47 protein-coding genes, 1 pseudogene and 1 riboswitch are annotated in these 57,671 nt (G+C 50.9%); of the genes and pseudogenes, 9 read left to right on the forward strand and 39 right to left on the reverse strand.

Annotation, left to right across the window (positions count from 1 at the left end; all coding sequences use genetic code 11):
* Positions 1-265: 265 nt before the first annotated feature.
* The 7 genes from TY10_RS21755 to TY10_RS21785 all read right to left on the reverse strand — a co-directional run bounded on the left by TY10_RS21755 (position 266) and on the right by TY10_RS21785 (position 11,367).
* Positions 266-1,708, reverse strand: coding sequence for a putative bifunctional diguanylate cyclase/phosphodiesterase (locus TY10_RS21755; protein ID WP_042168214.1), 1,443 nt, complete (start codon positions 1,706-1,708; stop codon positions 266-268).
* 198 nt (positions 1,709-1,906) lie between these two features.
* On the reverse strand, positions 1,907-2,653 hold the full coding sequence (locus tag TY10_RS21760; RefSeq protein ID WP_081735415.1) for a response regulator transcription factor: 747 nt from the start codon (positions 2,651-2,653) through the stop codon (positions 1,907-1,909).
* A 138-nt stretch (positions 2,654-2,791) separates the two neighbouring features.
* Positions 2,792-6,067: a response regulator gene (locus TY10_RS29135; protein ID WP_162160663.1), complete on the reverse strand. Its 3,276-nt coding sequence runs from the start codon at positions 6,065-6,067 to the stop codon at positions 2,792-2,794.
* Positions 6,068-6,206: 139 nt separating this feature from the next.
* Complete coding sequence (locus TY10_RS21770) at positions 6,207-6,644, reverse strand: hypothetical protein (protein ID WP_042168217.1); 438 nt, start codon at positions 6,642-6,644, stop codon at positions 6,207-6,209.
* A 126-nt stretch (positions 6,645-6,770) separates the two neighbouring features.
* A complete protein-coding gene (gene mgrA / locus TY10_RS21775) occupies positions 6,771-7,763 on the reverse strand; it encodes an L-glyceraldehyde 3-phosphate reductase (RefSeq protein ID WP_042168219.1) in 993 nt (330 codons plus the stop codon).
* A 92-nt stretch (positions 7,764-7,855) separates the two neighbouring features.
* Positions 7,856-9,313 (reverse strand): HD-GYP domain-containing protein, encoded by a 1,458-nt coding sequence (locus TY10_RS21780; protein WP_238327870.1) that lies wholly within the window; start codon positions 9,311-9,313, stop codon positions 7,856-7,858.
* A gap of 26 nt (positions 9,314-9,339) precedes the next feature.
* Positions 9,340-11,367, reverse strand: coding sequence for a bifunctional diguanylate cyclase/phosphodiesterase (locus TY10_RS21785; protein ID WP_042168221.1), 2,028 nt, complete (start codon positions 11,365-11,367; stop codon positions 9,340-9,342).
* A 192-nt stretch (positions 11,368-11,559) separates the two neighbouring features.
* On the opposite strand from TY10_RS21785, the gene TY10_RS21790 reads away from it, so the two are divergent.
* Together TY10_RS21790 and TY10_RS21795 are read left to right on the forward strand one after the other, a co-directional pair.
* Positions 11,560-12,699, forward strand: coding sequence for a peptidyl-prolyl cis-trans isomerase (locus TY10_RS21790; RefSeq protein ID WP_042168223.1), 1,140 nt, complete (start codon positions 11,560-11,562; stop codon positions 12,697-12,699).
* A gap of 141 nt (positions 12,700-12,840) precedes the next feature.
* Positions 12,841-13,710 carry an aldose epimerase family protein gene (locus tag TY10_RS21795; protein ID WP_042168226.1) on the forward strand — a complete coding sequence of 290 codons (870 nt, stop codon included), beginning with the start codon at positions 12,841-12,843 and terminating at the stop codon, positions 13,708-13,710.
* On the opposite strand, the gene TY10_RS31775 is transcribed toward TY10_RS21795, so the two are convergent.
* The 3 genes from TY10_RS31775 to deoC all read right to left on the reverse strand — a co-directional run bounded on the left by TY10_RS31775 (position 13,707) and on the right by deoC (position 16,037).
* On the reverse strand, positions 13,707-14,309 hold the full coding sequence (locus tag TY10_RS31775) for a SulP family inorganic anion transporter (protein WP_238327871.1): 603 nt from the start codon (positions 14,307-14,309) through the stop codon (positions 13,707-13,709). The two genes, TY10_RS21795 and TY10_RS31775, sit on opposite strands and share 4 nt — an antisense overlap.
* Positions 14,272-15,129: a SulP family inorganic anion transporter gene (locus TY10_RS31780; RefSeq protein WP_238327879.1), complete on the reverse strand. Its 858-nt coding sequence runs from the start codon at positions 15,127-15,129 to the stop codon at positions 14,272-14,274. The genes TY10_RS31775 and TY10_RS31780 overlap by 38 nt, the downstream gene beginning before the upstream one ends.
* Positions 15,130-15,347: 218 nt before the next feature.
* Positions 15,348-16,037 (reverse strand): deoxyribose-phosphate aldolase, encoded by a 690-nt coding sequence (gene deoC, locus TY10_RS21805; protein ID WP_042168229.1) that lies wholly within the window; start codon positions 16,035-16,037, stop codon positions 15,348-15,350.
* A gap of 205 nt (positions 16,038-16,242) precedes the next feature.
* On the opposite strand from deoC, the gene TY10_RS21810 reads away from it, so the two are divergent.
* On the forward strand, positions 16,243-18,042 hold the full coding sequence (locus TY10_RS21810; RefSeq protein WP_052350701.1) for a 5'-nucleotidase C-terminal domain-containing protein: 1,800 nt from the start codon (positions 16,243-16,245) through the stop codon (positions 18,040-18,042).
* A gap of 389 nt (positions 18,043-18,431) precedes the next feature.
* Here TY10_RS21810 and TY10_RS21815 read toward each other — a convergent pair whose 3' ends face one another.
* From TY10_RS21815 to TY10_RS21840, 6 genes are all read right to left on the reverse strand, one after another.
* Positions 18,432-19,667, reverse strand: a complete 1,236-nt coding sequence (locus tag TY10_RS21815) for an MFS transporter (RefSeq protein ID WP_042168232.1) — start codon at positions 19,665-19,667, stop codon at positions 18,432-18,434.
* A 103-nt stretch (positions 19,668-19,770) separates the two neighbouring features.
* Complete coding sequence (locus TY10_RS21820; RefSeq protein WP_052350702.1) at positions 19,771-20,403, reverse strand: hypothetical protein; 633 nt, start codon at positions 20,401-20,403, stop codon at positions 19,771-19,773.
* Between the two features lie 123 nt (positions 20,404-20,526).
* A riboswitch (cyclic di-AMP (ydaO/yuaA leader) is annotated at positions 20,527-20,675 on the reverse strand.
* A gap of 61 nt (positions 20,676-20,736) precedes the next feature.
* Positions 20,737-21,198, reverse strand: coding sequence for a cupin domain-containing protein (locus TY10_RS21825; protein ID WP_042168234.1), 462 nt, complete (start codon positions 21,196-21,198; stop codon positions 20,737-20,739).
* Between the two features lie 181 nt (positions 21,199-21,379).
* Positions 21,380-23,098 (reverse strand): ABC transporter ATP-binding protein, encoded by a 1,719-nt coding sequence (locus TY10_RS21830; protein ID WP_042168236.1) that lies wholly within the window; start codon positions 23,096-23,098, stop codon positions 21,380-21,382.
* A gap of 197 nt (positions 23,099-23,295) precedes the next feature.
* Complete coding sequence (gene infC / locus TY10_RS21835; RefSeq protein WP_081735417.1) at positions 23,296-23,784, reverse strand: translation initiation factor IF-3; 489 nt, start codon at positions 23,782-23,784, stop codon at positions 23,296-23,298.
* A gap of 43 nt (positions 23,785-23,827) precedes the next feature.
* The gene (locus TY10_RS21840) at positions 23,828-25,228 is read right to left on the reverse strand and encodes an MATE family efflux transporter (protein ID WP_042168242.1); all 1,401 of its coding nucleotides are present in this window, start codon (positions 25,226-25,228) and stop codon (positions 23,828-23,830) included.
* Between the two features lie 206 nt (positions 25,229-25,434).
* On the opposite strand from TY10_RS21840, the gene TY10_RS21845 reads away from it, so the two are divergent.
* Entirely contained in the window at positions 25,435-26,319 is an 885-nt protein-coding gene (locus TY10_RS21845) for a helix-turn-helix transcriptional regulator (RefSeq protein ID WP_042168244.1), read from the forward strand.
* Positions 26,320-26,368: 49 nt separating this feature from the next.
* Here the strand turns inward: TY10_RS21845 and TY10_RS21850 are convergent, their stop codons facing one another.
* From TY10_RS21850 to TY10_RS21890, 9 genes are all read right to left on the reverse strand, one after another.
* Positions 26,369-27,811 (reverse strand): nicotinate phosphoribosyltransferase, encoded by a 1,443-nt coding sequence (locus TY10_RS21850; RefSeq protein WP_042168248.1) that lies wholly within the window; start codon positions 27,809-27,811, stop codon positions 26,369-26,371.
* Positions 27,812-27,883: 72 nt separating this feature from the next.
* Entirely contained in the window at positions 27,884-28,678 is a 795-nt protein-coding gene (locus TY10_RS21855) for an arylamine N-acetyltransferase family protein (protein WP_042168249.1), read from the reverse strand.
* A gap of 68 nt (positions 28,679-28,746) precedes the next feature.
* The gene (locus tag TY10_RS32325) at positions 28,747-29,112 is read right to left on the reverse strand and encodes a zinc ribbon domain-containing protein (protein WP_337588379.1); all 366 of its coding nucleotides are present in this window, start codon (positions 29,110-29,112) and stop codon (positions 28,747-28,749) included.
* Between the two features lie 136 nt (positions 29,113-29,248).
* On the reverse strand, positions 29,249-29,932 hold the full coding sequence (locus tag TY10_RS21865) for a TerC family protein (protein WP_042168252.1): 684 nt from the start codon (positions 29,930-29,932) through the stop codon (positions 29,249-29,251).
* A gap of 183 nt (positions 29,933-30,115) precedes the next feature.
* The gene (locus TY10_RS21870) at positions 30,116-30,763 is read right to left on the reverse strand and encodes an HAD family hydrolase (protein ID WP_042168255.1); all 648 of its coding nucleotides are present in this window, start codon (positions 30,761-30,763) and stop codon (positions 30,116-30,118) included.
* 198 nt (positions 30,764-30,961) lie between these two features.
* A complete protein-coding gene (locus TY10_RS21875) occupies positions 30,962-32,032 on the reverse strand; it encodes an ABC transporter substrate-binding protein (RefSeq protein WP_042168257.1) in 1,071 nt (356 codons plus the stop codon).
* Positions 32,029-32,832 (reverse strand): ABC transporter permease, encoded by an 804-nt coding sequence (locus TY10_RS21880; RefSeq protein ID WP_081735423.1) that lies wholly within the window; start codon positions 32,830-32,832, stop codon positions 32,029-32,031. Before TY10_RS21880 ends, TY10_RS21875 begins: the two co-directional genes overlap by 4 nt.
* Complete coding sequence (locus TY10_RS21885; protein ID WP_042168263.1) at positions 32,810-33,637, reverse strand: ABC transporter permease; 828 nt, start codon at positions 33,635-33,637, stop codon at positions 32,810-32,812. Before TY10_RS21885 ends, TY10_RS21880 begins: the two co-directional genes overlap by 23 nt.
* Positions 33,627-34,763, reverse strand: a complete 1,137-nt coding sequence (locus tag TY10_RS21890) for an ABC transporter ATP-binding protein (RefSeq protein ID WP_042168265.1) — start codon at positions 34,761-34,763, stop codon at positions 33,627-33,629. Before TY10_RS21890 ends, TY10_RS21885 begins: the two co-directional genes overlap by 11 nt.
* Before the next feature lie 327 nt (positions 34,764-35,090).
* Here TY10_RS21890 and ytxJ point away from each other — a divergent pair, with 327 nt between their 5' ends.
* The 4 genes from ytxJ to TY10_RS21910 all read left to right on the forward strand — a co-directional run bounded on the left by ytxJ (position 35,091) and on the right by TY10_RS21910 (position 40,791).
* A complete protein-coding gene (gene ytxJ / locus TY10_RS21895) occupies positions 35,091-35,432 on the forward strand; it encodes a bacillithiol system redox-active protein YtxJ (protein WP_042168267.1) in 342 nt (113 codons plus the stop codon).
* A 153-nt stretch (positions 35,433-35,585) separates the two neighbouring features.
* Positions 35,586-37,187 (forward strand): sensor domain-containing diguanylate cyclase, encoded by a 1,602-nt coding sequence (locus tag TY10_RS21900; protein ID WP_042168269.1) that lies wholly within the window; start codon positions 35,586-35,588, stop codon positions 37,185-37,187.
* Between the two features lie 130 nt (positions 37,188-37,317).
* Positions 37,318-39,471: a YhgE/Pip domain-containing protein gene (locus TY10_RS21905; RefSeq protein ID WP_042168272.1), complete on the forward strand. Its 2,154-nt coding sequence runs from the start codon at positions 37,318-37,320 to the stop codon at positions 39,469-39,471.
* Between the two features lie 117 nt (positions 39,472-39,588).
* Complete coding sequence (locus tag TY10_RS21910; protein WP_042168275.1) at positions 39,589-40,791, forward strand: MFS transporter; 1,203 nt, start codon at positions 39,589-39,591, stop codon at positions 40,789-40,791.
* Between the two features lie 156 nt (positions 40,792-40,947).
* Here the strand turns inward: TY10_RS21910 and TY10_RS21915 are convergent, their stop codons facing one another.
* The 10 genes and pseudogenes from TY10_RS21915 to TY10_RS21955 form a co-directional block, all read right to left on the reverse strand.
* Positions 40,948-42,099 (reverse strand): cation diffusion facilitator family transporter, encoded by a 1,152-nt coding sequence (locus TY10_RS21915; protein ID WP_081735419.1) that lies wholly within the window; start codon positions 42,097-42,099, stop codon positions 40,948-40,950.
* Between the two features lie 200 nt (positions 42,100-42,299).
* A complete protein-coding gene (locus tag TY10_RS30015; protein WP_081735420.1) occupies positions 42,300-42,434 on the reverse strand; it encodes a DUF4023 family protein in 135 nt (44 codons plus the stop codon).
* Between the two features lie 595 nt (positions 42,435-43,029).
* A complete protein-coding gene (locus TY10_RS21920) occupies positions 43,030-44,478 on the reverse strand; it encodes an LLM class flavin-dependent oxidoreductase (protein ID WP_081735421.1) in 1,449 nt (482 codons plus the stop codon).
* Between the two features lie 27 nt (positions 44,479-44,505).
* Positions 44,506-45,324 (reverse strand): ABC transporter permease, encoded by an 819-nt coding sequence (locus TY10_RS21925; protein WP_042168277.1) that lies wholly within the window; start codon positions 45,322-45,324, stop codon positions 44,506-44,508.
* Complete coding sequence (locus tag TY10_RS21930; protein ID WP_042168280.1) at positions 45,321-46,169, reverse strand: ABC transporter permease; 849 nt, start codon at positions 46,167-46,169, stop codon at positions 45,321-45,323. Before TY10_RS21930 ends, TY10_RS21925 begins: the two co-directional genes overlap by 4 nt.
* Positions 46,170-46,231: 62 nt before the next feature.
* A pseudogene (locus tag TY10_RS21935) lies at positions 46,232-47,231 on the reverse strand (aliphatic sulfonate ABC transporter substrate-binding protein).
* Between the two features lie 25 nt (positions 47,232-47,256).
* Complete coding sequence (locus tag TY10_RS21940; RefSeq protein ID WP_042168283.1) at positions 47,257-48,039, reverse strand: ABC transporter ATP-binding protein; 783 nt, start codon at positions 48,037-48,039, stop codon at positions 47,257-47,259.
* Between the two features lie 236 nt (positions 48,040-48,275).
* Entirely contained in the window at positions 48,276-48,890 is a 615-nt protein-coding gene (locus TY10_RS21945; protein ID WP_042168286.1) for a TetR/AcrR family transcriptional regulator, read from the reverse strand.
* 168 nt (positions 48,891-49,058) lie between these two features.
* Positions 49,059-49,964 (reverse strand): NAD(P)/FAD-dependent oxidoreductase, encoded by a 906-nt coding sequence (locus TY10_RS21950; protein ID WP_042168289.1) that lies wholly within the window; start codon positions 49,962-49,964, stop codon positions 49,059-49,061.
* Positions 49,965-50,171: 207 nt separating this feature from the next.
* Positions 50,172-51,011, reverse strand: a complete 840-nt coding sequence (locus tag TY10_RS21955) for a phosphotransferase family protein (RefSeq protein WP_042168292.1) — start codon at positions 51,009-51,011, stop codon at positions 50,172-50,174.
* Positions 51,012-51,190: 179 nt separating this feature from the next.
* Here TY10_RS21955 and TY10_RS21960 point away from each other — a divergent pair, with 179 nt between their 5' ends.
* Positions 51,191-52,216, forward strand: a complete 1,026-nt coding sequence (locus TY10_RS21960) for an acyltransferase family protein (protein ID WP_042168295.1) — start codon at positions 51,191-51,193, stop codon at positions 52,214-52,216.
* A gap of 170 nt (positions 52,217-52,386) precedes the next feature.
* Here TY10_RS21960 and TY10_RS21965 read toward each other — a convergent pair whose 3' ends face one another.
* The 4 genes from TY10_RS21965 to TY10_RS21980 all read right to left on the reverse strand — a co-directional run bounded on the left by TY10_RS21965 (position 52,387) and on the right by TY10_RS21980 (position 56,193).
* Positions 52,387-52,734 carry a RidA family protein gene (locus TY10_RS21965; protein WP_042168297.1) on the reverse strand — a complete coding sequence of 116 codons (348 nt, stop codon included), beginning with the start codon at positions 52,732-52,734 and terminating at the stop codon, positions 52,387-52,389.
* A 177-nt stretch (positions 52,735-52,911) separates the two neighbouring features.
* A complete protein-coding gene (locus tag TY10_RS21970) occupies positions 52,912-53,757 on the reverse strand; it encodes a carbohydrate ABC transporter permease (protein ID WP_052350703.1) in 846 nt (281 codons plus the stop codon).
* Positions 53,758-53,808: 51 nt separating this feature from the next.
* Entirely contained in the window at positions 53,809-54,702 is an 894-nt protein-coding gene (locus TY10_RS21975; protein ID WP_081735422.1) for a carbohydrate ABC transporter permease, read from the reverse strand.
* A gap of 156 nt (positions 54,703-54,858) precedes the next feature.
* The gene (locus TY10_RS21980; RefSeq protein ID WP_042168302.1) at positions 54,859-56,193 is read right to left on the reverse strand and encodes an extracellular solute-binding protein; all 1,335 of its coding nucleotides are present in this window, start codon (positions 56,191-56,193) and stop codon (positions 54,859-54,861) included.
* Positions 56,194-57,671: the final 1,478 nt, after the last annotated feature.

The raw sequence follows: 57,671 nt of genomic DNA on the forward strand, positions 1-57,671 counted from the left end.
AGGGTTAGGGTTAGGGTTAGGGTTAGGGTTAGGGTTAGGGTTAGGGTTAGGGTTAGGGTTAGGGTTAGCGGAGCGTTTTGAGTTTAGGATGACCTTTTGCAGATTCTATCCATTGTCTTCGACAAAGACAATGGAATCAAGAACGGCAGCATGAACCAAAACGCAGCGAGCCCGAAGCTGATGCACCAACAACAAGAGGCCGCCGGAAACTTTCCCGGCAGCCCCCCCAAGCATTAGCCTGTTCATCCTTCGCCTACAATCCACCTTATGATTGTCTAAGCGAAGATAAGTCCAATTCATCCGGCTTCATCGGCTTGCCGAGCATAAAGCCCTGAACATAGTCGCAGCCCCATTCCTGGAGCAGCCGGTATTGCTCGATATATTCAACACCGCTGGCTGTTATCTCCAGCCCTAGCTTGTGAGCAAGTGCAATGACCATCTCTACGATGTGACGCTCGGCTGAAGGCATGTCGATATGCTGCGTAAAAGCCGGGCTTATTTTCAAGCCGTTAATAGGCAATTGCTTCAAGCTAGCCAGCGAGAAGCTGCCAGTGCCGAACTCATCGATGACGAGGCGGACGCCCTGAGCACGAAGCTGCGTCAGCACTTCCAGCGGCTGATCGCTAGGGTTTTGCTTGTCTTCCTTGATCTCCAGCTCCAGACAAGAGGGGCTAAGCCCCGTGTCATTGAGCACATTCGCCACCATGCTCGGGAATGCAGGGTCCTTAAGCTGCAATGGGCTGACGTTAACCGTAACGATCAGCTGCTCCAGACCGTAAATCTGCATGCTGGAGAGCATCTGGCATGCTTCCCGCAGCACCCACTCCCCAATTGGTACGATCCATCCGTTCTGCTCAGCCACTGGTAAAAATTCGGAAGGCGGTACACTGCCAAGCTCCGGATGATTCCATCGCAGCAGCGCTTCGAATCCTCTTAGCTTGCCGTCCGAAATACGGTAGATCGGCTGGCAGCTTAACGAAAATTGCCGCTCATACAACGCGGTTCGCATCGACGCTTCAATGGCGACCCAGCGATTCAGCCGCTCCGTATCTTCGAGCGAATAGAAGCAGATTTTCCCCCAGCCCTGCGCTTTTGCTCTAGACAGAGCTGTCTCTGCCCGGCTAAGCAGCTGCTCGCTCGTTCGGCCGTCATTCGGGTATATGCTCGCTCCCACACTGGCTGTAAGGCGTGACTCTACACCTTCAAGCTCGCATGCCGATTCCACGGCATATTTCATGGCCTCGACAGCCAGACCGCCGTCCGGCTGGTTTCGGTCCAGCTCTTGCACGAGCAGAAAATCATTCTCACCGATCTGGCAAGCCAGCATTTCGGCCCCTCGTACAGCTCCCCGTGAAAGATGCGATGCTGCGACTTCGCTGTCAACCTCGCGCACTGCTGTACGGCCGCTGCCCAAACGGGCGGAGGCCTCTTCCTTCTGCCTGCGATCTGCCGATACACCGGCAGCATGAGCCCCTTGCTCCGGACCAGTCCCGGCAGCCTTTTGTCCTCCAGCAGCCAGTCGTTCGGCTACCGCCCGAATCATTTCACTTCCATATGCCATGCCCTTTGTCTCATTTATGCGATAAAACCAATCCAGATGAATGACAGCAACAACGAGCCGTTTTCCGGATGCGCGGGCCTGATAAAGCGCCAGTTCCAACTGGGCGAACGCTTGCGCACGGGCCGGAGTTTCGATGACTGCTTGCACCTGTTTGACACCATCCTTTACCCTCAATAATTAGTGCTATCATCCCATATAAGTATTAGAAAAATTTAGGATGGTTGTTTAGAAGAATGTTAGATTCATCTGTCAAGATGCTAATAGGAGCAACTTCTGCCTAACATAAATAAAGAAGACCGCCCTGCGCAAGCAAGGCGGCCTTCCTTCGTCACGGTGAATACCTGTCTAATCAGCGACTCCTGCGTTTCTTCCAGCTTCCGAATAGTCAGCCGTATACTTATAGCCGAATCCCCATACGGTACGGATCAAACGCGGTTCCTTCGGATTATGCTCAATCTTTTTCCGCAAATTTACGATATGAACGTCAATCGCCCGATCCGTGACAAAGGAGTCGAATCCCCTTATCGCGTTGATCAGCTCCTCACGGCTGAATACTTTGCCCGGATGGGCAAGAAACAGCTTCATCATCTCGTACTCAGAAAAAGTTGTCTCCACCAGTTTGCCTCTTACGAGCAGCAAACGGCGTTCCAAATCCAGTTGAATCGGCAAGCCGTTCAACACTGGAAGAGCCTCTTCCGCTTCTGCTTCCGCCTCCGGTTCCGGTGCGGTGATATGGGAACGGCGAATTAATGCTTCCACCCTTGCCGTCATCTCATGCATGCTAAAGGGCTTGCACATATAGTCATCCGCTCCGGCCTTCAAAGCCAGCACGCGTTCTGACACTTCACTCTTCATAGACAAGATCATAATTGGTACATGAGACCGTTCTCGGAGCGTACTGCACACTTCCATGCCGTCCCGATCCGGCAGCATTAAATCCAGCAGCACGATATCGGGCTCAAATTCATTCGCCGTCCGCAGCCCTTCCTCCGCAAGTCCCGCTTGCTTCACCAAGTAGCCTTCCTCCGACAAATACATAGACAGCATATCACTCATCATGACGTCATCTTCTATGACTAAAACTTTATACACTGGCGCCACCCCTCATTGGGATTGGAGATTTCTGTCGAATTCGATATTATATCCATAATATACAATATCAACCCCAGAGGGACAATCGTTTGTTAGAAAAATGTTAGGAATATTTGTCGAACTAGCAAACATTATTTGCTACACTCTGTTTTTCAAAGATAGTATGGTTTCGTCAAGACGCTTCCTAAGCCGCCCCGCAGCTTCCTTCCAGCTTGGCTCATCAAACGGTTCTCGTTTCACAACCGCCTCGAGCGCCCCAGCCTCGCAAGCGATCGCATGAGCTGACAAATGGCTCGACGCGCCCTTCAACGTATGCAGCATCCGCTTAACTGTGCCAAGCTGTCCGCTTTGCAGGTTCGCCTCCAGCTTATCCATAAAATCAGAGTAATCGCTCTCGAATTGATCCAGCATATGCAGCAAAATCATTTGCTTGCCATTCACCCGCGCAAGCGCCGCCTCCAGATCAATCCCTTCGACGGCCGGTATGTTATGCTCCGTCAAGGCTGGGGCACCCGACAGCTTGTCAGGCAAAGAGCCGGCAAGCGGCAGATGAAGCGACAAGGCAATCGCGGAATACAGCTGCTCTGCATGAATTGGCTTCGTGACAACTCCGTTCATGCCTAGCCGCATGTACGTTTCATGATCGGAACGCAGCGTGTTGGCAGTCACTGCAATAATCGGGATGTGCCGGTAAAGAATATTGTCGCGAATGAGCCGCGTTGCTTCCATACCATCCATTTCCGGCATGTGAATATCCATCAGGATAAGCTGCCATTCTTCCTGCTCCAGCATCTGAAGCGCTTCTTTGCCGTTCTCGGCAACGCCAACCTCAAACCCGTAGGCCTTCAGCATTTCCTGAGCCACCATCTGGTTGATGGCATTATCCTCCGCCAGCAAAATACGAACGCCGCTTGCCGGCCCTGCTACCATAGAAGAGGCGGCCTGTATGGCGGCTTCTTTCAGTTCCCGATCCGCAAACTTCCGCTTCTCCCTACTAGAGGAATCGATCATCAGCCGGCTAAGCGCCGTGTACATTGCTTGCCGGGTGACGGGCTTCGTCAGCAGCGCTGACGGCCGTTCCGATTCCGGCATCTGAAGGAGTTCATCCCTTCCGAAGGAAGTCGTAAATACGGCGGTCTGAACGCCAGCCGCCTCCGCTTCCTTGTGGAAGGCCAGCCACGTCTCCGCGCCGTACATATCCGGCATCTCCATATCAAGCATAATCAGCTTCGGCCTCTCCGCCGCCTTCACCCGCTTCAACCGCGCCCTGGCCGATTTCCAGGAATAGAACGGCACAGGCGTCAGTCCGAAGGAATCGACCACTTTATACCAGTGCAGCCGCATTTCATCATTATCCTCAACGATCCAGATCGTCTGCTGCTCAGTACCTTCAATGGAATAATTCACGGGTGCAGAGTTCTGAAGCAGTGCGAATCGAAGCTCGAATTGAAAGCGGCTGCCAGAGCCAAATTCGCTCTCAACCTGTAGCTTGCCGCCCATCATCTCGACGAAAGCATTGGAGATGACGAGACCCAGGCCAGTGCCGCCAAACTTACGTGTCGTGGAGCTGTCAGCTTGCGTAAACGGCACAAACAGCTTGTCCACCTGCTCCTGCGACATGCCGATGCCGGTATCCTCTACCATGAAGCGCAGCTTCAGACTGTCCTGCTGCTGATCCAGAACTGTCAGCCTCAGCATTACTCTGCCTTGCGACGTAAACTTAATCGCATTCATGCAGAGGTTGAGCAGAATTTGCTCCAAGCGCAGCGGATCGCCAACAAGCGTAATCGGCAGCTCCTTAGGCGAATCCAGTATAAATTCAAATTGCTCTTTGCCCCCCATAAAGATGCTGAGCTGATCGGCCAGCCGGTGAAGCAGCTCCTCCGGCTTAAACGCCAGCCGTTCTGGTTCGACTTTGCCCGCTTCGATTTTGGAGAAATCGAGAATATCGTTAATGATGCGCAGCAAGGTGTCGGAGGACGTATTGATCTTATCCATGTAATCCTTCTGCGAAGCCGAAAGACCCGTTCGGCGCATGAGCTGCGCCAAGCCAATAATACCGTTGAGCGGCGTACGGATCTCATGGCTCATCAGCGCAAGGAAGCTGCTCTTCGCCGTATTCGCTTCCTCCGCTTCTTGTGTAGCCCGGATCAATTCCTCCTGAATGCGCTGCTGCTCGGATACATCACGCGCAATACAAGAATAGAATAATTCACCCGTCCGGCTGTTGGCGTGCGCGACGACGACCATGGAGACAAATATTTTTTTGCCCTCGCAGGTGATTAACTCCGCGTTGCCCTCCCAGAAGCCTTGGCGCTCCGCTACTCTAGCCCCGTTAATCAGCTCTTTGTATACGGGCGGTTCCATATGACGCTTCAATGTCGTATATTTCGCCGAAGCATCCAGCGCCAGCATTTCCTTGCCAGCCGTATTCATATAAATAATGCGTCCTCTATGATCAACAGAGGCGATCAAATCCTGCGCGGAACCAACGATGTCGAGGAGCCGGTTCTGCATTTTTTCCATCTGCAAATGTTCCGAAATATCATAGGCCATACCCACAGTCCCTGTAAATTTGCCGTTATGGTCACGCAGCCCGTTGCTGCTGTGGCGCACCGGAATTCTAGTGCCGCTTCTATGTATGAAAGTCCATTCCCGCTCGTAGGAGAAGTTTTCCATCCGCAGCTCATGGAACAGCTCCAGTCCCGGCACTACCGTTCTCCCTAGACGGTCGGACAATAGCTCTGCTTCCTCGCGAATCTCCTCCGGATCGATGAATAGCAGCGGCGTCGCATGACCGCGCACCTCCTCCAGCTTATAGCCGATTAAATGCTCGGCAGCCGTATTCATGTAGGAAATGCGGTAATGCTCATCCAGCACGATAAACGCATACTGGTTCTGGTTAATAATCGCGCCAAGCTGCTCGAACATATCCTTCAAGTGCACCATCATGCCATTAACGGATGCTGCAAGCTTGCCCACCTCATCGCTGGGCAGCTCGTTCAAATGCTCGGCGTCAAACCTGCCGTCTGCCGCTTGCTCAGTTACAGCAAGAATACCCTCGAGACGGCGGACGATCGTTGCAAAAAAGATAAAAAACAAAATGACGACGACAATTTCTGCCAACGCAATGGTCGCGAAGGTCTGCAAGAACACCCGGTTCAGCCCTTCATTCAGGCTGGAGCTTGGCATTTCTAACGAGAATCGCCAGCCGGTTACCGCATCCACCTTCTCATAGAAGACGATGTGTTTATGCGTACCCCTTTTCTGCTTGAAGGTTCCCGACTGCTCCTCCTGAGCAGCTCCCGTCCCCGCCTTAGCCTTGGCTTCCATAGCCTCCTTGAATCCAATCGTTTCATTCAGCTCTTCATCGGGAGCAGCCGAATAGATCATTTCACCTGCACGGTTAAACATTCGGAATACGCCCGTCTCCTGCTTTTCTAGACGGAGGTAGGGCTCGAGCACCGACAACTGCATAGATGCATAGACGACACCGATGATCTTGTTCTGATCGCCATACACCGGAACAACGATAAATGACTGCTTGTCCGTCTCAAAAAAATGGAATCATCGGGTCGGTTACCGTTACTTTGCCTTCAATCGCGTCCAGAAAAAAGGACTGGCCGCCCATTGGGATCGTCGGTCCGTTGGTCCGGATCGCAAAACCGTTCGGATGAACAAATCCAATCGCATGATAGGTAAATCCGGATCGCACCAGCTCACGGTTGAAATAGCGGAGACGCTCCTCATCCGTTCCGAAGCGGACCACATCGGTCCGACTCATGACCAGTACCTCAGCTCGCCGGATGGCAAGCCAAGAAGCCAGCTGACTCGCTCCGCTTTGCAGCCTGCTCATCGTTTTCTCCTTCGCCGAATCGATCATTTGCTCGCGTACGGTCATGTAATTGCTGACACCTGCAAGCAGTAGCGGAATGATGGAGATCAGCACGATCAACAGCAGCCCTTTAGTTCTGAGCGACATTTTATTCAAACAAGCTTGCCCCTTCCGAGCGATGTCATTTCTTGTATTATACCGTCCAAAACTCGCAGATGGCGATATCACGAAAAAAAACGCCTGAACAGGAATCACCCCATCCAAGCGTTTAGCGCCAAATTATTATTTTGCAAGAATTTCTTCGATCGCATGCAGCTCTTCAGCCGAGAAGTCCAGCCTGCTCAATGCCGCAACGTTGTCGTCGATTTGTTCCACACGGCTTGCACCGATCAATGCGGACGTTACTTTGCCGCCGCGAAGCACCCATGCCAGCGCCATTTGAGCAAGCGATTGTCCGCGTTCGGAAGCCAGCTCGTTCAGACTGCGGATTTTCGCCAGCTTGTCTTCCGTAATCTGATCCGATTTCAGGAAGACGCTAGGGCCGCCTGCGCGGGAATCAGCTGGCACACCGTTCAAGTAACGGTTGGTCAGCATCCCGCCAGCCAGTGGCGAGAATACGATGGATCCGATTCCGTCCGTCTCCAGCACATCCTGCAAGCCGTCCTCGATCCAGCGGTTAAACATCGAATACGACGGCTGATGAATGAGGCAAGGCGTGCCAAGCTGCTTCAAGATCGCCGACGCTTTGGCCGTCTGCTCCGCGCTGTAGTTGGAGAGGCCGACATAAAGCGCTTTGCCCTGCCGTACGATATGATCCAGGGCAGCCATCGTTTCTTCAAGCGGAGTATCAGGGTCCGGACGGTGATGATAGAAAATGTCGACGTACTCCAGATTCATCCGTTTCAGACTTTGATCCAGGCTGGAAACCAAATATTTGCGGGAGCCCCACTCGCCGTAAGGTCCCTCCCACATATAGTAGCCGGCTTTAGTTGATATAATAAGCTCATCGCGGTAAGCCGCGAGATCCTGATGCAAGATTTGTCCGAACATTTCTTCGGCTGAACCTGGCGGCGGTCCATAGTTGTTAGCCAGATCGAAATGAGTGATGCCCAAATCAAACGCCCGGCGAACCATAGCTCTGCCATTCTCCAACCGGTCATTTCCTCCGAAATTATGCCACAAGCCTAACGATACAGCTGGCAGCTTCAAGCCGCTGCGTCCCGCACGATTGTACTTCATTTGTTCATAACGGTTTTGCTCCGGTAAATAAGCCATCGATGTTCATCCTCCTATGTATGGACTACTCCTCTATTGTAACCGAGCGGAAACGCCAATGCCATTCCCGTCAAAAAAGCTTTTGTAAAGGGCTATGCGGGTGCTGTCCCGTCAATCCAATTCAACTGAAATTCCCGACTCGATCGAATCGTCTCATCGAAGAAATTCCGCTGCTCCTCGGCAAGGGTCAAGAACGACTCGACGCAGGATGGATCGAAATGCTTGCCGCTTTCCCCGCGAATGTGTTCCATCGCTTCATCGTGAGACAACGCTTGGCGATAGGAACGCGATGAAGTGAGCGCATCATAGACATCCGCAATGGCAATTACTCTAGCGAGCAGCGGAATGCCATTGCCGCTTAGACCGCTTGGGTAGCCGCTGCCATCCCAGCGCTCGTGATGAGAGCGGATAACAGCCAGCTCCTCCTGCATGAAGCCCAGCCTCCGGCATAAATGGTATCCGGTCAGAGGGTGCTCCTGAATAATGGCCCGTTCCTCCAGATTAAGCTTGCCCGGCTTGTTCAGAATATGGCCGGGAATGCTTAGCTTGCCGATATCATGGACAATCCCCCCTTGGGCGATAGCCCGCAGCTGATTCGAGGATAAGCCCATTACTTCTCCCAGCTTAAGAGCGTAAATCGCAACCCGGTAGTTATGGCCCGCTGTATAAGCGTCCCTGCTCTCCGTCGCGCGGATAAGCTCCTTAATAGCCGGAGACATATAAGCTTGAATCCATTCCTTCGGATTGCTGCGAAGCAAGAGCAGCATCGAGGAGGTCAATGAGCCGGTGCTTCTGTACTGCAGCAAAATGCCCGCCGACATGCCAATGACTGATGCCAGCAGCAAGATATGATACAGCCACCAGCTCAGCTTCCACGATTCCCCCGTGACGATAATCATTTGCGCCAGAATCATCCAGCCGGCGCTGTACACGATAGCCAGTTGAAGCGGAAAACGGGAAGACGTGTAAGTTTGCCAATAGCGCAGCATCGTCCATAAGTTCAGGGCAACAATGATGCCCGTAGCAATCCAGCGCATCGGGTTTTCTTTCAGATGCAGCCATTCGGTTACTTGAGGCACGTACCATAAGAGCAGGCAGAGCGCCACAAGCGCAGCCGACCATACCGGAACGAGCCAGCGCTGCCAGCGGGACAGCCAGCGGATGACAAAGCGATCGGAGGACATCGAGGATAGCCACAGCCAGAGAACAGCAAGCAGAATGCTGATCTGGGCAGCCGTTCCGGATATGCTGCTATGATAGCTCAGCAAGCCAGGCGTCGACATGCCGTGTACCGTAAACAAAGCGGCAAGCGAGACATAAGCAAGCGACAAGAAGCTGATTTTCAAATTGCGAATCCGAATAGCGGCAAACCCGATCGCTACCGCAACAATTAGGGCAAATAGGGAAACGATGCTGACTATGTAGAAATGTCCATGTGGAGAGTGAATGTCGGCATCCAGCGGAGACGTGCTCCGCAAAACGATGTAGATGGCCAGCGGCAATGCCATAGACAATGCAAACCAGCCATAAACCCGAGGTGTGACGCGCAAGACCAAAACCTCCCCCTTTAATATGATTACGAGATCCCTTGTATCTGAGCACGATTCAGCGCCGCCATCCATTCATCCAGTTGATCTCTTGGCATCGGCTTGCTGAAATAAAAGCCCTGCATTACCTGGCAGCCGGAAGCCTTCAAGAAATCAAGCTGCTGCTCGGTCTCCACCCCTTCCGCCACCACTTGCAGATTAAGCTGGCTGGCAAGCGTAATGATTGTATTGACGACAGCCCGCTTGGCAGGAGAATGGCTATGCTGCATAAACAGCTTATCGATCTTCAATGTATGAAAAGGAATGAGATCAAGGCTTCCGAGCGAGGAATAGCCGGAACCGAAATCATCCATCGATATCGTAATCCCCATATCCTGCAGCGGCTTCAGCTGATTGACGACGTCTATTACATTGTTCATGACGATCGTCTCCGTAATTTCCAGCTCCAGCAGATGTGCGGGCAGCGTAGAGCGCTCCAGTGCAAACAGGACCATATCCATCAGATTTTTACTGTCAAATACTTTAACTGAAAGATTCACCGACACGGTGAGCGGCTCAGGCTCATGCTGATTCCACTGGACGCAATCTTTGCATGCCTGTTCCAGCACCCATCGTGTCATAGATACGATCATACCCGTCTCTTCTGCAATCGGAATAAATTCATCTGGCGAGATAATTCCATAAGCAGGATGCTTCCAGCGAAGCAGCGCTTCAAATCCGGTCGGATAGTTCGTATCGGAATTCCACTTGGGCTGATAGTAGTTTACGAACTGCCCTTTAGCCAGAGCAAGCTGCATGTCCTTCTCCAGCTCCATTCTGCGGGAAGCCATTCTATCCAATTCCATGTTATAGACAAAATATTGATTTTTCCCCTGCCGCTTTGCTTGATACATGGCAGTATCGGCTGCGATCAGCAGCTTGGACCGGTCCGTCCCGTGCTCCGGCGAGCTGCTGATGCCGATGCTGCCGGTAATGTAGAGCTCATTGCCCTCCAGATAATAGGGCTTGCGGATATGCTCTAATATGGAGGAAGCAATACTGGTGGCTTCAACGGCGTCAATGCCCTTAATAATAAGCAGAAACTCGTCGCCGCCCAGACGGAATATTTCCGATTGTTGGTCACTGAAGATCTGAAGTCGTGAGGCAGCCTCTTGCACCAGCAGATCACCGATGTCATGGCCCAAGGTGTCATTAATGACTTTGAAACGGTCCAAATCGAGGAAAAACAGCGTAAACGAGGCATTCTCTAATTCATCCTCGAAGTAGCGGCTTAAGGCATGCCGGTTCGAAAGACCGGTCAATGAATCGCTGTAGGCCATCCGCTCCAGAACGGTACGATCGAAATGAATAGCTCCCCAGGTAACAATCATTATCGCCAAAGTTGTAAAGGTGACGCCAAGCAGCAGAAATAAATTGACGGGAGCCGACTGCGCAACAATCTCAGGATTGCCGCACCAGAACGAAGCAGCAGCCATCCCCGTATAATGCATGCCGCAGACCGCTACGCCCATCAGAGCTGCCGCAGACCATTTGGACAGACCGGCGCGGGATGAGTTCCGGAATTTATGGAATAAATAAAGGGCCGCGCAGGATACCAGTACAGCAATAACGGCAGAAAGACCCCATAGGTAATAATTATAAGTTATCGATACGGTTGATGATTGCATCGAAGCCATGCCCGTGTAATGCATCGTTACGATGCCGGCGCCCATAATGGTCCCGCCTAAAGCCAGCCGCGATCGGCTGTTGTTCTTCGTCAGCGAGAATAAAAACGCAAAGTAGGATGCCAAAATCGCTGCAACGATAGAGACTAGCGTAATCGGAATATTATAGGTCATCGGCACACCGACATGGAAAGCGATCATGCCGATGAAATGCATCGTCCATATGCCACTGCCCATGACAAAAGCGCTGGCCGCCATCCAGCCCTGCTGGGCTTTGCCGCGAGAGTGAGATATTTTATAAACCAAATTCAAAGACGAGTAGGAAGCCAAAATAGAAATAATAAAAGACAACGCAACGATCCAGCCGTTATAATCTCCAGTTAATGCGAACATATTTCCCCTCCGCTCCAGCGGCAAACTGGGCGCTTACTAAATTTTTCATCTGCTCTATACCTATACAATCATACGAAATCGGTTAGGATGCAACATTTTTTTATTTTAGATTAAGGTTTTTTGTAAATTGTTTTGTTATAGTAGGTGAAGATTGCAAATTAGCACCGTATTATTGAAGGGAGCTCATAAAAAATGGAAAACAAAGATCCGCAGCAGCCTAGAGACGAAGAACAAAAAAATGCTGCGACGGAAGAGCAGCCAGAAGCGACTGAGGAACAGACGATTCAACAAGAAGAATCGGATCCAAACGCAACGGCTCACGACGAAGTGAACGAAGAAATCGATACCGTGGAAGGAGAGCAAGCAGCAGCTTCCGCACTCGCTGTACCGGCTATTGAACAAGCCCCTGCCCCGTCCAGCGGCGGAAGCAAAGCATGGATTGCCATATCAGCCGTGCTTGCAATTGTGCTCGTTATCGTATTGATTAAGCCTCCGTTCACCGGAAGCGGCAAAGCGGTCGCAACGGTTAACGGCGTTAAAATTACGCAGGACAAGCTTTATCATGCATTGCTTCCGCAAGGCGGCGCTTCTACGCTGGACGGCTTGATCACGAAAGAGCTGATCGATCAAGCAGCCGACAAAGCAAGCGTTAAAATCACGGACGAGGACGTAACTGGCGAAATCGATTCGCTGATTAAGCAATTCGGCTCGGCAGAAGCTTTGAATTCTGCGCTGACGCAAAACGGCATGACGATGGAAGATCTTCGCGAGGATGCAGGAATGCAGCTCAAAATCCGTAAAATTTTGGAGCCGCAAACAAAAGTAACCGATGATGACGTGAAAAAGTTCTACGACGAGAATAAAGCATCCTATGCTACGCCAGAGCAAGTCCGCGTTTCTCATATTATGCTTGGAACGAAAGAAGAAGCAGCCGATGTCCTCAAGCAGTTGAAGGACGGCGGCGATTTCGCTAAGCTTGCAGCGGAAAAATCGACGGATACGCAATCCGGTCCAAACGGAGGCGACCTAGGCTTTATCAGCAAGAGCAGCGGTTCAGGGGACGAAGCGTTTGACAAAGCGGCATTTGCGCTTGACGTCAACGAATTAAGCGATGTCATTCAGACGTCGGCTGGCTTCCATATCATCAAAAAGACGGAAGTTAAAGCAGCGACGAACCCGACTTTCGAAGAGAAGAAGGAAGACGTTCGCAAACAGCTGATTGATCAGAAAATTCAAGAGCTCTCCGCTACTTGGATGGAAGAGCTGCACAGCAAAGCTAAAATCGAAAATACGCTTGAAAAAGAAAAGGCGCCGGCACCGGCTGCGAAATAATTTTAAAAAGAAGGCGAACGGCTGGCTCTCAGCTCGTTCGCCTTCTTTTCATCCCCCATAAGCGGGACGCTTGATTATTATGCTATGATTGAATACGATGCATATTAGGAACGATCTACATAATGGAGGTTACAAGCGATTATGAGTCAATATCAAGTCACCAGCCGCGAGGAAACGTATACGATTTACGAATTAACGGAACCGGGTACAGATTCCCGCGTTCAAGTCTGCCCGGAGAGAGGCGGCATCGTGATCGGCTGCCAGCTGCATGGACTGGAGCTATTCTATCTGGACCGGGAAACATTCGAGAACAAGACGGCGAATATTCGCGGAGGCAACCCGATTCTATTCCCGATCAGCGGCCAGCTGGAGAACCGCTCTTATACCTGGAACGGACAAACCTACGAAATGGCGAATCACGGCGTAGCAAGAACGGCAGCGTGGGAAGTAGTCGGAACGAATACGGAGGGCGAGGCTTCCATCACACTGCTGCTCCGAAGTGACGAGACGACCAAGCAATCCTTCCCGTTCGACTTCGAGCTCATATTCACCTACGCTCTGAAGGACGGCGAGCTGCATACCCGCCAGCAGTACCGCAACTTGACTGCGGATCAGGCTATGCCTTTCTACGCCGGCTTCCACCCTTACTTCAATGTAGACAGCAAAAAGCTTTCCTACCATACCGATGCAACCCGTTATCTGGATTACAACGATATGATAGAAAAGCCGTTTGAAGGCGTATTTGATTTGGAAGGTCTTGTAGAATCCGTGACGCTGCTGGATACGAAAAAGAGTGAAATCTCCTTCCCGGTCGCTGGCGGCGCAACGGTACGCCTGTCCTATAGCGATATTTTCAAATATATGGTGCTATGGTCGGTTAACGGCAAGCCATTCGTATGCGTAGAGCCATGGATGGCAATGAACAGCGAGCTGAACCGTCAGGAAGAGCTTGTTATGCTCGAGCCTAACGGCACGCTGGACGCTAACCTTACCATTAGCTGCCAGCGTTAAACCGCAGCCTGATCGGCGGAGGCGCGAAGCACGGTTACTTGCTTTCCGTTATCTCTAAGTCTCTCCACCGTTCGTTTGACAGCAAGGTTTGCCGTATGATCCCATACTTTGGTTCCCGTGAGGTCGAGGTGAATTTCCTCGGCCTCGCATTGTGTTTCAATCTGTTCCTCCAGCTCGGAGGCGGATGCGAAGAACAGCTGCCCTTGAACACGGTACGTTCTTCGCGTTCCGTTCCACTCGCTGTCGATCTGCACTCTCGATGCTTTGATCGCAAAACCGATGAAGCTGAACAACACCCCTACACCTACCCCGATTGCCAAATCATGCGTAAGCAGTACGGCGGCAACCGTCGACAGCATGATGAACGTCTCTCCCGCAGGAAGCTTCTTCATCTTAAACACTGATGACCAGTCGAAAATCGATACGCAAACCATCAGCATAATGCCAACGAGCGCTGCCATCGGAATCATCGCCAATACATCGCCGAGCAGAACGGTCAGCAGCAGCAGAAAAAGCGCCGCGACAAGCGTTGACAGCCTGCGTTTCCCGCCCATTTTCACATTAAGCACCGACTCTGCGACGAGCGCGCAGCCCGCCATTCCTCCGAAAAAGCCGGCAACGATATTCGCAATGCCTTGACCGCGCATCTCCCGGATTTTTATCGGTCCGCTCTCCAGTCATCTCATCGAGCAGATTATGCGTCAGCATCGTTTCGGTATAACCCACCACGGCCAACGACAAGGAATAAGGTGCAATTATCGCGAGCGTATCCCAGCTGAACGGAATATCCGGCAGGAAGAAGGACGGCAGCGAAGCGTCAATCGCTGCGATCTCGCCGATGCGGGTTACATCGCCAAGTCCCAGCGCCCATACTCCAACGCTCAACAGAGCGACGGCAACAAGCGGCGATGGAACCGCCTTGAAATAACGCGGCAGCCAATAAATAATGGCAAGAGTGAGGCCGACCAAGGCGTACATGAGCCAGGATTCACCTTGAAAGTACCTGAGCTGGGACATAAAAATCATAATAGCCAGCGCATTAATAAATCCGGTCAACACCCCTTGCGGGACGAAGCGCATAAGCTTGCCGAGCTTGAATACGCCCATCAGAAACTGGATAACGCCCGTCAATACCGTAGCTGCAAACAAATACTGGATGCCGTGCTCATGTACGAGCGAGAGCATCAGTACCGCCATCGAGCCGGCTGCTGCGGATACCATGCCGGGACGGCCCCCCATAAACGTTACGACGAGCAAAATGCAAATCGTCGCATAAATGCCGACAACAGGCGGAACACCCGCCATAAAAGAAAATGCGAGCGAATCCGGCACTAGCGCCAGTGTCGCCGTCATGCCCGCCAGCACATTCACGCGGACATCAGTCATCCACTGCTCGCGCCAGGAAGCTTTTTGAAGCATACTTCACCTCTTCTTATCCTATAAATTACCGATCTATATGAATCTGTGCAAAGCGCTGAACCTGAAATTCGGCCACGCAGACAGTTCGTCCTCTATCGTAAAAATAGCCTCAAGGCAATAAAAAAACCGGCTCCACAGAGCCGGACGGTTCCTTCATTCATCATAACGCCATTCAAAAACAGGGTCAATCCCCCAACATCTGCACCTTCGGGCAGCTGCTAGTAGCCCTCTCCTACTCCTCCGGATACGATTGCTACGCTGGCACTGGCACCGATCCGCGTCGCGCCCGAAGCCAGCATCAGCCGAGCTGTCGCCTGATCTCGAACTCCCCCGGATGCTTTCACACCCATCTCAGGGCCAACGGTACGGCGCATTAGCGAAATATCCGCAGCAGTAGCTCCGCCTTTGCCAAAGCCTGTTGATGTCTTCACATAATCCGCCCCAGCTTCCTTACAGATCAAGCATGCCCGTACTTTCTCCTCGTCTGTCAGCAACCCTGTCTCCAAGATCACTTTGACGACTGCTTGTCCGTTAGCAGCAGCAACGACACCTGCTACATCTCCTTGGACTCCCTCGTCATCGCCGGATTTGAGCAGTCCGATGTTCAGCACCATATCGACCTCGGTTGCGCCATTTGCGATCGCATCCCGCGTCTCCGCTGCTTTCGCGAACGTAGTTGTCGCCCCCAGCGGGAAACCGATAACTGTCGTTACACCCACCTTCGAATCAGCCAGCAGCTCCGATACCAGCTTCACCCAGCCCGGATTGATGCACACCGTCGCAAAACCATGATGCTTTGCTTCTTCGCAAAGCTGTACGATCTCGGCCTTTGCCGCATCTGCCTTTAGCACGGTATGATCGATTGCCGCCGCAATATCTGCGGCCGTCAAGTGATGTCCTTCACTCATGATGGATCGCCCTCCTTGTTATTTCCCCCATTATAATCAACCGTATACGCCTAGAGCAATAAGACGGACTAAGCGGGATGTCCTCTTATAGTATGTCTTAAGTTTTAATTTTCAGAAAATTAAAGAATGCTAAACAGGAATTCATCTGCAAACGTAGAATAGGGAACTCGTTGTCAAATATAGGATATGGAGGGATGAGAGGTCTATGTTCAAGAGGTTCAAATGGTTAGGCTCCGCCTTGTTGGCTGTATCAATGATTGCAGCCTCGACAGGCACCGTCACTGCAGCCGAATCAGCAACGACCGCAGCGGGCAAGCACATTACTCTGCTGCACACGAATGATATGCACGCCCGAGCGGTTGAAAGCACAAGCGGTGAAATGGGCTTCGCCAAGCTCAGCGGCATCATCGACAGTTACCGGGCAGCTAATCCCAATACGCTTCTGCTTGACGGCGGAGATGCCGTGCACGGGACAACCTTCGCTACTTTGGTGACCGGAGAGAGCGTCGTGCAGATTATGAACAAAATGGGCTATGATGCTGCAGTACCCGGCAACCATGAATATAATTACGGTTATGAACGGCTGCTGGAGCTTGAGAACGTAATGACTTATCCGCTGCTTAGCGCGAATACCCGCGTAACCAAAGACCAGACACTCTTGTACAAGCCTTACGTCATTAAAGAAGTTGACGGAGTAAAAATCGGCATATTCGGTTTGACGACGCCGGAGACAGCATATAAAACACATCCCAATAATGTGAAAGGGCTATCCTTCACGAACCCCGCGAAGGAAGCGCAAGCGATGGTGGATGAGCTGAAGGATAAGACGGACATCATCGTTGCCGTAGGTCATCTTGGACAAGATGCAGCAAGTGAAGACACCAGCCTGAAGCTGTTGAAAGAGGTGCCCGGCATTGACGTATTTATAGATGGTCACAGCCATACGGTGCTGAAGGACGGCCTTGTGGCAGGCAACGGAACTCTCCTAGCCAGCGCAGGAGAATATACGAAATATTTAGGTGTAGTCGATCTATGGTTCGATAACGGCAAATTGGTCAAGAAGCAAGCTGCACTCATCGATCAGAAACAAGCTGCGGCTATTAAGCCTAATGCCGAAGTGGCGGCGCTCGTTGCAGATATTCAGAAAAGCCAGGAAGCCATTCTGTCACAGGAGGTCGGCAAGGCGGCCGTCAAGCTGGAGGGTACCCGTGAGCTTGTGCGGGCGAGTGAGACGAATCTGGGCAACCTGATCGCTGATGCGATTCGTGATGCAGCCGGAGCTGACGCCAGTCTGATGAACGGCGGCGGCATTCGAGCTTCCATAGATGAAGGCGTCATTACGAAAGGAGACGTCATCACGGTACTGCCATTCGGCAACCAAATCGTAACGTTGAAGGTCTCTGGAGCCAACTTAAAGGCCGCGCTTGAAAATGGCGTTTCCGATTACCCCAATCCGAAAGGCGCATTCCCGCAAGTGTCCGGCATTGCATTTAAGATTGATGCAGCTAAACCGGCGGGCGAACGCATTCATTCCGTAAACATAGGCGGCAAGCCGCTTGACGCTAAGAAGCAATATGTGTTGGCAACGAATGATTTCATAGCTGCGGGCGGAGACGAATATGCCATGTTCAGCAGCTCTCCGCAAGCTGGGATGTATGGCTCGCTTGATGAGGCACTCATTGCCTACATTGAGAAGCTGGAGGGCACGCTTCCGAAGGTTGAGGGGCGTATTACTGCCGCTGCCACCGTCGCATCAGAAGTTCCGCCTGTTGCGACCGAGCCGGAACCTGCAACGAGTGCAGAGCCGGAGGTGAAACCTGAGCCTAAGCCAGAAACGAAACCTGCGGCTAAACCGGAGCCCGCTTCATATACCGTTAAGAAGGGCGACACGCTCTGGTCGATTGCCAAAGTACACGGAACGACTTGGCAGCAGCTTCGCGACCTCAACGGCATTGCTAACCCGAATCTCATCTACCCGGGGCAAAAAATTAAGCTGTCAGCTTAACTTATCGGGGCTGAGCATAAATCAAAAAGGCGTCCCCAAAGTCAGAATTGACGGCGGGACGCCTTTTTTCCCTGATGGATTGGATGCGGGAATTTGAAACTTTCCGGATCAAAATGTAAAAGTGCAGGCTGTCTGCCGGGTTTCGCCAATTTAAGTCATCAAACTGCAAATGTGCAGGTTGTTTGCTCTAATAAGCTGGAATTAGGGGAAATTGTCCGATTTCAAATGTACTTTTACATTTTGATAGCGATTCTAAGGGTTTTGAGGCTTATCAAAATGCACATTTGCATTTTGACCTCATCAGGAACATTAAATGGCAGCTAGGGACAAAAGCCAGAAATGGCGGTACAAGGATAAGATCACCCTTGTACCGCCATTTCTTATTAGCATTACGCTGCTTGTTTGCTCTGCTCTCTTCCCCGGATGCCGTGCTTCCGCTCGTACACCAGATACAAAACCAGATACACAACGAAAAACAGTCCTGAGAAAAGAAACATCGTTGCGTAATTGGTCCACATCGCCGCAAAGCCTAAGAGGATGGCGCCGGAGCCGATACCGATATCAAACAGATTATAGTAGGTAGCCGTAGCGACGCCACGCCGTTCCGGCTCCACTCTGTTAATGACCCATGCCTGCAAGGCCGGGAATAAAGCTCCAAATCCTAATCCATAGAACACGGCTGCCAGAAGCAGCATCGCAGTCGTCTCCGTCTTATACAGCAATACACAACCAATCACACACAGTATGGCTGAAGGGAATAACACCCAGAATCGGCCTTTCCGGTCAAACAACGGACCGCTGACGAACCGGATCAGTACCTCGCTGATTGCCACGACAAGGAAGAAATAACCGATATTGGCTAGTCCCTTCTCAATACCAAACAGCGTAATAAAGCTGAGCAACCCGCCAAATGCGAAGCCTACCATCATGCCAAGCACAGACGGGAACAAAGCTTTCCGCTCGACAACGCCATGCACCCACGACACTTCGCGGGCAGCCGCCGTCTCTCGTATCGCCGCTTCAGCCTCGCGCTCCTTAGCGGCAGCCTTGATTTGTGCCTGTCCCTCGGGTGACAGCCGGACGAATAAGGTAAAGAATAGCGACAGCAGCAAGATGACAACGCCGAAGCCAAACAATCCGCCGTAGCTGTAATGGTCCAGCAGCCAAATGCCAAGAAACGGACCTAATGAGAAGGAAATCGCATTACCTGTCGCAAAAAAGCCCATCCCTTCCCCTCGGCGGGAAGCCGGGATGACATCAGATACGACGGTGCCAAACATCGTGGTCGCAAGCCCAAAGCCAATGCCGTGCACAACACGGAGCAGAAGCAGGACGGATAACGTGCCTGCGACATAATAGCTGGCCATTCCGATCAAGCAAATAATGACGCCAACGAGCAGCAGCCCTTTTTTACCCAGCCGCTTCATCCCCGCCCCTGTCAATGGACGGGATAGAACGGCGGCAAACGTAAAGAAGCCCAGTATCAAGCCGATTTGCGACTCAGTGCTGCCTTGGTCCGCCGCAAATATAGGCAAAGTAGGCAGCAGCATTTCGATCGCCATAAATAGAAATAAATTGGATAGAGACAATAAAATGAAGTTTTTCGTCCATAAGGACTCACGCATGCTGTAAAATCCCTTCGACTTTCGTTATGAATTTGGAAAGCGTACCCCGCTTACCAGCTAAAGACCATCATAACGCAGCCTAATCCCGCTGTAAATCGACGTTTTACATGAAAGCGGCTCCATCCCCTACCCTGCCATAAGGCTCGCTGCCCGGCAGTTCATCGAACCATATGGCGTCATCCGGACAATCCAGCATCATGAAATGCCCCTCGCGGCCGTACTTCGAATGATGATACTTCAAATAAGCTTTGCCATTGTCAATCGACACAATCTCGATCTTGCCGGAGCTATGATACATAACGAGCTTTAGCGGGCTTCCGCCAGCGGAGATGAGCGCTTTCGCTCCTTCCACGACTTGAAAGGCGCGTTTCAAACGAACGGAAGCCTCTCTGTCGCCGCTTTCGGGATGCTGAATAAACACCAGAGCCGGCGATACGCCGATCCAGGCCAGTTGATTGAGCATATGCGCCAATAGAAACGGGTCGTCATTGATGCCTTTCAGAATAGGGGTGTGATTGACTAGAATGACGCCGGCCTGATGAAGTGCTTCCAGGCTGACGCGTGCCTCCGGTGTCAGATCGCTAGGACGATGGAATTGCGTGGTCACTTGAATGCGGGTATTGTCCGGAAACTCCCCCCTGCCGATGGCTTCAACCAGCTCTGCAAGCTGCGAATCTCCATCCAGCAAGACCGGATTGCCGTTGTTCAAAGTAACCGAATATTGGGGTTGCGGCATACAAACTCCTCCTTAAAAAAGAATTTGTGGTGCACGCTTCACCAGCGGGGGTCGATAAAAACACAAAAAGACCCTTACAATCCTAAGGTTTGCAAGGGTCATAAACATTCGTATTCATACATTAGATGACCCATCCACTGCTGACGAGGTTAGCTGACGGACTCGGGTAGATGGTACCCTAAGGCTGATGCTTGACATCAAAACCTATTCGCCCCACTTGCATTTGGTTCCCCCGCTTTCCAGCAATGCCGGAAATTAAGCGTAATCTAATTTTAAAAGATGCCCAAACCATTTGTCAAACGATCCGGCAAATTCCAGCCAAAGCCTATAAATTTAGCGTTCGATCAGCTTGAAATCATCATAATGAAAGCCCGGAGCTACCACGCAGGATACAAATACAGGCTCGTCCCCCAGCGGATGCGACATTTGCCATTCTCCTGCCGGTACCAGCGCTTGCGGCTGCTGGCCATTCAGAACATCGCCGCCCAGTATAATTTCCTGGCGGGTATGCGGATCAGCTTCTGTGCCTCCAAGCGTAAGCCTCATCGGGCCGCCGGAATGCCACAGCCAAAGCTCGTCCGAATGCACTTTATGCCAATCAGAGGATTCCTCAGGATGCAGCAGAAAATAAATCGAAGAAGCTGCGAAACGAGGGCCCGAATAAGGCGCACCCAGCACCTGATGCGGAATTTCGAAAGATGCTTTCCATAGCTCTTTGTACCAGCCGCCTTCTACATGCGGCTTCAACCCTAGAGCCTCAACCAAAGGGGACAGCTGTTTAACTGTATTGCTCATATGAACTCTCCTCCCAATCTCTTTCTAAAGCTTCGTTACTGCTTCAAATTTTATACCGAATGCCGAGAAATCGTCAAACGAGCGGATTTTCATCTGACAAACTGGCTTAATAAAAAAACCTGTTCCTCACCGCCCCCTGAGATGGAAGCGATAGAAACAGGCTTTTGGGCAATTGAATCCGTTATGCTGTACCGAACTGTGCCTGATGGAGACGGCTGTATACGCCTCCGGTTGCCACCAGCTCGTCATGCCGCCCTTGCTCGGAAATGCCTTCTTCCGTTACAACAACAATGCGGTCGGCATTCTTGATTGTTGCCAAGCGGTGAGCGATAACGAGCGTCGTTCTGCCAACGGAGAGTTCCGCCAGCGACTGCTGAATCGCCGCCTCAGTCTCGGTATCCAGCGCTGAAGTCGCTTCGTCCAGTATAAGAATCGGCGGGTTCTTCAGGAACATCCGGGCAATCGCCATCCGCTGCTTCTGGCCGCCGGACAGCTTCACGCCCCGCTCGCCGACTACCGTATCCAGACCGTTCGGCTGCGCAGCAATGAATTCCTCCAGCCGCGCCCGGCGGGCCGCTTCCCTAATCTCTGCCTCGGAAGCGTCCAGCTTGCCGTATGCGATATTCTCACGAATCGTGCCATGGAACAGGAATACATCCTGCTGTACGATGCCGATCTGCTTGCGCAGCGACTCCATCGTCACCTCGCGAATATCATGCCCGTCGACGGAAATACTGCCGCCGCCCACCTCATAGAAGCGAGGCAGCAGACTGCACAGCGTCGTCTTCCCTGCACCTGAGGGACCCACGAAAGCAACCGTTTCGCCTGCCTTAATGGATAGGCTGATGCCATTAAGCACCTTAGCCTGACCTTCGTAGCCGAAAGAAACATTATTGTAACGGATATCGCCCTTCACATGGCCGATATCATGCGCGTTTGGCGCGTCCGCTATATCCGGTTCGGTATCAATCAATTGAATGTAGCGCTTGAAGCCCGCGATCCCTTTCGGATAGCTCTCGATAACAGCATTAATTTTCTCAATTGGCTTAAAGAAAATATTCGTCATCAGAACGAAAGCGATGAACTCACCGTAGTGCAGCTGGCCTTGAATAACGAACCAGGCACCAAACAACATAACAAACAGCTGAACAAAACGCATGAGCATGTAGGTGACCGACGCGTTCATACCAATGATTTTATACGAAATAAGTTTGGCAACACGGAAACGGCTGTTGTTCTCCGCGAATTGCTTGCTTTCATGCTTTTCATTAGCGAATGCTTGTACGACGCGAATGCCGCCAACCGTATCCTCAACTCGAGCGTTGAAGTCTGCCATTTCGCTAAATAGACGATCCGAAGCCTTCGTCATCTTTTTGTTAAAGAAAATAACGAGCCAGATGATGATCGGAACGATGACGTAAGTCAGAATTGCAAGCTCCAAATTAATGTAAGCCATAATGCCAAAGGCGCCTATCAGCGTCATCACCGCGATAAACATATCCTCTGGTCCGTGATGCGCCACCTCGCCGATCTCGAACAGGTCATTCGTAAGCCGGGAGATCAGATGGCCGGTCTTCGTATTGTCGAAATACCGGAAGGACAGCTTCTGCACATGCTGGAACAGCTTGCGCCGCATGTCTGTCTCAATGTTAATCCCCAGCATGTGCCCCCAGTAGGTAACTACATACGACAACAGCGTATTAATTACGTAAATAATAAAAAGAATGGAACAAGCTGTAATGATATACATCCAGTTCCCGTCAGGGAGCAAGGTATCAACAACGTAACTGACTGCAAGCGGGAAGCATAGCTCTAGAATAGCTAGTACAACTGCGCTGCAGAAGTCAAGATAGAACAGCTTGCGATAAGGCTTATAATAGCTGAAAAATCTGCGAAGCATTTGCAATCTCCTTTTTTCGGGTAGTGGCTGTCAAAGCCATTGATAATGATTTTCAATTAAAAGCATACCCAAACTTCCAGCCAGTGTCAATTGCTGTTTAGGAGATCTTCAGCACTTCATTAGGAGCTGCTCCAGCCAGGATTGAGCTGAATTGAAGCAGCTTTCAAAGCTAAATTCAGCTCAGATTTAGTAAAGATTTAGTTCGGATTAAGCTGTACAGCAGCCTGTTTGCCGCTTACTTGAATACCTGTCTGCTTTTGCCCGTGCGACTTCAAATCGCCAACCAGCTGCTCCAGCAGCGCCTTCGCTTTGGGCCCTTCCTTGCCTGTAATCCGTATGACAAGCAGCACGGCATTCCCTGATTCCAGCAGCTCAACCGCTTGCCGCTGCTTCGTCTCGTAGTCATGCTGCTCGATATCGACGGACAGGCGCAGCTCCTTCACTTTCGCCGGCTGTTCCTTGACCTTCTCTTCCCGCTTCTGCCGGCTGGCCTCGTTCTTCGCCGAGCCTCTTCGCATCAGCCTGCAAGGCGGCGGGCTGCTCATCAGCGATTCGCAGACGAGATCGGCCTTCAGCTCTTTGGCCATTGCCAGCGCTTCAGCCCTCGATACGATGCCGAGATTCTCGCCGTCCAAGCCCGTAAGCAGCAGCTCGGACGCTTTTATCTTTTCATTCATAATCATCATTCGTTACCTCCATTAAACATTCATACAATTAAATTGTGAAAGGCTAGGCTTTGGCAACGGAAGTATTGCCCCCTGCCGCAGGCAAGCTTCCTCTTTGCCCGGCAGTCCCTTGCTCTGCGCGGCGGATCATCTTCTGCTGCTTCCATCTCAGCCAGACCAGAACGCCCCGGATATATTCGTCAGCGATCATGCAGCCATAGATGCCGAGAAGCCCCCAGCCCCAGTGAATCCCCACCACATACGGCATCAGACCGCCGACAGTGGTCGTCACCGTAAGCGATACGATCATAATAAACCGGGTATCCCCTACGGCGTTCAATGAGTTGCCAAAAGCCATGTTTAGCATTTTACCCGGCTGCAGCACCAGATTCATCCCCAGCAAGGAAACACCCATCGCAATAATTTCCGGCTCCTTCGTAAAAATGCCTAGCACTTTACCGCCAAACAAATAGATGACAAATGCATTCATCAGGACGATAAGCTCTGCAATCCACAAAGCGCGGAACACACTCTTATACGCCTTCCGGAATTCACCTGCGCCATACATATGGGCAATCTGGATTTGCAAGGCCATCGCAATCGACTGTCCCAGCATGAAACAGAACGATTCCAGCGTGTTCATATAGGTCCGCGCAGCCAGCTCGCTTGCGCCCAGCATCGCAATATAGCTGAAAATAACGAGCTGCGAGAACACCCAAGCCGACAGCCCGACGGCCAGCGGCCAGCCGATTCTCAGCACCTCTTTCAATAGCTTATTGTCGAAGATACGGAAATCGGCCAGATTGATTTTACGCTCAAAAGCGTTCAAGAACATGAACAGCAGCACGATCGTTGCGAGCAGACGGCTAATTACAGTAGAGATTGCGACACCGGCAAGCCCCCATTGCGGAAGGCCGAGCTCGCCAAAAATAAAGCCATAATTCAATATAACATGAACGACGTTCATCGCAATCGCAATATACATCGGACCCTTCGTATTGCCTGTGCTGCGGATGGATGTGCTGAGCGTTGCCATTATAGCCGTCAGAATCATACTTCCGCCTACGATAGAAATATACACCTTGGCGAGCGGCAGCAGCTTATCTGGAAGCTGAAGCACGGCTGCAATCTGCGTCGGCATGAAATATAGAATCAAGCTGAGAACGAGACCGATCAGTGCGGTCACCTTAACAGCAATAATCGCAATCGTACGCGCATCCTCATGCTTGCGGGACCCGATACGCTGCGCGATCAGAATACCGGCTCCACTAGATACGGTTACGAACAATGTGGTCAATGCCATGAACAGCTGATTGGAAAAGCCTACGACAGCAACCGCATCATCCGATATGCGGCTGACCATGAGCGTATCGGCCGCCCCCAGCAGAAATTGCAGAAATAATTCGATAAAAATAGGCCAAGCCAGCATCCAGAGCGAAAACTTGCTGCGCGGTTGCGAATTCATCATTTGAAACCTCCTGTTGTATACGACTGCAGTCTGCTGCCCAGACTTTGGAACATCGGCGCTATACGGCCTGCTTGCTGTCTGAGCATCAAAATCGTCATTTCAAATTATAGATGCTATACTGCAAGCAGTGTATCAGATTCAAAACCGAAACTTTCACGATTCCAACCTTCATTCCAATGAAACAACAGGAGGTTTCCATACCGATGACGCTCTTTCAATTTATCATACCGCCATTGCCGCATTATATGGCCAGCGGCTTCACGATCAATGCCCCCGGCTTCAGGCATCCCGGACGACGGAGGATCGAAGTATTCGATCTGCTGGTCGTGACAGAAGGCTGCCTGTATATCGAGGAGGAGGAGCAGCGCTTCGAGATCGAAGCCGGCCACAGCCTCATACTCCGTCCCGACGCCTATCATCATGGATGGCAGCCTTGTAAGGAGCAGACCTGCTATCATTGGCTCCATTTCCAGACGACGGGCGGCTGGAGTATTCATGATCGCAGTTATTCCATCCACGAGCCTGCCGAGACAGATTCTTCGGCAGCAGCAGCCCGGATCTTCACAACGCAGACGTTCATTAAGCAAGTGCCGCAATTTACGAAGCTGCTTCAGCCGGCAAAGGTGACGGAAACGATTCGGCAGCTAACCGAATTAGACCGCAGCAATCACCGCAGCAGCGTCAGTTGGAAGCAGCAGCTTCTATTTCAAGAGCTCGTGGAGCAGCTCTCAGCTTCCTATGAAATGCATAACTCATCGCCCGCTGCCCTATGCGCCGAGCAAGCCGCCACTTATTTGCGGCAGCACTACCGGGAAGCAATAACGGCTAAAGAGCTTGGCGAAAGCATTAATTTCCATCCCGTGTACATCGCCCGCTGCATGCAAAAGGTGTTCAGCTGTTCGCCGATCGACTATTTGACGCGCTTTCGAATTGAACGCGCTAAGCTGCTTCTGCTGCAAACCGATCAGCCTGTCGCCCGGATCGCCGAAGAGGTCGGGTTCAGCCATCCCGCCTACTTCGCGTCCAGCTTCACAAAGCATGAAGGAATTTCGCCGCGCAAATACCGCCAGCGCTTCGCGCACGGCTGAATTAAGCCGCACCGCTCTGTCGCATCTGGCGGTAATTAAGAATATTCGATTAGCGCTTGCTGTTCTGAATCAGATCCATTTTCAGCTGCCACGCCTTTTCGCTCAAATGAATGGCATACAGCTCTGGATTCAGCTTCCGCTGCACCTCCGGCTTGAACCTGGCCAGCTCCCGCTGGTGGAACGCACGGATTTGCTCCAGACTAGGAAGCTCATACACCAGCTCCCCTTTATCGATGACCCGGACGAGCAGCGGCACAGCCTCGTAATCCGTAACGACGCGGGAGATATAGGGGTGTACGGGGTCGAACAGCCTTAATGGCTCGCCCCGCACCATCTCATCCTCACCGCTAAGGGAGATATAATCGGCTTCCGCGAGGCCAGTGCTCCGGTCAACAATCCGGTAGACATCTTTGCGGCCAGGCGTAGATACTTTCTCCGGATTGTTCGACAGCTTAATCACCGGTATCCATTGCCCCTCACGCTCGCGGGCGGTCAGTTTGTACACGCCGCCAAGTGAAGGCTGATCGGCGGCTGTAATGAGCTGTGTGCCGACTCCCCAAGTGTCGATTCTCGCCCCTTGCGCCTTCAGGTTGAAGATCAGCGTCTCGTCGAGGTCATTCGATGCGACGATAGACACATAAGGCAGCCCCGCCGCGTCAAGACGCTTGCGGGCTTCCTTGGACAAGTAGGCAAGATCGCCGCTGTCGAGGCGGACTGCCGCCATCCGCTTGCCGATGCTCTCCAGCCAGCGGGCGGTATGAATGGCATTTTCCAGTCCGCTTTTGAGCGTATCGTAGGTATCAATGAGCAGCGTAACCCGATCCGGCAGCGCCTTCGCATAATTAAGGAATGCTTCCTCCTCGCTGTCATGTCCCTGCACCCAGGAGTGGGCATGCGTGCCCTTCGTCGGGATGCCGAACAACATGCCCGCATGCAGATTGGAGGTGGCATGGAAGCCAGCGATGTAGGTTGCTCTTGCTCCCCATACAGCGGCATCGGCCTCTTGCGCCCTTCGCGTGCCAAATTCCAGCAGCGTATCGCCCGCTGCGACCTGTACAATGCGGGATGCCTTCGTTGCGATCAGCGTCTGGTAGTTCATGAAGTTAAGCAACGCCGTCTCTACAAGCTGTGTCTCAAATACCGTTCCCTCTACCCGAATAAGCGGCTCGTTGGGGAACACAATTGCTCCTTCCTCCGCCGAGTGGAGTGTCCCTTTGAACTGAAACTGCCGGAGCAGCTCCAGAAAAGCAGGCTCATATTGTTCCTCCTGCTGTGACAGATAATGAAGCTCCTGCTCGTTAAAATGAAGCTCCCGGATATAATTGACGATCCGCTCTAGTCCAGCGAATACAGCATAGCCGTTGCCAAACGGCAGCTTGCGGAAGTAGGCCTCGAACACAGCGCCAGTATCGGCCGTGCCGTTTTTCCAATGGGCATACATCATATTAATCTGATATTTATCGGTATGCAGCGTTAGGCCGGAATCCGTCATGTTGCAGCACCTCTCTTGTTCAATTCCATCTTAACAGCATATCCAGCTTAAAGCGCCGTAAACGGCCCGTGATCAGTTAAGCTCGATTCCGAAATAGGTTCGCAAAGCATCCCGGTAGGCTTCATCGGTCTCCGGCTTGAACACCTGTACCCCGTCCGCCGTGAAAATCCGGAACTCCTCGCCCGCGATCGTAACTCGACCCTTTTCCGTTCGCAGAGCCGCTATCGCCAGCTGCTTGAAAATCGATTCCGGCGCATGCTCGCACCAGAACGAAGCCATCACATAATCCTTCGGCAGCTGAGGTTCCTCCGTGAACGAGTAAATTCGGTGCCACTCCCCGCCTTTCAGCTCACACAGCAGCCAGCCGAAATCGGCATCCCGCTCCATGCGGTACACCTCGGAGCCTTGCTGCTGCACTTCGAGCTCAATCATCCGCAGCGGTTTGCGGGGTACGATGCCGCCTACACCAACGTCACATAGATACCTATCCTCACCAAGCGTTACCTGCAAAATATGATGCCGCCGCTTCGGCGGCGTATCTGTCTCATCCCGCCAGAAGCGGCTGAAATAATGGACGACCTCAAAGCCAAGCTCAGCCAACAGCCAGCCGAATAACGCATTTAATTCGAAGCAGTAGCCGCCTCGCCGCCTCGTAACAATTTTATCGAACAAATGAGGAATTTCCAACGAAAGCGGTACGCCGTGCAAAATATCCAAGTTTTCATAGGGCACAGAATGAATATGGCATTCTTGCAGCCGGGACAATGTCTCAGCATTTACCCCAACATCTCCCGTATATCCAATCCTTTGCAAATAAGCGATAATGTCCGGCTGCAAATGCATCCGCTGTTGCGTGTCATTTGTCATCGTTGTTCTCCTCGCTATTCCGGAAGATAGACTTCTATAGGCATTATACCAGCAATTTATAATTGCATTTATCGGCCGAAAATAATATCAAGCACCGTACTCACAGAACCCGTCTTGCTTCCCCTAATAATGTCCGGGTTATAGACCTCCACAAAGCCGCAATTACAGCAGGAGACGAATAAATAATGATTGTATTGGATGTCGAAAAGCTTGCTCAGCCCCGTTCCCGTCATCGCAACCTCCTTCACCTCGCATTCATCATCTCCGCACTTGGCACAATGAAACTTATGTTGAATCATATCGATAAGCTCGGTCGAGCGCGGCAAGCCTTGTTCTTCTCCGCCTTCTTCCTCCTCATTCACCTCATTCTTGCATTCCGGACAGCTCCCGTCTTTACGAAGCTCTACCATCTCATGGCACCAAGGACATTTCATCACTGCAAATCCCCCTCTCTTTATCTGTTAAACGCTGCTTATATAGCAAAGGTTTCCATTAATTTGCTGTGACGTAAAAAAGCTGCGCTCCAACGCCTATCGCGCATGAGCACAGCTTTTATATACACCAATTCTGTTAGAGGCCTTCCGGCGCGTGATGCATCTCGCGTCTTTTCCCTAGTACCCGCCCTAGTACAACAACCAGTACGGCAAGCAATATCGGGACAACATAATGCCCTCCGGCAACAGGAAGCTCGAAAAAAGGTCCGATCCCCTTATCATTCTCCAGCATCTCGCCTGCAGTATAACCCAGAAGCGCCGCACCACCCCATACGATGATTGGGAACCGCTCCATAATTTTCATCAACAGCTGGCTGCCCCATACGATAAGAGGAATGCTGATTGCAAGCCCGATAATGATGAGTACAATATTGCCCTGCGCGGCGCCCGCAACGGCCAGCACATTGTCGAGACTCATGACGAGATCCGCAATAATGATTGTCTTCACAGCACCTGCCAGACCGACGCCCGGCTTCAGCTTATCCTCGCTGCCGTCATCCAGCAGCAGCTTCACCGCTATGTAAAGCAAAAGGATCCCGCCAATAACCTGTACGAAAGGCACCTTCAGTATCCATACCGCGACAAATGTCAAAGCGATGCGCAGCAGGACGGCGCCTGCCCCGCCCCATAACGTCGCTTTTTTCTGCTGCTGAGGCGGTAAATTCCGGCAGGCAAGTGCGATAACGACCGCATTGTCGCCGCTAAGCAAGACGTTAATGAGAATTAGCTTCAATAATCCGGTAATCAGCTCACTATCCATGTTGGGTGGCTCCAATCAATTGTATATAGTCGTAGAATCGGGAATGAAAAGGATACATGACCCTATCATACCCCTAAACTAAGGTCCCATAAACAATGAACCGGCAGCGCATGGCGTCGCTCTGCGTTCCAAAAGGGCGATCTTGCGCGAGGAATGAAGGCTGTTGCCTATTCATCCCGGAATTTAAAACCGGCTCCAATCCACCTCGGCTAGACTATCGGCGTGATAGTACAGAGGGGAGGCATCGAAGGCAAGAACCTTCGTCAGCTCGTTAGGCACGACTACACAGTGCATGCCGGCGGCAATTGCGGCTCTGGCACCATTTGGGGAATCCTCGATAGCGACCGCTTCAGCGGCTTCTACGCCGAGAGCTTCCAGCGCCTGCAGATAAAGTTCAGGATTCGGCTTGACCTCGGCGACATCGTCGGAAGTGCGAATACATTCGAAATAGTTGCGAATACCAAGCGAGGTCAAATATTTGTCCACCCATTTATAAGAGGAGCTGGACGCCAGACCGATCCGCAGCCCTTCTGCTCTAGCATGCTCCAGCAATTCGCGGATACCGGGACGTATTTCCTCGCGTTCCATCCTCGCTGTGTGTTCCAGATGGATGGCCTGCTTGAATGATTGCTTATCGATCTGAATACCATGCTCGGTTGATAAATATTCATAGGGATTGAAACCATCGTTGTTCGTGCCTATACAGCTGGAGTACAGCTCCAGCGACAGCTCAACGCCATGCTGCTTATATGCGTCACGGAAAGCGTAATACCATGGCGTTTCCGTATCAAGAATCGTGCCGTCGAAATCAAAAATAATCGCTTTAATCATACCATCAGCCCCTTAAGTTTTTGTGCGAGAGTCCCTCGGCAATAAGCTTAGGAATGAGAATTATCCTAACCAAACGGTAGCATTGTTCAAAAGTTTTAGTCAAGGTGCCAGCTATCAGCTTCTCTTAACTGAAAAAACCGCCGTACGCAGTGAAGCCGAATGGGCCTTCCTTTCCGCGTACGACGGCTTAGCCATCGTCTATTTGCGATGCATTTTAAACTCCAGAAACAGCTCATTATAATGCGACAGCATTCGTTTGCCGAGGTTCTCGTAAACCTCCAGCTTGGAGGTCAACTCCTTGTTCGGGTAGAATCGCTCGTCGCCCGCAACGTCCGCCGGCAAATATTCCAGCGCCTTGGCGTTAGGCGTAGAGTAGCCTACATATTCGGCATTTTGCGCGGCATGCTCGGGATCAAGCATAAAGTTGATGAAGGCATGCGCGCCTTCGATATTTTTAGCCGTCTTCGGAATGACCATGTTGTCGAACCACAGATTCGAGCCTTCCTTCGGCACCACGTAATCCAGCTTCTCATTCTCGCTCATAATTTCCGAAGCATCGCCCGACCAGACGAGGCCCACTGCCGCTTCCTCATTCGCAAGCAGCATCTTGATCTCGTCGCCAACAATAGCCTTCACGTTCGGGGTCAGCGTCCCCAGCTTCGTTTTGGCTTCCTGCAAGTGGGCTTCTTCGGTATCGTTCAGCGAATAATGCAGGCTGTTCAAGCCCATGCCAATTACTTCACGAGCGCCGTCGAGCAGCAGGATCTGATTGCGCAGGCTCTCGTCCCACAGGTCATTCCAGCTCTCGAACTTCAAATCCGTCAGATCGGGATTGAACACGATACCGACTGTCCCCCAGAAATAAGGAATCGAATATTTATTGTCCTCATCAAAGGACAAATCCAGGAAGCTCGGATCGATATACTGCAAATTCGGAAGCTTGGAATGGTCCAGCGGCAGCAGCAGCCCTTCTTCTTTCATTTTGCTAATCGCATATTCAGAAGGAATGCTGACGTCGAACGTCGTGCCGCCTTGTGCGATTTTCGTCATCATCGCTTCGTTGGAATCGAATGTCTGATAGATGACTTTCATTCCGTTCTCCTTCTCGAATTCCTTGAGCAGCTCGGGGTCGATATAATCGCCCCAGTTGTAGATTGTGAGCGTGTTGCCGCTCGTATAGCCTTGGCTGGAATTCAAATAAGCGGTCAGATACATCATCCCCGCAGACACGATAAGAACAGCGGCGAAAAGCCGTACCAGCTGCTTCATCTTCTTCCCTCCCCTACGGCCGTAGAGCGGTTATTCCGCTGATTCAAGAAATAATAGCCGATTACGAGTACGATCGTGAACAGGAAGATCAGCGTCGACAGGGCGTTAATGGACAAGGAGATCCCCTGACGGGCCCGTGAATAAATTTCGACCGACAGCGTGGAGAACCCGTTGCCCGTCACGAAAAACGTTACCGCGAAATCATCCAGCGAGTAAGTTAACGCCATGAAAAATCCGGCGAACACGCCTGGCTTGATGTAAGGCATAATGACCTTCGTCAGCACATTCCAGCTGCTTGCCCCGAGATCGCGCGCGGCGTCAATCAGCGTCGGACTCATTTCCTGCAGCTTCGGCAGCACCATGATGACGACGATCGGGACGCTGAATGCAATATGCGACAGCAATACCGACGTGAAACCCAGCTTAATGCCGATAATCGTAAACAGGATTAAAAACGAAGCGCCGATAATAACGTCCGGGCTGACGATCAAGACGTTGTTAAGCGCCAGCAGCGTGTTTTTCGGCTGATGCTTGCGAATGTAATGAATCGCAAGTGCGCCTGCGATGCCGAGTATCGTCGAGATAACAGACGATAACAGCGCAATAACGAATGTGTTGAGCACGATGATCAGAAGCCGCGTATCCGCAAACACTTCCTTATACCAGTCCAGCGTAAAGCTTTCGAAATTGCGCATCGAGCCACCGGAATTAAACGAGTAGAACAATAAATAGAAAATGGGCGCGTACAACACGACGAATACAGCGACCAAATATAGATTAGACAGCTTTCTTCTTGCCATCATCCTGCAGCCCTCGCTTTCTGCTTCCCGTCAGCAGCATAATGACCGCCATCGCGATAATGAGGAAGACGGCGATCGTCGCCCCCATCCCCCAATCCTGCGTCACGAGAAAATGCTGTTCGATCGCCGTTCCGAGTGTAATAACCCGGTTGCCGGCGATAAGCCGCGTAATCATAAAGAGCGACAGCGCCGGAATGAATACGGCTTGGCACCCTGACTTCACCCCGCTCAGCGTAAGCGGGAATACGACACGGCGAAACGTCGTCCATGGGGAAGCGCCCAGATCACGTGCCGCATAGATTAACGATGGATTCAGCTCTTCAAGCGAATTGAAGATCGGAAGAATCATAAACGGGATAAAGATATATACCGATACGAACACAAAGCTGAAATCGGTAAACAAAATTTGTTGTGTGCCGATGCCGACCAGTTCCAGTACGCTGTTCACAAAGCCGTATGTCCCGAACAGCCCGAGGAAAGCGTAAGCTTTCAACAGCAGATTGATCCAGCTCGGCAAAATGATAAGCAGCAGCCATAACTGCTTATGCTTTGTCTTCGTCAGCAAGTAAGCCGCTGGATAAGCCACGAGCAAGGAAAACGCGGTAATGAGAAACGCATACCAGAAGGAGCTCAGCGTCATCTGCATATAGACCGGCGTGAAAAACTTCGCATAATTGCTGAAGGTAAATTGGCCTTCCACATTAAAGAGCGAGTAGTACACGATCAGCACGATCGGCGCGATAACGAACAAGGCGATCCACAGCAAATACGGTACGAGGTAAATATTGCGCGTTCTAGCGTTCATCGCGAGCCTCACCGCTTAAGCCATCTTCATGCTCGCTATCGCTGTAAGCATCCAGCCGCTTGTCGAATTCTTCTTCCGTCTCGTTGAACCGCATAACGTGAATCGCTTCCGGGTCAAATACTAAGCCGATCTGCTCGCCGACAGATGCTTTTTTCGTTGAATGAACCAGCCACTCATTGTCCGCTTCATCATAGCAGCTGATTTCGTAGTGGACGCCCCTGAACAGCTGCGAATCAACCCGCACCTTCAGCTTGCCTTGATCGAGAGTCGTAATCTCCAAGTCTTCCGGACGGATCACAATTTCGACCGGCTCGTTCGGGTTCAGCCCTTGGTCGACGCATTCAAACGACTTGCCCGCAAACTCGACCTCAAAGTCCTGCTTCATACGGCCCGCTACAATATTCGATTCTCCGATAAAATCGGCGACAAAGCGGTTAATCGGCTCGTCATAAATATCGTTCGGAGTGCCGCTTTGCTCAATAATGCCGTTGTTTAAGACGAATATTTCATCCGACATCGCCAGCGCTTCCTCCTGGTCATGTGTAACAAAAATGAATGTAATGCCAAGGCGGCGCTGCAGCTCCCGCAGCTCATACTGCATCTCTGTCCGCAGCTTCAGATCAAGTGCCGACAGTGGCTCATCCAGCAAAATAATTTCCGGTTCATTCACAATCGCCCGTGCAATCGCGACCCGCTGCTTTTGGCCGCCGGACATTTCCGTAATCTCCCGCGTCTCGTAGCCCTCCAGATTGACGAACCGGAGCGCTTCTTTCACTTTCGTGGTAACAACATCGTTTTTCAGCTTCTTGATACGCAGGCCAAAGGCCACGTTCTCGAACACATTCAAGTGCGGGAACAACGCATAATCCTGAAATACAGTATTCACTTGCCTTTCATTGGCGGGAACACGATTAATCACTTTCCCGTTAAAATAAATTTGGCCTGCCGATGGTTCGATGAAACCGGCAATGAGCCGCAGTATGGTCGTTTTGCCGCAGCCTGACGGTCCCAGAAGCGTGTAGAATTTGCCTCGCTCAATCTCGAAGCTGACATTCTTTAATACGACCGTTTCATCGTCATATCGCTTGGTTACCCCTTCAAATCGAATGATGGATTGCTCCTGCATCCTCCCGCACCTCACTTCTATGGAATAATAGGATATTAAACCTATGTAGCGCTTCTGCTATCACTAACGTTTACTTTCAGCATTTGATTATACATGAAGAATACCATCTGCAAACGACAATTTTATAGAAAAAACGAGGAATTTTCATCCTGCTGTTCAAATATTATTTTATCGCAAAGATTTTGCATCAATTTGGCTCCAAATGCTCATAGTTAGCTTATTAATCCGATCGCATAGAAGTGACTTTTGCTTGGCGTAGCGCTATAATACATACAAGCATTAAGTTGCTTTTCACATCACATCACAGACGGCAAAGGAGTGTTAACGATGGCACAATATCGTGAAATAGATTCCATTGAACAATGGAACGAGGCTTTGAAGGGTTCAACCGAGCGTCCGCTCGTTGTATTCAAACACAGCACTACTTGTCCGGTCAGCGCCAATGCGCACCGCGAGTTTCAAGAGTATTTGGACAGCAATGCGCGCGAGGATGCCGATTATGTTCTCGTTAAAGTCATTGAATCCCGTCCGGTTTCGAATCAAATTGCTGAAGATACAGCAGTAACACACGCATCTCCGCAAATCATGCTCGTTCAGAACAAAGAAAAAGTGTGGACGACTTCCCACTGGGCGATCACGAAAGAGCATATTACAGCTGTTTTGGATTAATATAGACGAAAGCCGCGAAGGCCAATGGCCTTCGCGGCTTTTTTTTGCCTGCGAACAAATTAGGACGATAGATCGAAACTTCCGACAAAAAGTGATACACTATTGGAAGTTTACGAGAGATATGGTATCCAATGATAACCTAAGGAGTCTGTGATGATCCCTACGATCCGGCCGCGAAAAGGCTTTAAACTATCGACTATTATTTCATTTGTCGTCATTATGTCTGTCATCGTTACCTTGGTCATAAGCACCAGAGTCGGCTATCACGCCGAGAAAACTTCATTATTCAACAACACGATTGAATTGAATCAAATTGCGGCTACCAACCTGAGCAATACGACACAATCGTTAATAAATGAAATGAGAGAAAGCTTGAGCGTAACGGCCAATTATTTCTCCGACATGCCATTAACGGATGAGTCCGTACTGTCGCAGCTGGATTTCTTCATGGGAACGAGCCCCTACTTCAACTCGCTCTCCATCGCTGACAGCAATGGCGTCATTATCTCGACCTCACCCAACACGCTGGGGCTGATCGGCAGCAAGCTCACTTCAGCTGCCGCCCGGCAGGCGCTGGAGCAGAAAAAGCCGCTCATATCCGAGCCGTACATAGCCATGACTAAAAGGATGATCGTGCTTGTCAGCCATCCGATCTTCGATTCAAAGGGCAACTATAGAGGATTTGTCGGCGGCTCGATCTATTTGCAGCAGCCGAACATTTTCCAAAACATATTAGGCATACAGGAGCAGAACAGCAGCGGCTCCTATTATTATGTTGTCGATGCTTCGGGCAAGCTTATTTTTCATCCCAATAAAGAGCGGATCGCAGAGGTTGTCAGTGATAATCCCGTCGTGAAGAAGCTGATGGCCGGCGAGTCCGGTCAGCAAAAGGTAATCAATTCCAAAGGAATTACCTTCCTTGCCGGCTATGCGCCAGTCGAATCGGTTGGCTGGGGCATCGTCTCGCAAACGCCTGTCGATCATGTCGCATTGACAGCGAGAAACGTCATTGAGCAGATGCTGCTCTTCTCAGCTCCATTTCTGATCGTGCTGCTCATCGCGTCGCTGTGGCTGTCTGGTATGCTCGCTAAGCCATTGAATCGTCTGGCGAACTACGCATCACATCTGTCCCACGGAGACGATACGCTGATGCCGCTGCCGCCCGTCGTGTTCTGGAATTACGAAGCGAACCAATTAAACAGTACGGTCGCGCTGGCCTTCAGCAAGCTGAGGCAAAAAACAGCCGAGCTGTCGGTAGAAGCGCAGACCGATCCGCTAACCGGACTGACGAATCGCAGAACGCTGAATGCCATCACCGCTTTATGGAAGCAGCAGCAGGTTCCTTTTTCAATTATTATGATGGACCTCGATCACTTCAAAAGCGTCAACGACGTTCATGGCCACCATATGGGAGATGAAGTGCTGCGGACGCTCGCGGAAATTCTGAAAAGCGAGAAGCGTGAGTCTGACTATTGCTGCCGTTACGGCGGCGAGGAATTTACGATGCTTCTGCCGCACACAACGGACTACGAAGCCTATCAGGTGGCGGAGCGTATCCGCAGCAGAATGGAAAATGCGATAACACCTATTTCTCAACGGGTGACGCTCTCACTGGGCGTGGCGACTTATCCTGTTGATGCAGAGGAATTGACTGCAATGTTCAACTACGCTGATAAGGCGCTCTATCAGGCGAAGCATGAGGGCCGTAACCGTACGGTCATCTACAGCAAGATGAGCAAAGTTTTAATGAAATAATTACTTTCAAGGCTGTTCGCGAGGTATCCGCCTCCGGGCAGCCTTTTTTATTTGACCCTGCTTGCCAGCGTTCGTATTTTCCAGTCGCCTATCAGCCATACTAACCGGAAAATAACGCCAGGAGGCCGGCATGAAATCAATCTTCCGCTTATACGCCCGTGATCTATCAGGCATCGTCCGCAATTGGGCGGCCATCATTACGCTGCTTGGACTCATCTGCCTCCCTTCCCTTTACGCCTGGTTCAATATCGAAGCCTCTTGGGACCCCTATGGCAATACGAGCGGTCTGGCTGTTGCCGTCGCTAACAACGATGAAGGCGCTGCGCTGCGCGGTACACCACTCAATGCCGGGGCAGGGGTCATCGACTCATTGAAGTCAAACCATAAGATAGGCTGGGTGTTCGTTGACGAGAAAAAGGCGCTTAAGGGCGTCAAGCACGGCGACTACTATGCGAGCATTGTCATTCCGGCGGATTTCTCCGCGAAAATCGCGACCGTCCTTAACGACAAGCCCGAACAATCGGCAATTGAATATTATGTGAATGAGAAAATCAATGCCGTCTCTCCGAAAATTGCTGCTTCCGGCGCCAACGGCATTATCCAAGAAATACGCAATACGTTCATTAAAACGGCTAACGGAGCAATCTTCACTCTGTTAAACGAGGTTGGCTTGGAGCTGGAGCAGGAACGGCCAACGATCGAGAATACCCGTGATCTTGTGCTAAAGCTTGAGAAGCTGTTTCCGGAAATCAACGCAGCCGTCAATACGGCTTCCACGGACGCCGGCAAAGCGGAGACGATCGTTGCCAAGGCGCAAGCAGCGCTGCCGGATGCCGTTAAGCTCGTGAAAGACGGACAGCAATTGTCGGAAAAGCTGGGCAGCCTGCTGACGGACAGCTCCAAAGCGCTGACACAAGCCGCCCCTTCGATCAAGCAAGACCTTCAATTATTAAACCAGACTGCCAAAGCTGCGGTGGATTTGACGGATGCACTGAAAAATGGGGAGCTGGACCCCGAAGCGGCGAAAACAGCACTGACTGCCATAGCAGGCAAGCTCGCTACAGCGGAACGAGTCGCAGGCAGCGCCGCCTCCTTATTCGGCCAGCTTGCTGATACGACCGGCAGCAGCAGGCTGGCATCGGTCGGAAGCAAGCTGAAGCAGGCGCAAAGCCGCTTCGCACAGGCGAAGACAACAGCGACGCAAATTGCGCAGGCTATTGACCGCGGCGAAGAACCCGCTGCCCAGCTTATCGCGAATCTGCATGATGCAGCAGCAGAAGCTTCTTCACTGCTGGATGGCATCCTTGCCAAATATGATAGCGAGATCGTGCCGGGCATCGAGCAAGGACTTGCCAAGGCGCAAGCCGCCGCCCAGAAAGCGAACAGCGTGCTGAAGCAGACCGCAGCCGATATGCCGGATGTGGAGAAAATATTGAAGGACGCGGCCATTGGACTAACCTTTGGCAAGGAAGCGCTCGTGGAAATAAAAAAGCGAATGCCCAACGCGGAGCAGAAAGTCAAAGGGCTGGCCGATCGTATCCGTCAGCTAGAGAAAGAGGGCAGTCTGGACGAGGTCATCGATCTGCTTCGCAACAATGCGCAGCGGGAGAGCGCCTTTTTCGCCGAGCCCGTCGTCTTGAATGAAAACCGGCTGTATCCCATCCCGAACTATGGCTCGGCGATGTCCCCTTTCTTCTCGACGCTGTCGATCTGGGTCGGAGCGTTGCTTCTCGTTTCCCTGCTATCGGCTGATCCTCATCCCGCTGAAGGGGAAAATTTAAAAAGCTATCAAGTTTACTTCGGCCGCTACCTCACCTTTCTGACGATATCGCTGCTGCAATCCGTTCTGATTACGACGGGCGATATTTGGGTGCTTGGCACTTATGTGGTCGACAAGCTGGCGTTCGTTCTATTCGGATTGCTAATCAGCATCGTCTTTATGCTGATCGTCTACACGCTTGTATCAGTATTCGGCAATGTGGGCAAGGCGCTTGCCATCGTACTGCTCGTCCTCCAACTGGCTGGCTCCGGAGGGACGTTCCCGATTCAGGTGACGCCTCCTTTCTTTCAAGCCATTCATCCCTATCTGCCGTTCACTTACGCAATCAGCATCATGCGCGAAGCGGTCGGCGGCATTTTGTGGGACATCGTCTGGCGTGATTTGTTCTGGCTTGGCATTATCGCCGGCATCGCGCTTGTTGTCGGATTGGCGCTCAAAAAAATCATCAACCGCGCTTCTGCCGGCTTCCTCGGCAAAGTAAAGGAAAGCGATCTGATTCATTGATGTGCGGCAGGGCCTCCTTGCCCAATTTTCTCAAAAACATAGAGATTCTGTGTCGATAGGTTTACAATGGAGGGGCACTAGTGACCAAATTCAACCGCCCCCTGGGAAGTGACGACAATGGAGTTTTCGTGGAAACGCAATTTAATCGTGCTGTGGATCGGGGTCTTTTTCTGCAGCACCGCCTATTCAATATCGATACCGTTCATCCCGCTTTTTCTGAACACCGAGCTTGGTGTGGAGCGGCATCTGGAGACGTGGTCGGGCATCGCATTCGGCATTACATTTCTCGCCAGCGCTCTGATTTCTCCTTATTGGGGATCACTTGCTGACAAATACGGCCGCAAGCCTATGCTAATGCGTTCTGGCTTCAGTCTGGCGGCGCTTTACTTTCTTACCTACTTCATTCATGATCCGTACTTGTTTCTTATTCTGCGGATTTTCCAAGGACTGCTAGCAGGTTATGTGCCCGCGGCGATCGCAATGGTTGCGACCAACACGCCCGAGGAGAAAACCGGCTATGCGCTTGGCATCATGGCAACGTCAGGTGCCACCGGGGGCATTATGGGGCCGCTTATCGGCGGCCTTGTCAGCCACTCCATCGGCTACCGGGAATCGTTTATTTTCTCCGGTTTTGTAGTGCTCGTTGCCGCCTTAATTGCAACCTTCTTCGCCCATGAGAAAAACTTCAACCGCTCGGCTCCGCGCTCATCGGTCCGGGAAGATCTCAAGCATGCGATGGAAAATCGGACGTTTCTGACACTCCTTATCCTCGCTGGACTTGCCACCTTCTCGGTCATGATTCTGGAGCCGTTGCTGACTGTATATGTCTTGCAGCTTGGAGCCAGCCGCAGCGAAGCGTCGCTGCAATCGGGTATCGTATTCTCTGCTGTCGGCATCGCAACCTTGATCGCCGCCCCGCAGTGGGGCAAGATCGGCTCGCGCATCGGCTTTTCCAAGGTGCTGTTCATCGGATTAATTGGCGGCGGTATCGGCAACTGCCTGCAGTTTTTCGTCGGCCATTTCGCCGAATTCGGCGCCCTTCGCTTCATCTATGGCTTGTTTTTCGCCGGGGTCTACCCTGCGGTCAATGCCATGATCGTGAAGGTAACGGAACCCTCGTTCCGCGGCCGGGCCTTCAGCCTGAACCAATCGGCAACCCAATTTGCCACGATGCTCGGCCCCGTTATCGGCGGCGTGCTGGGCGGCGTTATCCCGATCCGCTGGGTGTTCGTCCTCAATGGCATTATCCTCTTAACGGCCGCCTTTCTTCTCCGGAAGCAGCATATGGAGGAAAAACTTCATGCCCCTAGCGGCACCTGAGGCGCGTGCGGGAAAATAAACATAGTTGAAAACAAGCCATATAAACGACATCGCTGACGATGTTCTCGTTTATATGGCTTGTTTGATTTTACATGGACCTATCGTCCCCTTGAACAATTCGGAAGCGCAATGGCCTGGAACGTTGGTTGACGTCAATTATACCTTCAATTCCATGTGCCGGATGACGGAGCTCTCCACCTGAATCGTTGAATGCTGGATGCTGAACTTCTCCTCAACGAGTCGGATCGCTGCTTGCAGTACAGCTTGGCAGTCGACGCCATCTTCAACGAGCACATGACAGCTCAGAGAATCCAGTCCGGAAGTAATCGTCCAAATATGCAGATCATGCACATCAACAACACCTTCAATACCGCCAAGCGCCGCTTTTACCTCCTTATGATTGACCGCTGCAGGCGTTCCTTCCATTAAAATATGAAGTGTGTGCTTAATGACACTCCAGGCGCTTTTCAAGATCAGCAGCGCAACGACGACAGATATGATTGGATCGGCAATATTCCAACCGAATAACAGCATTAACAATCCTGCAACTATCGCGCCAACCGAACCCAGTGCATCACCAAGCACGTGCAGATAAGCGCTTTTTACGTTCAGATTGTTGTGAACATCACCTTTGCGGGTCAGCGCCCATGCGCTTGCGAGGTTAGCCAGTAATCCAACAATGGCAATCAACATCATGGACAAGCTGGATACCTCAGGCGGATCAGCAAACCTGCCGATTGCCTCGTAGACGATAAATCCCGCGATGACGAACAAAGTAATGCCATTAAATAATGCCGCTAATATTTCGAACCGGTAAAAGCCGTAGGTTTTATCCGGAGAAGCCGGACGAGAAGCGAACCAGACGGCCACCAGACTTAGAATTAGCGCACCAACATCGCTCAGCATATGCCCCGAATCGGCAAGCAGCGCCAAGCTATTCGTTATGAGACCGCCGAAAAACTCCAAAAACATGATGCCGCCCGTAATAACAAGCGCAATAATTAATCCCGTTTTATTGCCGCTGGCATCATAGTGATGGTGGCTATGTCCGCCATGGCTATGGCCGTGATGATCGTGACCTTGGTGACTGTGATTAGAGTCGCTATGATCGTGGTTGTTATAATCATGGTTGCTATGATTATTATGGTCGTGGTCACTATGATCATCTTCGTGGTTGTGATTGAAGTCTGTATGTTCCTCCCCTTTATAGATGACCCCGTTTCCCTCTCCAGAAGAACGTTGTCCTCCTTTTTCATCGTTCTGTCCTTCTATGCCGCCTATTCCTGATTTGTGTTGATCCTCAGCCATCGTTCATTCCCCCCTGCCTAACCATGCATTGTATTATAGAAGCTATTTTATGAATTCATTCAAATTAACATATGAGCAACTATTCATATGTTAATAATGCCTTACATTTCATCTATTGTCAACTATCACATGCACCGCAAGCTAAAGCTTGCCTGAACCGCCGAAGGTATCAGCTGTTAGACAAGCTTTAACGAAGATAGCTATGGATTATTGGTATGCTTTTTGTTTGCGAGCTTTCCCGTCGGTTTGCCTTTGCCGAAATGCTCCTTGTTTTTCTGCTGCTTTTGCTGCGTTTCCTGTATCTTGGATACAAATTCATTTGTTGAATCGCTCATGCGGACACTCCCTCCTTTACCATAAGTAGGTTTTCCGCCCGCTCCAAACTTATTCGTCGTCTACACCACAGTTTGCTGTGTCCCATCAGTATCTGCAGCTACTTGTTAGCCAAAATAGCACCTTATGCCGACTCTTTACTAAGCCTAATCGCCATCAAAATGCAAAAGTGCATTTTGATGAGCTGAAAACCCCCACTTTATGCCTTCAAAATGTAAAAGTGCATTTCAAAAGGGCAAAAATGGCCGATTATCGCTAAAATCGCTCAATCCACCTGCACTTTTGCATTTTGAGGGCGGAAATCGACTAAAACGGCGCATTCAAAATGTATTTTTGCATTTTGATCAAGAAAATCTAAGGTTACTTTGAGTTTCTGCACCATATGAGCCATTCGCTAACTATAGAGTGAGCGCAGCCAGCCGCATCATCGGCAACGCTCTGTAGCTGCCGGAACGCGAAAAGACCATTGCGGAAGAGCAATCCCCTCCCACAATGGTCTCTTGGCATTTCACACAGTAAACTTTAGCGCTCGCCTTTAGCCTGCATATTGCGCAGTCTCATCAGCTATAGCAATCGAAAACCTGCTTTTTTCTCAACCTAACCTGCGCCGCCCGTTTCACTCGCGCCAACAGCTGTTACTTCTGAGCCAATTACACTGTCTCCGACCGTTCCTGATCCAACTGTTTCTGCTCCAGCTGCTGCTGCCGAGCGCTCATGGCTCGCCTGAAAGTGGCGGATGCCCGGGCGCTCCAGCCCGAGATGCTCGCGAAGCGTGCTTCCCGCGTATTCTGTGCGGAACAGCCCCCGCTGCTGCAAAATCGGCACGACATGATCGACGAATTCGTCGAGGTTGCCCGGCAGCACCGGCGGCATAATATTGAAGCCGTCGCAGCCGTACTCCTCGAACCAGAGCTGCATGAAGTCGGCCAGCTGCTCATAGGTGCCGACGAACTGCATATGGCCCCTAGCGCCAAGCAAGCGCCCGCCCAGCTCCTGAAGCGACAGGCGCTCATTGCGCGCCATATCCATGATGAGCTGCACACGGCTCTTCATGCCGTTGGTCGCTTCCACCGGATCGGGAATGTCCGGGAGCTGCCCGTCAACCGGGTAACCGGACAGATCGAAGTTCAGCAAAGCCGAGAGCATTCCGACGATCATGCTGGGCGGAATGAGCGCTTGAAGCTCCTTATACTTCCGCTGCGCTTCCTCCTCCGTCGCTCCGATAATCGGCGATAGGCCCGGCATAATTTTCATGCTGCCTTGCGGCCTTCCGTATGTGGCAAGCTTGCTTTTCACACTGCCGTAGAATACTTGCGCCGCCTCCAGCGACTGCTGCGCAGTGAAGATAACCTCCCCGAACGCCGCGGCAAAATCCTGTCCCGGCCCGGAGGAGCCGGCCTGAATCAGCACCGGATAGCCTTGCGGCGGACGCGGTACGTTCAGCGCACCTTTCGTCGAATACCACTGCCCCTTATATTCGGTCTCCTTCACCTTCGAGCCATCGGCGAAGATCCCTGCGTCCCGATCGATAACGAGCGCTTGATCCTCCCATGTATCCCAGAGCCGGGTAACAACCTCGACGAATTCACGCGCCATCTCATAGCGCAAGCCGTGCTCCGGATGCTTATCCCTGCCGTAGTTGAACGCTTCAGTATCCAGCTGCGAAGTGACGATGTTCCAGCCTGCGCGTCCTTCACTAATATGATCCAGCGATGCAAATTTTCTCGCCACATTGTAGGGCTCATTATAAGTGGTCGATACAGTCGCCGTAAGCCCTAGCTTTTCGGTCACCGTCGACAGCGCCGCCAGCAATTGCACAGGCTCGAGCATGCCCGAAGCCGAATCCTCAACGCCGCGAACATAGAGCAAATCCGCCAGAAACATCATATCGAACTTGCCGCGTTCAGCTGTTTGCGCCAGCCTTTTATAAAACTTGAAGTCAAACAGCCCTTCAGCACCCGATTCCGGATGACGCCAGCCGAAATGATGATGACCGCTATAATAGATAAACGCACCCAAATGAAGCTGCTCGTTTCTTTTCCCCATCGTAAGTCCCTCCCGCTTTGGTGTTCGTCACCCTTTGAACGTATCGCGCCAGCGAAGCCATCGCTTCTCCAGCAGCCGGACACCCGAATCAGACAGCTTGCCAATCAGGGCAAAAATAATGATGCCGACAAATACGACATCGGTTCGCATATAAGCTCTTGCATCCTGGATCATATAGCCGACTCCAGCGCTCGCACCCATCATCTCGGCTACGACAAGCACCAGCCAGGAAATACCGAGCGACAGCCGGATGCCGAGCAGAATATTCGGCAGCGCGGACGGAATGATCAGCTTCCCAATGAGCTGCAGCCGCGAATATTGAAACATCCGTGCGACCTGGAACAGCTTCACATCCACGTTGCGGATGCCGAGAAACGTATTCATATATACAGGAAAAAAAGCACCCAGCGAAATCATTAATATTTTCGAAAACTCGCCAACGCCAAACCACAATATAAATAGCGGAATAAGCGACAGCAGCGGAATCGTCCACAGCATTTGCAGCGAAGGATCGAGCGTTTTTTCAGCCAGCTTGTTAAGTCCCGTCACCAGGCCAAGCAGCAGCCCTGTTCCCGCTCCTATCAAGAAGCCCATCATCGCCCGATAAACGCTAATGCTCAAGTGCTTATAAAGCTCCCCGCTTGCAATCAAATCTGCAAATTGCTTCACAATCGCCGTCGGCGCCGGCAGCATCGTTGCCGGTATAAGCTCCAGCCTGCTAACCGCCTCCCAAATCATTAAGATCGCTATCGGAAGCAGCCAAGCGTGAAGCGGCTTTGGGATACTCCGCAGCCAGCCTTCTTGGGAGTGTTGCGTCCTCTTCTCATCCAACACTTGCCCGCTCATAACGTCTCGTCTCCTTTGTAGCTGTCCTGCCACCGCAACAAGCGGCGCTCCAGCAGCTTCACCAGCGAGTCGGTTAGCTTGCCTACTACGGCAAATACGATAATACCGACAAAGACAACGGCGGTAAGAGAGAATGATCTGGCATCATTAATCAGAAATCCGATACCGGAGCTGGAGCCCATCATTTCCGCAACGACGAGAACGAGCCACGCAACGCCAACCGACAACCGCATGCCAAGCAAAATGTTAGGCATGGCGGCGGGAATGATCAGCTTCGTGATCATATGCCATTTGCTGAACTGGAGCACCCGTCCCACATCGAACAGCTTGCCGTCTACCGAGCGAATGCCAAGAAACGTATTCACGTAAAACGGGGGGTAAAAAATGTGCCTTTTTGCGATCAGCAATATTTTCGACGTCTCCCCAAAACCAAACCATAAAATGAACAGCGGCGCGATAGCGAGATGCGGCAGCGTCCGCAGCATTTGCAACGTCGGATCGAGCAGACGCTCCGTCTTATAGGAGAAGCCGACCCAAACGCCGGCCGCCAGTCCCAGTCCTCCGCCAAGCAAGAAGCCAAGCAGAGCCCGCCATGCCGAGATACCCAGATGACGCGCGAGCTCCCCGGAAGCCGTTAAGCTGACGAATTCCTCTAAAATTTTACTGGGAGTCGGCAATAAAATCGGATTGAGCTTCCCCATCGCGCCTGCGGCCTCCCAGATGATTAGGATCGCAATGGGCAGCGCAGCCGCCAGCAAAATATTGTTTAGCTGTATCTGATTCCGTCTGCGCCGCTTGCTGCCCGCCTTTCCCTTCACGAGCGGCGTTGCTGCCGTCTTCTCCATAAGTACCGCCTCGTTTCCGTTCATTTCGTTATTAAATCAATCTTCGGCGCGGGCTTGCTGGCCTATTTCAAAGCTTCTTCCACGTACTGATTGTCGAACACGTCAGATACGTTAATTTTTTTGCGGATATTTCCGATCTCAAATTGGAAGTCTGCCGTTTTTTGCTGCTCAGCAATGATCGCATCGCTCACTGGTATGTTGATTATTTTGGAGCGGTCTTGTGTTCCTTTGATTACCTCAACCGGCACTTTACGTTCCGTCGCATAACGGTTCAAGGCCTCATCCAAATTCTGTTCTTCCCATAGACGGGCTTTCTCGAACACTTTCAAGTAAAGCGTCACGAGCTCCGGATATTTGTCGGCAAAATCCTTGCGCACGATCTGGAACGATGGCGACAATACGCCCAACTGCTCGCCATCTGTCAGAACCTTCGCTTTGCCCGTTAACGTATTAAGCGTGATGTACGGATCCCATGTTGCCCAATGCATCAACGGCGCCTGTCTCGAATGCCGGCTGCGCTTCATCCGGCTGAAGCTGAATGATCTGAACCTCGGAATCTTTAATCCCCGCTTCGGCCAATCCCCGGTACAGGAAGTTGTAGGCGTTGCTTCCTTTCGCCACAGCGATCTTCTTGCCTTTCAAATCTTCAACCGTCTTAAGCGTGCTGTTACTCGGAATAATGATTGCGACGTTGTTCTTGCCTTCCAGCAGCTGGGAGATGACTTTGAACGGAATATCCGCTGCCTGTGCCGCCACAATCGGCATATTGCCAAGGCCGGCAAAATCAAGATGGTTCGACGCTATCGCTTCCGTCATCGGAGGCCCGCTCTGAAACTCCGCCCATTCCACCTTAACGCCCAGCTTCCCGAACTCGTCCTCATACCACTTCGCCTCACGCGCTTTGCCGTTAAGGCCGCCGCTGCCCTGCACACCCAGCTTCACAGTAAGTCCTTCATATTTATTGCCGCCTTTGTTATCGCCGCCGCTTTTTTCCGTGTTGGCGCAGCCTGCGACAAACACCGCTACTAGTAGAATCGCTGCCCATATTTTAAAAGATTTCATCGTCCATCTCTCCCCCGCATTTGGTTTAAATACCTGCACCATGATCATGATCAACGGCAGGCTCTTCTACTTTCTCAAACTCGCTCAGCACTTTGCGCCGCAGCTCCTGAAACGACTGGCTTGCTCTTTTACGCGGAAAAGGAAGATCGATTGGCAGCACCGTACGAATATGTCCGGGCCGCGGATTCATAATGACCACCCGCTCAGCGAGAAACACCGCTTCGTCCAGATCATGCGTCACGAACAGCATCGTCGTCCGGTTCTTCTGCCAGATGTCGAGCAGCACCTCCTGCAGATGCGCCCGGGTAAAGGCATCCAGCGCCCCGAAGGGCTCATCAAGCAGCAGCACCTCCGGATTGCGAAGCAGCGCCCTTGCAATGGATACCCGCTGCGCCATCCCTCCCGACAGCTCACGCGGGTATGACTTCTCGAATCCCTTCAGCCGAACGAGGGCGACAAGCTCATCGACCTTGGCTCGAACCTTCGGATCTTTGAGCGATAAATTGCCGGCAATGTTCTTCTCCACGGTCAGCCATGGAAACAACCGCGGCTCTTGAAAAATAAAACCTTTCTCGATGCTCGGCCCTTCAATCGGCTTATCATTCAGCAGCACTGTTCCGCTGTAGTCGGAATCGAGTCCGGCCACGATCTTCAGCAGCGTGCTCTTCCCGCAGCCGCTAGGGCCAATCAGCGTTATAAACTCGCCTTTCTTCACCTTCAGTCCAATATTGCTCAGTGCAGCAACATCCCCGGCAGGGGATGAAAAAGTCCGGTTCAACCGTTCAATTACGAGCGTGTCGGCTGCCATCGAACCTCCTCCTCTCTATTTTCACAAAACTTACCTGATTACTTGGTTTTAGGTATAAAAAAAGAGATGCCACGGAAAATAGATGCCTGTATCGCTACAAGCTTTATTGCCGAGTCAATCTCCAGTTGTCTGGTCGATTTGACGATATTCAATTTCCCATCCGATCCGGTCACAAACTGAACCTCGGTTCGTTTTGTTAATCGTAATAATAGCAACAGCCCGAATCAATTGTCAAACTATTTTTTTCCGCTGCTGTCAGGCAAGCTGAATAACCGCACAATACTTGCGGTATGAATGCCTACCGGAATTTCATAGCCGGGAGCTAATTGCAGCGTTAAGCCTTGAATCAAACTGACAAAATAAAACGCAAGCTGCTTCGGATCACCTTCTATCAGAACGCCCGCTTCCTGCCCTTGCCGCATAATGTCCGCCATCGGCTCCAAATTAGCTGTAAATCTTCTTGTCGCAGCTTCTCTTAACTCGGGATTAACCGTCTCATTCGTTCGGATGCTTTGCAGCATGATCGTAAACGCCCAGTTCTCTGGCGTGGCAATCCAATTCTCGCAAATCTCATACAGCTTGTCCCTAGCGTCCAGCTTCAGCAGCGCATGCTCTGAGATTTTGCGGCCGTAATTAATCTGCCCCCGCTGCAGCACTGCGCTAAAAATAGCGTCCTTCGATTCGAAATAATTGTACACATTGCCGACGCTCAATCCCGCTTCCTTGGCAATATCCTTCACACTAGCGGAATCGATCCCCTGTTTGGCAATGACTTGCAGGGCGCAATCCAGAATGTGCTCCCGCCTTGTTTCCCGCAATAGCTGGTCCTTCTCCACATTTCTCGGCGACAATTGAATCCTCCTAAAAAGTTTTGCGAAGCAAAACTTACTTCGTAAGCATAAGCTTAGTTTTGCGAAGCAAAACTTGCCTCGTAAGCATAAGCTCAGTTTTGCGAAGCAAAACTTGCTTCATTTCGCGAATGTTGCCATTATACCGAAAGCTGTCCAAGACGGGAAGAATTAAAAATCAGCGTGCATCAATTCCGTATTCACGCCCATCGCTGCTCTGCTGCCCCCCGCAGCCGCTGCAATAAGCTGCGCCGGTATAATGACGGACGCATCGCCTGCGGCATACAAGCCATCGATATTCGTCCGGCCAAAGTCATCGGCTGCAATGCCGCCATGCTCGTTCAGCTCACAGCCCAGCATTTCGGCAAAAGGAAGCGTATGCGCCCATTCCGACGTTACGAAGCCTCCGCTCCGCTTCAGCTCAACGCCGTCCTCTAGAATAACGCCAGCCAGTTTCCCCTCATTGCCTGCCAGCCCTTTGATCCGCTGTTCATATACTTGTATCCCTTTCGACTGCAGCTTTTCCGCCTGATCAGCAGCCAAGCGCTCGCCGCCATTCATACAGATGACGATGTCCCGGCTCCATTGATACACCGTCATTCCCATATGAAAGGCGTGCTCCGCTGTATCCGTAATAATAACGAGCGGCTGATCCCTCAGCTCCCAGCCGTCGCAATACGGACAACTGAACAGCGAATGGCCATAATAGTCAGTAATTCCATGGATCTCCGGAAGCTGTTCCTTGAGTCCCGTTGCCAGAATGACGGTGCGAGCTTCATAACGCTCACCAGTTTCGGTCGTCACCACAAAACAAGCCTCGCCCTGTTTTTCAATGTCCGTCACCCTGACAGATGCAACCGTAATGGACGGGTACCTGCTCAGCTCTTGATGCGCCAATGCCCGAAACTCTGCGGGCTTCACGCCATCTCGTGTAATAAACCCATGTGATTCGCGAGTAACGGCATTTCTGGCTTTGTTTTCATCAAATAACAGAACTGTTCTCCGGGCTCTTCCCAATACCAGAGCTGCATTCAGTCCAGCTGGACCTCCTCCGATAATCGCACAATCCAATCGCATTTCAGCAAGCCTCCCTTTTGATGATAGACTTCAACTATTTTTAACAGAGCCAAATTCGATACCGCTTTTTACCCATTGCATCAGTATGGCTTCCTTTAACACCTTGCATTCATTTATGAAAGTAGCGCCCATTGCAAAAAGGCCAAAGCAGCCTTCGCAGACGTTTTGGCCATACTAGTAATATGATTGCTGGCGATAGTCTATTTTTTACAAATGCTGCCCCGTATTTCGCTCAGCTAAAAACTTATCAATAATAGATAAGAGCCATTGCTGCTCACCCGGAACGTTTTCTCTCAATCGCGCGGCTGCGACCGGAATGAACCATTTTTCAATCATCACCTGATCGACCTCCATAATGGAGCCGTAGTGCTCCAGATAGACGCCGTTCATTTGTTTTTTGAAAGCCATAATATGCTCTTGCGATCCGAAAGGAGATCCATCTGGAAGATAGGGACTAAGAAACATCAGGGACGTTCTAGCGATGTCACAATGCGGGGCTCCGGAAGAAGCATTCATCCAATCAATCGCTCTTAGGCCTTCAGCCGTCCGAATGATATTGTCCGGATGCAAATCGCCGTGGCACACATAACCGTTCAGAGACGCTGCCTCAAGCTCTCCCAACACTTCGACGAGTTCTTCCTCTCTACCCTGCAGTACGTCACGAGATTCCCTAATCTCCCGTTCCAGCCTCTCTGCTTGGCGCGGCAGGTCTGAATCTGAAGATGCCTTGCAGCGGTGAATAGCGGCGTGCAGCTCAGCCATTTCCCTCACAACTTGCTCTGCACCAGTCAGATCGGAAAGAAGCTCGTTTAATAAGGAATGACCGATTAGCCGCTCGTAAACAATTCCAGTACGCGCTTCAAGCTCCACTAGCTCATACGCAACCGGAGCAGGAACCCCCGCGTCAACGATGCTTCTAGCTATTTTCCATTCGTACCCCGCCCAATCAGATGGAATTCCCGCGAGATAGAGCTTCACAACAAGACCATTCTCCCATGCATAGACCTCAGCAGTCATTCCTTTCCCAAGCAGTTCCCCTAGACCCATAGATGCTCCCCTCCTTTACTACTACTCATTATTTTATTGATTTTTGGAATAAATAGCCATACAGATCGCTTTCAATCACAAGTCCTATAGATTTGAACGTATTCGCCTATGTTCGAGCTTTTTCGAATTGATTATCGTTAAGGGGAAGGGAAATTTTACAATTAGGATGGAGGGAATTTGTGAAGGAACGCAAAAAATGGATTGATGTCGCGCGCGGCCTCAGCATCATTCTCGTCGTGATGGGACATGCCGGCAACGATGTCATCAATCACTATCTGGGCTGGTTCCGCATGCCGCTGTTCTTTTTGGTGAGCGGACTGCTGTTCAAGGAGGTGCCTGCCGGAACCTATTGGCATTGGGCTTGGCGAAGAGTCCGGTTTTTCATGATTCCGTATTGCGCTTACGGCATCTGTATCGCGCTCCTTGTCGCCGTAAGGCTCAGGGACCCGATGTCGATTCCTCACGACTTGCTTCTATTGGCATATGGCGGAACGGTTTTGGGAGGATGGTACGGCGTCTTTTGGTTTATAACCTGCCTGCTCGTCGTCCATTTGCTCATGGGCTATTTATCCCGCTTCAGCCTCAAGACGGCGGCGATCGCCGTTGCAGTTTGCTACGCGGCTGCCCATGTAGTCAGCATGTCACCAATGGCGAAATGGGACATCCCTTGGAATGCGGACGTGGCGTTAATGGCTATCGTCTTCTTTTTCCTCGGTTATGCCGGCAAAACGATGCTGCCGGGCCTGCTGGAACGCGGCACCGCCTTTATTCCGTCACTGATGGTCTGGTTCATAGCGGCCGGACTGAATATTGGAGGGCTGTGGCAGCTCCGCATTGATATGAAAGCCAAGCTGTATAACCAGCCGGTGCTTGATTTCATCGTGCCTGTCGCCTGCGTCCTTGTCGTTCTGCAGCTCTGTTACTGGCTCTCGCGATACAAAGCGGCCAATGTGCTCGCTTTCCTCGGTACCGTCACCATTGCGATCATGTATCTGCATGTACCGATCAATATCGTATTGGAATACGGCTTGGGCTTAAAATACGGTACGCTTGTCTTTACCGCCGTCGGCGTCATCATCCCGCTAGGCATCGGTTGGCTCATGTCTCAGTCAGCGCTGTTAACCAAGCTCTTCCTGGAGCCAAGCGGCTTTGGCCGTCGCAAAGACAAGCCGGTTGCTCAACAGCAAGCTCCAGCTGGAGGTTAATCTCATCAGTTTCTTATTATCCTGTAAAGTTCACCGCATTTGGTGATAAATGCGTGGTATGGGCCCATCCTGTGATGAGGCCCTTTTTCATTCACTGAACGACAACGGTGCATGCCTTTCGTTACTCCGATGATTTTGCACGAGAGCAACCTTCAATCTCCAGAGAAATATTATGCGACAGCAATTACATCAACTTGAACATTGAAGCCAATATCACTTCTAATTATCGTCCTTGCCGGATACGGGGATTGAAAATATTGTACATAAATCTTTTCAAAAATTTGAGGGGTTATATACGCGAAGTTAAGAATGACTGTAACTTTAACCACATGACTTAAGTCTAATCCTGCTTCTCCAAGCATGTTTCGTACATTCTCAAGCGTCTGCCTGACTTGTTCTGCAACGGGACATTCCAAAGTGTCAGGACCCTGTCCAGCAACATAGACGGTATCGTTCACTCTAACTGCCTGTGAATAAGCTAATCCTAGCGGATTTTCCACACCGTAGTATTCCTTCAAATCATTTCACCCCTAATCTATTAGTGCCATCACCTCAACAATACCATAGATGAAGTGAAAAATTGATTCCTTTTTGCACATCCACACTCCATAATTCCTCTCGTATTCATGAGACAAAAAAGCACCATCATCCCCCAAAAAGAAGGTAATGACGACGCTTTTTTTAACCAATTCCACCTATTTCACCGCACCTGCCGTAACACCCTCAGCAATCTGGCGCTGGAACACCACATAGATGATGATGACCGGAATCATCGACAGCAGCAGCCCTGCGAACAGCGGCCCCCACTCCGTCCGATATTGCATCTCCGACTGCATAATCGCGATTCCCACCGGCAGCGTATATTGGCTTGGATCGTTGATGAAGACGGTACCCATAATGTACTCGTTCCAAATATTGAGTGCATTCATAATACCAACCGAGACTAGGCCAGACTTGGCCAGCGGAAGCATGACGGTGAAGTACGTTCGGCTGTAGCCCGCGCCATCAATGGATGCCGCTTCCTCCAGCTCCTTCGGCAGCGTCTTGAAGAAGCCAACGAGAACAAAAATACCAAAAGGCAATGCACTTGCCGTATACACGACGATAAGACCAAACAGCTTATTAATGAGATGAAGATCATTTAATAGGAAGAAAAGCGGGATAAGTCCGAGGATCATTGGAATCATCATTGCCGATAAGTAGAGATTGTACAGCGCACCGCTCCCCTTAAAGGCGAACCTGGCCAAAATGTAGGCCGATGTCGACGCCAGAAGCAATGATATTAATGTGCTGGCTCCCGTCACGATCGTCGAATTCAAGAAGTAGCTGCCGAATCCGTATGTTTCCCAGACATAAGTAAAGTTCGACCAAAGAAGCGGAAACTTCGGCAGCGCCCACGGCTTGCCCAGCATAAATTGCTGATTATCCTTAAGCGCCCCGAGCAGCGTCCAGATAAGCGGGTAAAGGACAGCCACCGTCCAGAGAACGAGTACGAGAACGGTGAGCATTTTATAAAATGGATGTTGTTTCGTTGCAGACACTTGATCACCCCTAAACGTTTTGCTCAGCAAAACCTGCTTCACAATGTAAAACTAAGCCAATTCAATCGTTTCCCTGCGGAGCAGACGCTGCAGCACAATCGTCGTAATGAACGACAGAATCAGAATGAGGACGCCGATTGCTGCGGCATAGCCCATATGATATTGACGGAAGCCCATCTGATAGAGATAGGAGCCCATAACCTGCGTTGCATTATCCGGTCCGCCCTCTGTCATAATCCAGACGATAATGAAGGAACCATTCAGTGTCGTCATGACAATATGCAGGATGCTGACCTTCATTTGCTCCCAGATGAGCGGAAGCGTCACACTCCAGAACTGCCTGCCTTGCGAAGCACCGTCGAGATCAGCCGCCTCGTACAGCTCTGATGGGATGCTGAGAATAGCTGCAATCAGCAAAATCATATAGAAGCCGATGCCCGCCCAGATCGATGGCCATAAGAGCGACCACATTGCTGTATTCTCCTGTCCCAGCCAGGCTGTCTGCACTTGTTCGCTCTTAAATAGAGAGAGGAATGAGTTAATAAAGCCCATGTTCGGATTATAGACGTAGCGCCACAGAACCCCAATGACGACCACGGAAATAATGTTCGGAATAAAGAAAATAACGCGATAAAATGACGAGCCTCTTATATTCAATCTCGTAATGGCAATCGCAAAAAGCGTCGCCAGAAGCAGAATGCCGATCACTTTGCCAACCACAAGAAAATAGTCATTTTTAATAGCCGTCCATATGATGGGGTCCTTCAACAGCTCGTGGAAATTATCGAGTCCGATGAAGTCCATATTTTTGGCACTGCCGGACCAGTCAAAGAATGAAATATAAATGCCGCGAAATATCGGATACAGCGTAAAGACGCAGAAGAAAACCAACGTCGGAATAATAAATGCGGCGATGAAAAACTTGCGTTTTGCCCGTTGCGACAAGACCGTCACCTTCCTTCAAGCCGGCCAGTCGGCCAACTGCTCTTGTACTTTTTAAAAACCAGAACCACCAGCAAGGATGGGACCGGGCAGCCCGGCTTCTCCTCGTTGGCGGTCTGGTTGGCGGTTGTTATTGCGTTAATATGATTAGCTAACGTGCTATTTTCTTGCTTTTGCTGCTGCGTCCTCTAGACGTTTCATCCATTCTTCCGGCTGGATTTTGCCTACCGTCAGAGCCAGCGTTGCGTCTTGCTTTGCTTTCTCAACGTCAGCGTTCAACACAGCTACAGGAGCAACTGTCGTTTTATCCGAGTTGAAGAACTTCATTGCATCCTTCACCACGTTGCCCGCCGAAGAGGAATCGAGATCTGCTTTGACGTTCATGATTGCACCTGTCAGCTCTGCCCAGCGGACAGCATGCTGCTTCGTAAAGACAAATTGCAGGAAGGCTTTTGCCGCATCCGGGTTTTTCGCATCTTTCGCGATTGCGATCGTATTCGTGTACGGAATAACGATGCTGTTCGCGCCTGCCGCTTGAGCGACCGAAGGAATGAAGCCGAAGTCAAAGCCGGCAGGAATGTCTTTCTTCATTTCATTTTCCAGCCAGAGTCCGTTAGGGATGAATGCGCCTTTATGCTGCAGCCATTGCGATTGCGAGTCTGTATGGTTGAGCGATACCGAGCCTTTGTCGATGAAGCCTTTGTCGCGCAGCTCGACAATTTGGTTCAGCGCTGTCTTCACAGCGTCCGAGGAGAAGCTGCCTGCTTCAAGCGCCGCTTGCTTCGTCAGAATCGAACCGTCGCCGCCATTTGCCGCCACCATAGCGGAATCGACCAGACCGCCGTTGATGTAGTAAGGGTATACGCCTGTGTGAATGAGCGGGCTGAGGCCAGCGCCTTTAATTTGCTCGCTTACAGCCACGAAGCTAGCCCAGTCGGTAGGAACCGCCCAGCCTTTTTCCTTGAAGAGCGCTTTGTCGTAGAAAATGCCCCATGATCCGAACACGAGCGGAAGCGTGAAGTTTTTGCCGCCTTCATACGCAGTCGGTTGAGAGATGAGAATGTCGCTCACTTTGTCGCCATCCGGGTTCGTTGCCGATGCAAGGAAGTCCGTCAGATCCAGAAGCTGTCCATCGTCGATCATTTGACGTTCATTGGAGCCTTTGCCATCGATGTATACGACATCCGGCGGATTGCCTTGAATCCAGCGCGGTTTCATTTGATCATTAATTTCAGGTCCAGCGGATTGCTTGATTTTTAGATCGGGATTTGCTTTCTGGAATTCTTCGATGACTTCCTTCCACCATGCGTCGCCATAGCCGCCGACAAAGTATTGAATCTCGAAATTGCCCTTCAATCCGGCTGGAGCAGCAGGCTCCTTCGTGCTGTTGTCGGCCGTCGCTTCCGGAGCATTCGTCGGCTTGCTGCCGTTAGTCCCGTTGTTCCCGCCTCCACAGGCGGTTGTCAAAGCGAGCAGCAAGACGGCACAAACCATGAGTCCATTTTTTCAACATGCGCAAGTCTCCCCTTTATCCTGTTTTCAAAAAATGTGATCGATTCCCGTAACGATGTCATGTCGTGTCGAATGGAGCACGCAAAAAAGGGCACGAGCGATATAAGCATAATGCTGCTTACATAACTCATGCCCTTGCGGTAACACGTCATGTTTTCTTACGTATTCGACTGAAACCAATCATATATCCGCTTTTAAAAACTTGTCAATACACAAAATAATAAATTGTAAGCGGTGTCTTTGTCGTATGTATACGCTTTACTTTAGTTAGTCAATTAATAATGTTAGATAATATAACGTTAAATATAGTTGTTATAAGATGTGTTGATATGCGACTGATGCTGGAGTTATTACTGGTTTATTGCTTGTTTTGAGCGATAAAATCACACTTTTGATCACTTCACTCAGCTAAGAGAATGAGCTAAAGTCTGAACGTAAACGTGAAGTTTGCTCCCTAGTAAGAATCATAAAAACCGGTTTAATCCGTCAGGTTAACTATTCGCCCCGCGGAATTGTCAGCTTTCCTGCTGCAAACTCTGCTCACCTGTCACCTGTCACCAATGTAACTCTTTTCGCTGTTAACTGACCATCTTTTTTATTCTTCTGCTTGTTCGATTGAATTCGGGGTCTACTCCCCACCAATAAGTGCAGCTATTGCTCTATGCAGAAATCGATTTCCACTGGAGTTCAGAGCTAGACCCTGAAACGCAAAAATGACACGGAAGAACAATTCCGTGCCTTTCAGAAGCATATCGCGTTGTTTACACAACTAAATAATGACGATGAGCAAGTTCTGAAATATTTGCTTCATCAGGTCATTTAAAAGTTAGAAGTTCATTAAGAAGGCTTTTTCAATATACATTACAATGTCACTCAAACTCAAGGAATGGATGAATTATTGCAAGGGGCTTAATCGGAAGCACCCTTACCATTTAAGTAACACTGTACACTCCACATGTGTTGAGTTGACGCTGAAAACAAATTACAGTGATAGCATTTACTCAATGAAGGGGCGGCTGACAACAGTCGCTCTTTTTTTACCCCCAGTGCCTTATAAACTATTGATAACACCTGAGTTGACGTTAAGTCTTATCATACCCGCCAGAAATTTTGGCGAATAACTTCTATACGCACACAGAAAGCCCCAACCTCTCGGCGTGGCGCAAGGTATCGAAATAATTGCTCAACGTTTTATTCGATTATGAGATAAATAAACTAGAAACTTCCCTACTAACAGCCAAGCACTTGAGAAAATCGAAAAAATATCAACAGAGACAAACTTTATGAATGCTCAGAAACCAAGCCATAGGGGTTATATGATAAAGTCATCAATGTATTATAATAAAGAACAGTGTTGTGTTGGGTGTGTGAAGAATAAAGAACTCGAATACAAAGTTGAGTATAAGACGGCTACGGTGTACTTATTTGAAAATGTCAAAGCATTTGACTATCTAATGCAA

Origin of the sequence: Paenibacillus gorillae (assembly GCF_000513275.1) — a bacterium.
GTDB classification, from domain to species: Bacteria; Bacillota; Bacilli; order Paenibacillales; family Paenibacillaceae; genus Pristimantibacillus; species Pristimantibacillus gorillae.

Excerpts from the sequence above, each read along its gene's own strand:
- TY10_RS29135 (WP_162160663.1), bottom strand. The coding sequence starts at position 6,067 with ATGTTTAACCGTGCAGGTGAAATGATCTATTCGGCTGCTCCCGATGAA.
- mgrA (WP_042168219.1), bottom strand. The coding sequence starts at position 7,763 with ATGGCTTATTTACCGGAGCAAAACCGTTATGAACAAATGAAGTACAAT.
- TY10_RS21785 (WP_042168221.1), bottom strand. The coding sequence starts at position 11,367 with ATGTTCGCATTAACTGGAGATTATAACGGCTGGATCGTTGCGTTGTCT.
- TY10_RS21790 (WP_042168223.1), top strand. The coding sequence starts at position 11,560 with ATGGAAAACAAAGATCCGCAGCAGCCTAGAGACGAAGAACAAAAAAAT.
- TY10_RS21795 (WP_042168226.1), top strand. The coding sequence starts at position 12,841 with ATGAGTCAATATCAAGTCACCAGCCGCGAGGAAACGTATACGATTTAC.
- TY10_RS31775 (WP_238327871.1), bottom strand. The coding sequence starts at position 14,309 with ATGGCGGGCTGCGCGCTCGTCGCAGAGTCGGTGCTTAATGTGAAAATG.
- TY10_RS31780 (WP_238327879.1), bottom strand. The coding sequence starts at position 15,129 with ATGCTTCAAAAAGCTTCCTGGCGCGAGCAGTGGATGACTGATGTCCGC.
- deoC (WP_042168229.1), bottom strand. The coding sequence starts at position 16,037 with ATGAGTGAAGGACATCACTTGACGGCCGCAGATATTGCGGCGGCAATC.
- TY10_RS21810 (WP_052350701.1), top strand. The coding sequence starts at position 16,243 with ATGTTCAAGAGGTTCAAATGGTTAGGCTCCGCCTTGTTGGCTGTATCA.
- TY10_RS21815 (WP_042168232.1), bottom strand. The coding sequence starts at position 19,667 with ATGCGTGAGTCCTTATGGACGAAAAACTTCATTTTATTGTCTCTATCC.
- TY10_RS21820 (WP_052350702.1), bottom strand. The coding sequence starts at position 20,403 with ATGCCGCAACCCCAATATTCGGTTACTTTGAACAACGGCAATCCGGTC.
- TY10_RS21825 (WP_042168234.1), bottom strand. The coding sequence starts at position 21,198 with ATGAGCAATACAGTTAAACAGCTGTCCCCTTTGGTTGAGGCTCTAGGG.
- TY10_RS21830 (WP_042168236.1), bottom strand. The coding sequence starts at position 23,098 with ATGCTTCGCAGATTTTTCAGCTATTATAAGCCTTATCGCAAGCTGTTC.
- infC (WP_081735417.1), bottom strand. The coding sequence starts at position 23,784 with ATGATGATTATGAATGAAAAGATAAAAGCGTCCGAGCTGCTGCTTACG.
- TY10_RS21840 (WP_042168242.1), bottom strand. The coding sequence starts at position 25,228 with ATGAATTCGCAACCGCGCAGCAAGTTTTCGCTCTGGATGCTGGCTTGG.
- TY10_RS21845 (WP_042168244.1), top strand. The coding sequence starts at position 25,435 with ATGACGCTCTTTCAATTTATCATACCGCCATTGCCGCATTATATGGCC.
- TY10_RS21850 (WP_042168248.1), bottom strand. The coding sequence starts at position 27,811 with ATGACGGATTCCGGCCTAACGCTGCATACCGATAAATATCAGATTAAT.
- TY10_RS21855 (WP_042168249.1), bottom strand. The coding sequence starts at position 28,678 with ATGACAAATGACACGCAACAGCGGATGCATTTGCAGCCGGACATTATC.
- TY10_RS32325 (WP_337588379.1), bottom strand. The coding sequence starts at position 29,112 with ATGAAATGTCCTTGGTGCCATGAGATGGTAGAGCTTCGTAAAGACGGG.
- TY10_RS21865 (WP_042168252.1), bottom strand. The coding sequence starts at position 29,932 with ATGGATAGTGAGCTGATTACCGGATTATTGAAGCTAATTCTCATTAAC.
- TY10_RS21870 (WP_042168255.1), bottom strand. The coding sequence starts at position 30,763 with ATGATTAAAGCGATTATTTTTGATTTCGACGGCACGATTCTTGATACG.
- TY10_RS21875 (WP_042168257.1), bottom strand. The coding sequence starts at position 32,032 with ATGAAGCAGCTGGTACGGCTTTTCGCCGCTGTTCTTATCGTGTCTGCG.
- TY10_RS21880 (WP_081735423.1), bottom strand. The coding sequence starts at position 32,832 with ATGGCAAGAAGAAAGCTGTCTAATCTATATTTGGTCGCTGTATTCGTC.
- TY10_RS21885 (WP_042168263.1), bottom strand. The coding sequence starts at position 33,637 with ATGAACGCTAGAACGCGCAATATTTACCTCGTACCGTATTTGCTGTGG.
- TY10_RS21890 (WP_042168265.1), bottom strand. The coding sequence starts at position 34,763 with ATGCAGGAGCAATCCATCATTCGATTTGAAGGGGTAACCAAGCGATAT.
- ytxJ (WP_042168267.1), top strand. The coding sequence starts at position 35,091 with ATGGCACAATATCGTGAAATAGATTCCATTGAACAATGGAACGAGGCT.
- TY10_RS21900 (WP_042168269.1), top strand. The coding sequence starts at position 35,586 with ATGATCCCTACGATCCGGCCGCGAAAAGGCTTTAAACTATCGACTATT.
- TY10_RS21905 (WP_042168272.1), top strand. The coding sequence starts at position 37,318 with ATGAAATCAATCTTCCGCTTATACGCCCGTGATCTATCAGGCATCGTC.
- TY10_RS21910 (WP_042168275.1), top strand. The coding sequence starts at position 39,589 with ATGGAGTTTTCGTGGAAACGCAATTTAATCGTGCTGTGGATCGGGGTC.
- TY10_RS21915 (WP_081735419.1), bottom strand. The coding sequence starts at position 42,099 with ATGGCTGAGGATCAACACAAATCAGGAATAGGCGGCATAGAAGGACAG.
- TY10_RS30015 (WP_081735420.1), bottom strand. The coding sequence starts at position 42,434 with ATGAGCGATTCAACAAATGAATTTGTATCCAAGATACAGGAAACGCAG.
- TY10_RS21920 (WP_081735421.1), bottom strand. The coding sequence starts at position 44,478 with ATGGGGAAAAGAAACGAGCAGCTTCATTTGGGTGCGTTTATCTATTAT.
- TY10_RS21925 (WP_042168277.1), bottom strand. The coding sequence starts at position 45,324 with ATGAGCGGGCAAGTGTTGGATGAGAAGAGGACGCAACACTCCCAAGAA.
- TY10_RS21930 (WP_042168280.1), bottom strand. The coding sequence starts at position 46,169 with ATGGAGAAGACGGCAGCAACGCCGCTCGTGAAGGGAAAGGCGGGCAGC.
- TY10_RS21940 (WP_042168283.1), bottom strand. The coding sequence starts at position 48,039 with ATGGCAGCCGACACGCTCGTAATTGAACGGTTGAACCGGACTTTTTCA.
- TY10_RS21950 (WP_042168289.1), bottom strand. The coding sequence starts at position 49,964 with ATGCGATTGGATTGTGCGATTATCGGAGGAGGTCCAGCTGGACTGAAT.
- TY10_RS21955 (WP_042168292.1), bottom strand. The coding sequence starts at position 51,011 with ATGGGTCTAGGGGAACTGCTTGGGAAAGGAATGACTGCTGAGGTCTAT.
- TY10_RS21980 (WP_042168302.1), bottom strand. The coding sequence starts at position 56,193 with ATGGTTTGTGCCGTCTTGCTGCTCGCTTTGACAACCGCCTGTGGAGGC.